This window comes from Streptomyces xantholiticus (assembly GCF_014651015.1).
Taxonomy (GTDB): Bacteria; Actinomycetota; Actinomycetes; order Streptomycetales; family Streptomycetaceae; genus Streptomyces; species Streptomyces xantholiticus.
In genome coordinates this window covers 30,561-88,231 of sequence record NZ_BMWB01000003.1, presented here as the reverse complement: position 1 = coordinate 88,231, position 57,671 = coordinate 30,561, and the positions used below count along the sequence as shown (strand labels likewise).

The following is a 57,671-nucleotide window of genomic DNA, read 5'->3' as shown; positions in this document are numbered from 1 at the left end:
GTTGGAACACTCCCCGTCCCGGTACTCGCCCCGGTCGTGCGTTCCGCCGCCGGCTGGGCCTGTGCACCGTTGCCCCAACTGAACGCTTCAACACGGCTGGGGCCCAGCATTCCGGGATCGTCCTCGGAAAGATACGCCGGTGGCTGAGGGACAGCCGCGGCTTCGCCCCGCAGCTGGGAACCGTCGTCCCAGCCCGCCAGGCGGCGTGCCTCGGCACGCGTCATACGGTCCAACGTCCGTATGGTGTATTCCTTCGCCACGTTGCTGCCGATCCAGCGAACGACGACCTTCTTCTCGACTGCATACAGATCGGTCGGCACGTCCTTCACCCTGCCGACTGTCTTGAGGGCGGCGGAACCACCGAAGCCCGCGGCATGAACGGTGACGCGGCCGATCCTGCCGAAGAAGCCCACCATGATGCGCCAGCCGACCGGCAGTCCGACGTCTTCCGGGGTGAAACTCGGCCCGACCACGCCATAGATCTCCTGGCTGTCGGCGAGGGTGCGAGTCCGCTCGTTCTTGACCGTCTGCTGGAGGGTGCTGCGCATCTCGGCCGCCTCGGTTTCCGACAGCAACCGTCCGCGCACCGGTACCGCCCGCTCCACCGCGAAGGCACCGAGCGGAGTGCGCGCGGCATCATCGCTGACCAGTAGCGGCCCGGGCACCGGACCGTGAGACAGCCGCTCCGCGATCTGCTGGAAATGCTCGCTCGTGAAGAACCGGGTGATCTCCTGGTGCGCGCTGCTGCCCTCTTTCGCGCCTCCTGTCCGCAGCGCGTCGTCCCGGAGTTGGGCCACGGACAGTACGCCTTCGGTACGGACCATCCGGTAGTCCGATTCCGGGCCCAACCGCAGCCCGCGCGGGGCGATGGTATCGCCCAGCTCGGTCGTCACTCCGTCGGAGAGGCGGACGACGAGCCCGTTGTGCACGCCAAAGGTGAAGTCGTCCGGTGAGGACTTCACCTGCTTGCCGTCACTGCGGCGGCCCAGGCCGAACCTGTGATACCAGGCGCGGTGCGGCTTGGTGTACGTACGCACGGTGACGTCGTACTGGACGTCGGTCAGGTGGAGATGCGTCCCGCCGGTGGTGCGGGTCTCGGCCTGGCTGACATTCTGGTTGACCGTGTTGAAGTCGTAGCCGTGGGTGCGTCCGATGCCCAGTCCCAGGCGGCCGAAGCCGGCGAAGACACCCATGGCTGGACCGACACCGACGGAAGGTGCGAACTGGCGTGTGGTCCCCAGGGAGCGGGCTCGCCCGGTGGTGATCTGGCTGCGCTGGGCGTCGTCGAGTTTCACCGGGGAAGCGGGTTCGCTGAACCGCTCCCAGTTGTGGTGCGGACGGGTCACGACATGCAGCGCACGAATCGTTCCGGCGGCGTCCAGGAAGGGCGGGGATTCCCAGCCGTCGCCGGTGAACTGACGCGGGGTGTGCAGCAGCGCGCGCTTGAGCGCGGCTGCCGGATCGGTTCGCTTCTTCCCCTTCCCCTGAGGGACGTTCGCGGTCTCGGTGATGTGGGCCACGACCTCGTCGATCCCGCGCAAGGTGGCCGAGCCGTTGCCGTAGTTCGTATCAGTGGGGTGGGTGAGCCACTCCGGCAGGCGGCTGCCGTCATCGAACACCACAGGCCCGGGGAGCGGACCGGGCGGCTGCATGGTCTCGTCCAGCCGCGGCGGCCGATGCCGGTCGAGGGCGGCGTTCAGCAGACGCGCGTTCTCGATGGCCTCCCGGTCCCGGAGCGCAGCCTGCTGGTTCACGGTCCCCGGGCCCTCGGCGGGCTCGGTCCTCCGTGCCGGGGCCGGATCAGGCGCCCGTTCTTGCGCGGCCACTGTGTCCGGCACCGTGCTGGTGGGCCGCACGGTGTCGGCAAGGTTGTTGCGTGGCTCCGTTCCTTGCTGACTGGTCGTGGGCCCCGGATACCGCTCCTGAGTCAGCGCCTCCTCCCCGGAAGGACGGGAACTCCCGGCAGCCTGTTCCGCCTGACGGCTGCCGTCTTGGTCCCGGTGAGGAGCACCGCCCTTGAGCGGGAAATAGTCATCTGTCAGCAGGAAGTTGGCCACCAGGCCCGCACGGCGTGGCAACGGCTGTGAGTGCCACACCGGGCCCAGCCCGTCGAAGGCCTCCCGCAGCCGCATGGCGAATTCGGGATCACCCACCACTCGGGCAGAGCGGGCGGCACCGGCCAACCGTTCCAGCTCACGCCGGACCAACCCCTCCAACTCGGACTGGCCGATGGATCCCAGTCCTTGCCACGCACCGCCCTCAGCACCCGGGTTCATGTCGGGAGCCTCCCCGGCCCGACCGCTGTCTTCCACTCCACCATCCACCGGCGGCGCCGTCGCGCCCGTGGGCCGTGGAACACGCAGAGTCCTGTACCTGATCCCCAGTTCATGAGACAACTCGGCGGCGGCGTTCTCGCCGCTCTCGAAAGCCACCTTGCCCACCAGGAAGGAAAAATGACTGAGCAGCGACCACCTTTCCAGTTCCGCCGCCGACGGTGCGCCCAGAATCAGCGGACGCTGATGGTCGAAGGCCACCCGGTAACGTGCCCACGCCAGATGGACCCGAGCAGCCATCGGATCCCTGGCCACCCATTGCCGCGCCCTGTCCACCGCCTCATGGTCCTCAGGTGTGAGGGCCACATGCGGCGCAACGCCATCAGCCCAATCCCAGTTCCACTCACGCGTCACCCCCTCGACTGCCTGACGCGCGTCCGCGCCTCGATTCGCCCACTCCAGCCCCAGCGCCTTGGCTACAAACCTCCCGGCGAACCCGAGGCCATCGGAACCCACCAGATCACCACTGGACTCAAAACTCTGCTCCGCGTACGCGTAAGCAGCGGCCAACTGCGCCGCCCTGACTCGATACACCCCCAGCACACGTACATGACACTGCAGAACGGATTCGCTCTCATACACAACCAGAGCGTGTGTGACCTCCGCCGCAGGCCCCATCGTCACAGGTTCCGACGCACCGGGCACCAGAACCGCAACATCAACACGACCGTCAGGGTTCGCCACCACGGCCAACTCGACATCCGCAACCTGACTGCGGGACGCCGCCCGAATGTGCTCCCGCAATGGCCGCGTCGCCTCCGCGAACCCCCGACCGGTCCCACGCTCGACCGCCACGGGGGGTCGCGGCAAGGGCCGCCTCAGGCCGAGAGTCCATGCGAGCGCACCGGCCATCTGTGACACCGAATAGCCGCCCTGGAACAGCGATGCCAGCAACGGCGTCACAACCGGACGGAACCCCTGCTCCAAGAGGAATTTCTGCAGCAGAAGATGCACATTCACCCGCCGGTTGGCGTCCTCGAACGGATGAATCACCTGTAGCGTGCGAACAACCCGGCCAATCGCCGACAGCCTGTCCCACGCTATTGCTGCCTTTCCGACCTCCTCGTAGTACTGGTCGAACGCAGCATCCACGAGATGCGGCGCCCCACCCAGCTTGTAGTTGGTCAACAGCTCAGCGCCCGTCGTCGCATACAACAGGACGGTGATGGCCGTCTTCGCGTCGGGGGCTCTCAAACTCTCCGGGTCCGGCTTCAACACCAACCGCCGCCCGGCCAGCCGCTCCTGCAAGATGTCATCGCTGAGAGCAGAACTACGCAACGGAAAACGCGTCTTGCCGTCCGACCATTCGGGCACCTTGCCCAGATGTGCAGCGACCGTCTTGTGCAGAGCCAGATACGACGACGCGTCCATCCGATGCGCCACACCGTCCGGATTGTCGAGGAACAACCGGTACGCCTCGACCATCCCCTGACGGAAGCCCGGAGACTTGTCCACGTCGTACATCCGGCCGGGATCATCCGGATGGTGCCTACGGGCCCGCTCGTGATCCCGAGGGTCGAGGAACAGCTTCCACCACTCACCCTCCCGGAAGTAGTCGGAAAGCGTCTGATACTCCCCTTCCGCCGTCATGAAATCCCGCTTCGGGTCGAAATCGCCTTCCGTGCCGGCAGGATCAGGGTCGGCCGGGGTCACAGAGGACCCATCCGACACATCATCGGTCGGTGCCGATTGCGGAGCATCCCGCATGTCCGTCGCGTTCCGGACACGCCTCTGGGTGTCCGGAACGGAGATCGCGCCGTGCGGTTCGGTCTCCGACCTGGGGCCGGACATCCTCCGTGGGTCACCGCTCAGGACAAGCCCGTACTCCGGCTCGAGCTGGCTCTCCGTACCGGGCGCCACCACGTCACCCGTCTCAGGCGAGGGCGCGGCACCAGTTCCCTGCGTCACCTCCGCCGGAGCCCACAGAGGCGGAGGCGGAGCAGAATGATCTGCGCAGACCGCCCCGGGCCCGGGCGGTGGCGAGGGCTGCCCGGGGTTCGCGGCGGGGGTGGTCGTGCCTTGTGCAGGCGCGGTTGTGAGCGGTGCGGGGGTGTGGGGCTGGGGCTGGTGGGTGCCTTCGACCTGGTCCCAGAACGCCTGGTAGCCCTCGTACAGGTCGTTCTCCGCCTGTATGAGGTTCACCGGGTTCGCCTGGCCGCGGTGGGCCGCTTGCGGATCCGGGCCGAACAGCCGCCCCGTGATCTCCGGCAATGCCGGCTCGTGCGCCCGCACCCAGTCCGCACCGTTGTTCCGCTGCCGGCCGGTGTACGGGTCGGTACCCGTGAGTGCCAGTCGGACGGCGTTTGCGCCGTCGGCCGGGACGAAGAGCATGTGGGTGGGGTCGGTCGACAGGTGGTAGTCGGTCTCGACTGTCCGGGGAATGGTGCGGAGTTCTTCCCAGTTCACTATCCGTCCGATCCAGCCGTTGTCCCCTCGCAGGATGTAGCCGTATTCGTGGAGGAAGTCGTCTCCGAATCGGGTCCATGTGCCGTGCAGGGTGACACCGTCCGGCAGGATCACGGTCCCCGCCGATCCCACCTGATAGGCGTAGAAACCCGAGGAATAGGGGTATGCCCGGGAGAATTCCTGGAAGGTCTCTGCTGCTTGCTTGCCCTTCCGGTTCGCGATCGGCGTCTCCGGCTCCGCGAGCCCGAAGCGCTCCTGCATCACCGTGATGTCATGCCCGAGCTCCCAGCCCTCTTCCCGGGGATCCCTCCAGGCATCACGTGAACCACCAGGTTGCGGCACCGGCGGCAGCACCGCGCTCGGGCCTGCCGTGGGAGTGGGTATCCAGGAGGCTGCCTCGTCCTGCAGATCCTGAATCCAGGCGTACCAGGCGTCGTCGACGAGTCGGAGGACCTCTTGCCCTGCTCGCACTCTGCTGGTGACTTCGTCCACGAGGCGTTTTTTGTTTCCCGGGGCAAGGAAGGATCGACTCGTATTGGCTTCCTTGTAGCCATTTTTCTCGGCAATGATGACGAAATGCCGGGCCGTGTCGGTAAGGCCCCGGCGGTCGTTCTTAAACTTTTGAGCGAGAGCAGCGAGGGCCTGGAAGGTTTCTGTCTGCCTGTTTCCATGCTGATCGGACAGGGCTATTTCAGCGAGTTGTGCCACCTCGTTCTTCATGTGGCTCGCGAGAAGGTCCTTGAAGGCCTGCCAGGCCGCGTGCTCGCCGGCCCAGTCTCCGCGGGATTTGATGTTTCCGAGGTCGCTCGTGAGTTTACCGAGATAGAATTCCACCATTCTGTGGTAAATCTCGGTGATCTTCGCGGCTTCGCTTCCTGGGGTGAGGAGCAGAGGCCGTGAGACGTACTTCGTGCCCAGCACTTTGGCCATGGAGTCGTGACTGACCACGTTCTCCTGGCTCATGAACTGCCAATCCCCGATGGGGTTACGCCAGAGGAAGTTCACTCCTTCGGACAGACCCTCAGGTGCCCTCGTCATGTATTCGTCGTCGCCGAACCAGTCGGTCGGGTGCCTGTGCCGGCGGAACCGGGAGGCCGCCTCACTGTTGGTGGTGGGGGACTGGAAGTGCCACGCGGTGAAGGTTTCGTCGGTGACGTCGGTCACGGCGAAAGCGCACCCGTTCATGGTGTCTGTGAACACGAAATCGGGGTTGAAGGCTGCCTCTGCGTCCTTGTTGACGTGGACCACCGAGTGGCCTACGTCGCGCTGGGCGTCCTTCGGGCGGCCCGGCTTGTACTGGATGTAGCCGGCCCCGATGTAACGGGCTCCGCCGACCGGCGGCAGTACCTGTTGCAAACTGTCGAAGAACTGATTCGCCTCAGGCATCCGTTCACGGTGTGCGCCGGCGTATTCGGCGTACTTTTCCAGGGCCGGTGTGAGATAGAAAGCATTACGGCCCTGGTTGCCACCTTGGCGGCGGGGGTCCACGACCAGGGTGAACCAGTGCCGGTCGAAGTGCGGCATAAGGTTGTTCACGAAGTGGTAGGCCTGCTGACGCGGCAAAGAAGGCAGGCGTGCCGTAATGCCGTCCAGGAAGTCAACGGACAACAAGGAATGGCTGACGAACTCCCCTGGGTCGCTGACAAAGCTGTCCACCTGGGAAGCCAGGGACATATCGACCGGCACCTGGGGCACTTGCTGGGGGTCGGTGGCCCTGGCCTTCCCCTTGTCCTGCGACGTCCCGGACGGGCCGGCGGTGGACGCCTGCTCCCCGGTGCTCGCCTCGGTCTCCGCCACGGATTCCAGCCTCGGCGTGGGAGAACCGCCGCGCCTGCGGACCACTTCGCCCGTCTGCAGGACGTCGGCGATGCCTTCCGCCATGCGCCGCAGATGGGCGTCGCGCAGGTCGGGCGGCAACTGCTCATACGCGTTGGCAACCTGCTCGATGGGGGCCACCCGGGTGTCTCCGCGGTTCTGCAGGCGGAGGTTGACCTCGTTGCGGAGCTGGGCGAAGTTCGGCGGCGGCGTGCCGACGGTGTGCGCCGCATCCGGGTCCCAGGGGGGGTCTTGCGGCCGGTCCGGCGTCGGCGAAGAGCGCCCGACCGGGGTGTCGACCTGCTTCGTACCGGCGGGCGTTGACGTGGCCGAACTCGACTCCGGTCCGGCCGGGGGGTGGCCGATGTCCCCGTGCTGTTTCGGGGTGAGGTTGTGGGTCTCGGGCGGAACCTCAGCGTCGTGACGGGCCGGGCCCCCGCTCCAGGCGGGCTCCGTGTTGGACGAAGTCGCGATCGGCGCCGACAACGACGTGTCCAGGTCATTGTCGGGCGCGGAAGACGGTTCAGAGGTGTCCCTGGCACCTGGGTTCGGCGGCGCCGCGTCGGCGGGCTTCGGGTGTGTGGCCGCTGTGTCCGCAGTACTGGTGCGGCCGGCTTGGGGGCTTTGGGCGTCCGGGGTAGTTGTACCGGGTGTGCCGGGACTGGGTGAGGCGCCGGTGACCGTTGTGGAGACGGTGGGTGGGGCCGAAGTGAGGCCGAGGCTGATGGGTGGGGCGAAGGGGTCCTGGTCGGTGTCCCGCGCGCCGTTGTCCTCGCTCCCCTGGCCGGCCGTGGCGGTGACCGGTGTCGTGTCGGGCGTCGGCAGGACGCCGACCGTGTCGGCAGCGACCAGGTCCAAGTCGCCAAGCGGGGCGTGCGTCGCGTGCGGGCTGTCTTCCGCCGCGACCGGGGTGTTGATGTCGTTTCCGGTGACGGCGTTGCGGTTGCCGGTGTCGCCCGCAGGGGCGAGGTTGCTGTTGTCCTGGGCGCCCGGTGTCTGCGCGGGGGAACTCGGGGGGGCCGTGACACCGTCGGCGCCGGACGACGGAGCCTGGTGCGGGTCGGCGCCGAACGGGCTGCCGGGCCCTGACTGCATGAGTGCTGCGCCGGGCGGCAATGCGCCGATGGACGCGGCGCCTTCCGCGTCGTCCCCGGACATCTGTTCCTCAAGGTCCGAGGTGTTGCCGGTGGCGGGGCTGTGGCTGCCCGTGTCCCGGCTCTGCGTCGGCACTGAGGCGCTGGGTCCGTTGCCGGTGGCTGCAGCAGTCGTGTCGAAGGGCCGGCCGTTCGGGCCGCCCGCCCCGGCGTTCGGAGCGATGTCGCCCCGGTTGTCCAGGGCCGGGACGGTGAACCCGTTCGACTCCGCGGTCGGTGCGTCGGTGACCGCCGGGTTCGTGCTGACGGTGTTGATGCCGCGCGACCCACCCGCGCCGGGGCCGCCTCCCCCGGCAACGCCGCCAGTTCCGCTGAGTGGACCCTCGCCGGTGTTGCTGATGCCGCGAACGCCGTCGCCATCGCCACCACTGGCTTGGGGTGCCGGAAGGCCGGCGCCGAACCCGCCCTGGTCACGGAACGACTCGCCCACCTTCACGGCATCCGCGTGGAGATGACTCCCGACGACCGAACTGATGCCCGCACCCGCGAATGTTTCCCAACTCCACTGCCATTTGCCGTCGAGGAGCCCGTTGACGATCACCTCGGACGACGCCTCGGAGAGCCCCCCAACGGCGAACGTCTTGGCGTCACCAGCGAGTGCGTCGCCCGCCCTCGACAGCAAGGAAGGCTGTTCTGCCTTGGCCCCGATACCCTTCGCCACGTCCCCGCCGGCGCCGGTGCCGGGCATGTTCCTGAAGATGTTGCCGTTGTTGCCGAAATTGCCGTTCCCGAAGACGTTGTTGCCCTTGAAGACACTCTTCAGAGTGTCGCCGATCAGCGAGCCCGCACCTGCCAAGGCACCTACGAACAGTCCGTTCAGCCCCCCGAAGAAAGCGTCCTTGCCGATCGCTGCCCAGTCGACGCCTTGAGGGCGCCGTCCATCCGGGCCGAAGCTCATCATCGCCAGGCGGACCATCAACGCATCGAACGCCTCGCCGATCGCACCGGTCAGGATCCCCATCAAAGGGCCCGTATGCATGAACAGCGCGTCCAGGATGGTGAGAATGAGGACCCGGCTTCGCGCCTGCGCGACGGCCGTCCCGCCTGCCGAGGTGCCGCCGCTGAACGCCGCCAGGATCGCCGTCACCATCAGCTCGATGAGCAGGCGGATGAGTTCCGCGATGATCTGCCACTTGGACTCAATGATGTTCGAGGACGTCACCGCCCGGCCTTCGGCGATCTCGTCCAACTGGTCGGCGAACGACTTGAGGTGGTTCGTTCCGCCATCGTCGTAGAAGAGCCGGATGGCCCGAAGATAGTTCTGGCCCACAGCCGGGGGCAGCGCTCGCGCCGAGTTCAGCCCCGACTGCTCCATGACGTCCGACAGATCCCTGAGCCGACGGGCCATCCGCGCGTAGGCGAGCCGGCTCTCGTACGCCATGTCCTCGTTCGCCTGGAGAAGCTTCTCGCCGATCAACACGAAAAGCAGCGCGTCGAGTTGGGGCGTACTCTGAATTGCCATGACTACCGGCCGGGCCGACCCCGGTGCAGCTCGGCCTGGATGCCCTCCAGGACACCGAGCTGGGTGCCTTCAATGTTGTCCAGGTTGCCGAGGGTGCTGAGTGCGATCTGCTCGCTGGCCCCGGCGACATTCTCACTGGTCTCCAGCGCTGTCTGCCGCTCCTTGAGCTCACTCGGTATGACCTCTCGCGCAAAGCTGTCGTCTCTTCCGGGCCAGTGCTGGTTCCGGCCGACCTCGTTGGCGAAGTCCCGCGCGATATCGCCCGCCATCGCGCTGATCTGCTCGATCTGACGGATCGCGGCGCGAAGGCGGTTGGTGTCCGCGATGTACCCGTTCGAGTCAGCCATGGCGCTACTCCTCCCCGTCCTCATTGATCTCGTCCCGCAGCCTCCGCTGTGAAGGCCGTACCGCGGAGTCGTCCGGCTCCGCCATGACGCCGGGGCCGAAGATCTTCAGCCAGTCCACCTCGACCCCCGAAAGTTCCGGCACCGCTTGGCTCGCCCGGGTCAGCGGGCCGAGGACCTGCATCACCTGACGCGCCATCGTGGTACGCGCGTGTTCCGCCGCTTCCAGCACACTGGCGGCCAGTTCGGCCGGGCCCATGTCCCGGTAGGCGCCGTCCAGGAAGCGCAGGGCGACCAGCCCACCCTGGGCGTCGACCGTGACCTCTACCGAACGGTCCCTGGACTTGACCGTGCAGGAGGAGCCGCGCAGCTCGGTCTCGGCCTTCGCCACTGCGGCTTCGGTCGCCTTCAACTCCTCCATGGCCCGAGCCAGGCGTTGCTGAATCGACTGGTCCATCAATTCCTCCTTGTCCGGGCCGCCAGAAGGCCTTCCAAGTCGCAGAAGACGTTCATCGACCGATCACGGCAGGAGCGCCACCCTCGTCCGTGCCCCAGATGTCCTCGTCCTCCGTCACCCAACTGGTGCGATCCCGGGAGGCGCTCTCGGTGCGCTGCTGGGCCGCTGCCTGACCTCCCTGCGGAGCAATCACCGCGCCGGTACTCGTGCCGGTGCCACCCCTGGTGATCACCACGTCCTCTTCGTCCAGGGCGACAGGCCGGCTGGTGCGCCGGGACGTCATGGCCGCCCCGCCGGAGCCGATGAAGACGTTGCGGGTCCGTTCGGCATTGCCGGTTCCCTGGCCCGCGCCCATGCCGCCCATGCCCGGCCCTGCCATGCCCGGTGCCATGGGAATGCCTCCAAGGCCCTGATTGAGCGGAACTCCGGCCGACATCTCGGCGGCCGGGGAGCCGATGCTGCGGCCGGCCTGCACCAGGCCCTCATCGGCGTCGAAGTACGTATCTTCGGCGGCGCTACCTACGCGGTCGGCAGCCAGCGTGTCGTTCAGCGCTCCGTAACCGCCACCGCCCGCATCGCCGACGCCGCCTCCGGTGAACTCCGGGAGCTCGGTGTCAAGACCGCTGGGCAGATGCAAACCGTCGTTCAGCCCTGACGGATCCTCCGTGCCCGGTTCGAGGTCCGGCAGAGAAGTCCCGTTGAGGTCTGTGGTGGTCGTGGACCCGTCGGGGTTGGTGGTGGTGAGGGTGCCGGTGTCGGGGTTCAGGGTGGTGACGGTGCCGTCGGAATTGGTGGTTGTCAGGGCGCCCGTGTCCGGGTCGAGGGTGATGGTGCTGCCGTCCGGCGCCTGTAGTGGACCGTCATGGAGATCGGCGGTGGTGGTCGAGCCGTCCGGGGCGGTGGTGGTGGCGAGCCCCGTGTCGGGGTCGACCATGGTGGAACCGCCGTCCGGGTAGGTGGCGGTGAGGCTGCCGTCCGGGTTCAAGGTGGTCAGGACACCGGTGTCGGGGTTCAGGGTGGTGACGGTCCCGTCGGGGTGGGTGGTGGTGACAGATCCATCGGGCTGGGCGACGCTGACGCTTCCGTCGGGGTTCATCAACGGTCCGTCATCGAGATCGGTCGTCGTGGTCGATCCGCCCGGCCTGGTGGTGGAGAGCGTTCCGAGGGACGGGTTGAGCGTGGTGAAGGTGCCGTCCGGGTAGGTCGTCGTCAGGGTGCCGTCCGGGTTGAGTTCTGCCACGCTCCCGTCCGGGTTGGTCAGTCCTGCGGTCAGGCCGTTCGTGCCTGGACCGAGCCCCGGATTGAGCAGTGACCCCCCGACGGGCGGGACGAACGGGCTGCCGTCGGGGTTGAGCAGGCCATCCGGTGAATTGCCGAGACTGTCGCCGAGGTTGCCGATGCCGTCGTTGAAGTTGTCGCCCAGGCCATTGAGACTCTCATTGAGGCCGGTGCCCAGGCCATTGAGGCTGTCATTGAGACCGGTGCCCGTAGAAGCGACGTTCTCGTTGAGGCTGTCAAAACCGTCGCCTATGTTCTCCAGGTTTTGGTTAAGATTCTCAGCATTCTCCTCGGCCTCCTGCTGGAACTTTTCCGCTTCATCTTCCGCAGCATCCGCCTCTTCGTTCTCAAGGAGACTGGAAAGAGTGTCCCTGTTGACGGTTCGCAGTGGATCGGTAATGCCGACGCCGGTGTTCACCCAGTCCGCCTTGAGTCCCCGCAGCGCATCCGTCCCCGCGGCTTGCAACAGGTTCACGACTCCGTCATTCCATTGCCGAACGGCCTCTTCCCCGGTCCTCTTCCAGGTTTCCACACTCCCTAGCTCGCCATACCCGGGTATGTTCTGCAAGAAGCCCGGTCCGGCCGTAATATGGAATTGGTTGTCTCGACCCTGCTGTCGGCTCCAGCGCTCGACCTGCCTGAGGTTGTGTTCGATGACGGAATTGCCGAGCTGCACCAGTTGAGCCAGTAGGAAGTGGTACGGGTCGTGCCAGTACCGCTTGGTCCATTCCGTCCAAGCCGTACTGAGGTTTTTGAGGTGTGTGTGGAGCGCGGACTGTGCTTGAGCCAGCGCATCCCCGGGTGCGGAGGTGGGGGTATAGCCGTCTACCGTCGAGTGCCCGGCATGGTAGCCCCTGCCCCCCATCTGCTCGCCATAGCTGTCGTAGTTCTGCCGCAACTGATGGATCAGATTCCAGAAGACACCGGCCGCCTGTCCCCTCCACGGCGCCTGTTCCGCACCCAGTTCCTCCTCCCACTCGGCGAGCACCGTGGCTTGATCGACGAAGAACCGGTGGGCGCGGTCGAATGCCCGCGCACTATCAGTGAACGAAGTAAGGTCGACTGCGTCTGCGTCGGCAACGGAGACTCCGCCGGACTGGATGTTCCGTGTCGAGTATGGAGGATTCAGGAGGCCGTTGAGAGCGTCGATCGGTCCATTGATGTACCGGGCCAGCAAGTCGGCCCCAGGCATGCCATAACCAGGATCGATGAGATCGGTCTGACCCCCCGCCTGGGGGGCGTCGATGAATTTGATTCTCGCCTTTCGCATCCTGACGGTCGGGCCGTGTGTTTCGTTTTTGCCGGTCAGTTCGTAGAAGACGATGTCGAAGTCGCTGCCGCTGGCCGCCTGCCAACCGTACTCCGTATGCTGGTAACCGTGTTCCTGGTCCTGCACCGCGCGCACCGGTTCTATGTCCTCGAACTGAACCGTGAACAACGGGATGCCGTCGGGACTCGCCAGGGTTTTGAACAGATCGGTGCGTTTCGGCATGGGGAATCCGGTCATGAGGGTGATGGCCATGCCCCAGTAGTCGTCCGGATCGTGGGAAACTGCTGGTGGAGTTGTCATTGCGAGACTCTCGGTGCGGCGTTGGAGGGTGTGGCGGGATCGCTGGCCAGGACTCCTAGCCGGAGCCCGTCTCTCCGGAGCCCGCCTCGTCGGCGCCGGTCATGGTGTCCTCCACCTCGCCGAAGATGTCGAGGAACTCCTGCCCTTCGATCGCCGCCAGGCTGGTGCCCTGGTCGCGGAGCAGGGTGTTGATGGTTTCCTGAAGGTTGTTGTCCAAATCGTCGAACAGCCTCTGCTGGAATTCGAAGATGCCGTCGATGGACGTCGCCTGTTCCTTCACGCTCTTGATGAGGCCACCACCACCGGTCTCACTGTCCGTAGCCATCCCGCCGATGCCCAGGAACGTGTCCTGCTGAATGTTTGCTTCCGAGGTGGTGTGGACGTCCCCCAGCATGGTGTGGAGCGCATCCCCGGAGTCGCTGTCCTTACGGATTTTCTCGAGTTCACCGATGAAAGGGGCGACTTTCATGTCGAGGAAATCTTGCAGCGCATTGGCGTCGAGTGCGGTGAGATCGGGCGGGGGCATGGCGTACTCCTTTCAGCCGGTCACCGTCGTCAGGCCGACGGGCCCGACGGCGGTGACACGGGACCGCTTCAGCGGCCGATCTGGACCTCGGACCACATCTGGGCGAGCTTTCTCTCGCTGTGCTGATAGTTCTCGGAGATGTCCGTGAGCAGATTGCTGTGCGAGAGCAGTATCTGCATCATGTTTTTGGCAGCAGCGTCCCACTCCTGCTGCTTCTGCTGGTAGATGTAGCGGTCCTCACCTTCCCAGCTCTTCATGAGTTCGTTGAGCTCCATCTCCAGCGATTCCAGAGTCTCGCCGATGGCTTTCGTCTGGTACACCATGTCGTCGGCGGCGTTCGCCATGTGGTTGTATTCCACGTAGATAACGCCGTCGGTGAGGTTCTCGGGCATCAGGGCCCCTCCATGTCTCGACGCTCGGATGGGTGGAGCAGGCGCAGACCGGCTGTCGCCGGGCGCGATTGGCGTGCGTTCATGCGTGCAGCTGGTCGAATGCCGCCTGGGAACCCGTCTGGGCCTGACTGATGGCGTCCTGGTTGCCGAGCTGAGTCACGCCATGTTCTTGCCCGGTGCGGGTGAGCTCGTTGATCACAGCCTGGAGGCCATTGAGGATCACCATGCACTGGTCGTCCCACAGGCGCAGCAGGTTCCCGAACTGCGCACCGTCACCGCCCTGGTAGCCCGAGGACAGAGCTCCACCGGTTTCGAGCACGTCACCCCGAGCCCTCTCGACACCTGCCTTCGCCATTTCCAGCGCTTGGATCCCATTGCGCGTGGCCTGTGCGTTCGACATCTGGACCGGCATGAGTCCACCTCTCCATTGACGACTGGAAGCGCCGCTCATCAGCGACAGCCGCTTGGGTGGCGGGATCACGATTCCGGCCCGGTCAACATGGAGCCGAGACCACGACGGCCGGTCCACCCAGCACGTCGAGAGTAGGGAGAGACCGCGCACGCTTCTGCCCGGCCCGATCATCGGCTGCCCTTGCGGACAGCGAAACCTGGTCGAACGGGCAACGCGTCCGTCCCCCCGGCACTCACCCCCACAAGATGAAGTGCGTGAAGCATCCGGCCACGCGTCCCGCTCCACTTTGCGCAGCGACCTGTGCCCCAAATGGAGGTCCCCGCACGTGTCACGCCAGGTACTCCACGTCGACCCTTCGCAACCGGGCGTCTGCCGCACCATCGGCGAGGCGTTGAGCCGGGCGCGCAGCGGCGCCGTGATCAGCGTCGCGCCGGGCCAGTACCCGGAGAACCTGGTCGTCACCTCGCGGGTGACGATCGTCGCCGAACAGGCGCGAGGTACCGTGCACATCTGCCCGCCCGAGGGCAGTGCGGTGGTACTGAAGGCCGACGCCATGATGTTGACCGACCTGATCCTGCGCGGACGGGACGAGGACGTACCGGTGGTGGCCGCCGTACGGGGGCAACTGGCCATGGACGGCTGTGAGATCGTCGGTGCGGCCTGGACGGCCGTGCTGGCCAGGGACAACGGTGCACTGGCCCTGCGGGACTGCCGGGTGAACAACCCGCGAGGCGCCGGCGTGGTCGACACCTCCAGCCAGGCGTCTTCCGTGGAGGCCTGTGTCATCGAGCACTTGGGCACCAGCGGCGTCGTACTGGGCGGGCAGAGCCGCCTCACCGTGCGGAGTTGCAGCATCAGGGACGCCCGGGGCAACGGCGTGCTCGCGGGCGGCACGGCCCAGGGCTCGGTGGAGGACTGCGACATCTCGTCGACCGACAAGCCGGCGATCGCGTTCGAGGAGAACAGCACCACCCGGGCGCTGCGCACCGTGGTGCACGACACGCACGTTGGTGTGCAGTTGTCCAGCACAGCCCGTAACGAGCTGGAGGAGGTACGGATCACCAGCACCAGCGGCGCGGGCCTCGTGCTCTCCGGCGGCACCGATCCGTGGGTGCGGCGCTGCCGCACGGCGCGCACCAAGGGACCGGGGCTGTTGGTGACGGACCACGCCCGAGGCACCTTCGAGGACTGCTGGCTGGAGTCGGCCGAGGCCGCAGCGCTGAACGTGTCGGGCTCGGCGGCGCCGGTACTGATCGGTCTCACCGTGCGCGACAGCAACGCCGGGGCCATCTTCACCGAGGGCGCGGTCGCCGAACTGGACCGGCTGGAAGTGCTGGACGTCCGGGGCACGGCCGTCTCCGTCCGCGGCGGGGCCAACCCGCTGATACGGCGGGCGAGGATCCGTTCGTGCCGCGGTCACGGTGTGGAGGTCGTGGACTCCGGTCGCGGGCGGTGGGAGGACTGCGTGGTGGAGCGGACCGGCGAGGCAGCGGTCCGCGTCGCGGACGGCGGCAGCCTCTACATCGGGGGCGGCAAGCTGGACGAATCGCAGTCGCAGGGGCTGCTGGTGGGCAACGGCGGGACGGTGACGGTGCGGGGCTGCTCGGTCACCGGGGCGAAGGGCACCGGCGTGCACGTCGAATCGGGCGGCGACCTCACCGCGAACCGGCTGCGGGTGCACGGCGCCGGCGAACACGGCGTCCTGGTCGGCGAGGGTGCCCGCGCCTCGCTCAACTCCTGCGAGGCCGGTGCCTGTGCCGAGGACGGCTTCCGGGTGGACAGCACCGAGCCCGTCTCACTGGCCGGTTGCTCCACCCGTGAGAACGGCGGGGGTGGCCTGGTACAGGCCAGACCCGGCGACCGGCTGTCCGTCGTGGACCTGGCCAGCGGCGGCAACGGCGCCCCGGATGCCTGGGGCGAATCAGCCCTGGACGGCTTCGAACAGTGGCACCGGGACGCGGACTCCGGACCGCTCGCCGAATTGGAGGGACTGATCGGTCTGGACAACGTCAAGCACCAGGTCCGTACCCTGGTGAGCCTCGCCCAGTTGGCGCGGCGCCGTGCCGAACTGGGCATGCCCGCACCGCCGATGAGCCGCCATCTGGTGTTCGCCGGCCCGCCGGGGACCGGCAAGACGACCGTGGCCCGGCTGTACGGCTCGGTGCTGGCGGGACTCGGTGCGCTGCCCAAGGGCCATCTCGTGGAGGTCTCCCGCGCGGACCTGGTCGCCCAGGTGATCGGTGGCACTGCCATCAAGACCACCGAGGTCTTCCAACGGGCCCTGGGTGGCGTGCTCTTCATCGACGAGGCGTACTCCCTGCTGTCGGACGGCGGGCGCTCGGGTGCGGACTTCGGCCGCGAGGCGGTGGACACCCTGCTGAAACTGATGGAGGACCATCGCGAGGACGTGGTGGTCGTGGTGGCCGGCTATTCCGACCGTATGGAGGACTTTCTCGCCTCCAACCCGGGCCTGCAGTCCCGCTTCTCCCGCACGATCGAGTTCGAGAACTACAGCGTGCCGGAACTCGTCTCGATCACGCAGAGCATCTGCACCTCGCACGAGTACGAACTGGGCGAGGGTACGGGTGAGGCGCTGGCCCTGCACTTCGAGCGGATGCCCCGCGACGCGGGCTTCGGCAACGGCCGTGCGGCACGGCAGGTGTTCGAGGAGATGGTGGACCGGCAAGCCTTTCGTCTCTCCACTGCGAGGAACCCCGAGCAGAAGGAACTGACCCTGCTGCTTCCGGTCGACGTCGGAGAGCGTGAGGCGATCGAGGTCGCCGGGACCGCCGAGTCCGGCACACCGATGGAGCGGCTGAACGAGATGATCGGGCTCTCCGGGGTGAAACGCGAGGTCAGCGACCTGGTCAGTCTGCTGGCCACGGCGCGGCGGCGCGAGGCGGCCGGACTGCCCGCTCCGCGCATCAGCCACCACCTGGTGTTCACCGGGCCGCCCGGTACCGGAAAGACGACGGTGGCGCGCCTCTACGCGGAGCTGCTGGTCTCGCTCGGGGTGCTGCCCCGCGGCCAGCTGGTCGAGGTGGCCCGCGCCGATCTGGTGGGCCGGTTCATCGGTCACACCGCCCAGCTGACCCGTGAGGTTTTCGAAAGGGCCCGGGGCGGCGTGCTGTTCATCGATGAGGCGTACACCCTGGCCCCGGTGCATGCCTCCGGTTCCGACTTCGGCCGCGAGGCGGTGGACACCCTGCTGAAACTGATGGAGGACCATCGTGACGAGGTGGTGGTCATCGTCGCCGGCTATACCCGGGAGATGGACGGTTTCCTCGCGTCCAACCCCGGTCTGGCATCGCGGTTCTCGCGCCGTGTGGAGTTCGGGCACTACTCCTCCGACGAGCTGGTCACCATCGTGCGCCAGCACGCCGCGGGCGCCCACTACGACTGCGCGCCCGGCACCTCCGCAGTGCTACGGGCGTACTTCGACTCCGTGCCCAGGGACCTCGCCTTCGGCAACGCACGGCTCGCGCGCCGGGTCCTGGAGGGCATGATCACCCGCCAGGCAGGACGGCTCAATGCGCTATCGGCGCCCTCTCTGGAGGAGCTGCGCACCCTGCTTCCCGAGGACTTGGCCGGTCTGGAGGCGACGGCGGGATGACAGCGCGCGATCACGGCCGGGGCCTGCCGTCCGCGAAGCGGACCGTTGCACTCCTCAGCAGCGCCGGCGTCCGCCAGATCCTGACAGGCCCGCTCGCCCTGTCTCTCGCGTGCGCGGCAGGGGCCGTTCCGTTGGTGGCTCCGGCCGGCGCCGCTGCGGCCGAGGCAGGGGTCCGGCAGACGGACCCGCTGAAGCTGCCGGTCATGGTGTCCGAACTCGCCGACGGAGCGCCTTGCACGGCGGCTTCGTCGAAGGTCGCCGTGGCCGAGCCGCGGTACCAGGGAACGCTGGCACTCTCGCGGGCCTGGCGGTTCAGCCGGGGCGCAGGAGTGAAGGTGGCAGTGGTGGACAGCGGCGTCGCCGACGGTACCGCCCGTCTGGACGGCCGGGTGACCACGGTTTCCGGCGCCGGTGACTGCGTGGGGCACGGGTCCTTCGTGGCCTCACTGATCGCCGCCGCGCCGACGTCAGGTACGGACTTCAGTGGGGTGGCTCCAAAGGCCGGGATTCTCGCGGTGCGCGGAACCGACGCGCGCGGTGTGCCGAGCGCGGCCACGGTGGCGGCGGGGGTGCGGGCGGCCGCCGACGCGGGCGCAGAGGTGATCGTGGTCGGCCCGGCCCTGGCCGGCGGATCGCGGGCGCTGACGAAAGCGGTGCAGCACGCCATCGCCCGTGACGCTCTGGTGGTAGCCGCCGCGGCGCCCGAGGCGCAGGCTCACCAGGGTGCGAACAAGGGCCGGGGACCGGCCAGGGACTACTGGCCCGCTGCGCAGAAAGGGGTGCTGTCCGTCGTCGGGACCTCCGCAGACGGCTCCCTCCCCGACAGCACTGCCGCCCCCAGGCGGGCCGACCTGGCCGCGCCCGGCAGCGGAGTGATCGGTGTCGGCCCACGCGGCGAAGGGCATTTCATCGGCACCGGGTCCGCGCTTGCGGCCGGTTTCGTCGCGGGCGCTGCGGCGCTGGTACGCGATCGGCATCCGGATCTGTCCGCGGCGGAAACCGCGGAGCGGCTGACCATGACGGCCTATCCCGCCGACGTGCCGCAACTCGACGTCTACGCCGCGCTGACCTCTACGGGCCGCACCACCCCGGTCGCGGCGGTCCCCGATGCGGAGCCCGTGCGGCTGCCCTCCGACGCGGTCGCCGCTCAAGCCACCCGGCGGGCATCGGTGATGAGCGCGATGGGGGCAGCCGTCGTGGGGGCGGTCGTCTGGCTGGCTGTGGTGGTGCGCGCCCGTGGCCGGCGCCGTGAGGACCACTCGGGCTGAACCCGCGGGCGGGCAGAGAAGCGTCCGTTAGGCCCGCTGCCCGCGAGGGCAACCGTCCACTCCGCGCGGTGAAGATGCCCGGTCCGTACCGAAGGGTTGTTCCCGGGCGCGCCCTGGTGGCGGACCCGGTAGGCGCGGAGATGGGGCGCCGGCTGCCGGTGGGCTCACACCTCACCGGCAGCCGGGCGTGCGCTCACTTTGTTCGCATCAGGCCGGGGTCTCCTCATCCACGACGGCCGTCTGCATCAGCAGGGGTTTGCGGCGCAGGACGTACTTGGCGCGGCCGGGCGGCAGGTTCTGCGCCTTGACCTGGCCGAAGACGAATCCCTCCGAGGGCGGGCACGACAGCAGCAGCCCTGGGGTGTTGACCTCGTCGAGTCGCCGCATCAGCGGGTCGTTCAGACCACGTCCCGCACCGGTGGCCGACCGCGCCACCATCATGTTCAGACCGACCTCGTGGCCGAGCGCCAGGAACTCGAAGAGCGCCGCGAGAGGGTGGTCCACCGAGGAGACTCCGCCGACCATGTCGTAGTCGTCGGCAAGGACGAACAACCGCGGCCCCTGCCACCAGTCCGCCAGCCGCATCCGGGCGGGAGCGACCTCCTCGCCGGGGATCCGCAGTTTCAGCGCGCGGGCCGCTCCGCCCACCAGCTCGCGCAGCGTGTCCGCCGACACCGCGTGCCCCAGGCGGTACTCGCCGGGCACCGCGTCCACGAGATTGCGCCGGTAGTCGACGGCGAGGATGCGCGCCTCCTTCGGTGAGTAGCGCTCGGTGATAGCCCGGGCGAACAGCTTGAGCAGATTGGTCTTGCCGCTTTCGGTGTCCCCGATCGCCATCAGGTGCGGTGTACGGCCGAAGTCGTGCCACACCGGAGCCAGAGTCTCCTCGTCCAGTCCGATGGCCACCTTGAGGGCGGCCTGCTCGAGCTGCGGAGCCGGCAGTTCCGCCACCGGCAGCCTGGACGGCAGCGTTCGCACCGCTGGGGCTGACGGCCCCTGCCATGCGGCTGAGACCCGGGTGACCAGGTCCGCGACGCCCTCGCTGAGGTCATCGGTGGTGTGCCGTCCGTCGATACGGGGGAGCGCGGCCAGGAAATGCAGCTTGCCCTCGGACGTCAGGCCCCGTCCCCCGGTGGTGGGCACCGTCCTCGCCTTGCGCACGTCGACGCTGGAGTCCATGCCGTCGCCGAGGCGCAGTTCCAGCTTGGTCGCCGACTGGTCGCGCACCTGTGCCGACAGTTCCACCCATCGGGTGGTGGTCACGACAAGGTGCACCCCATAGTTCAGGCCCTGGGCGGCGAACCGGTTGAACACCGGTATGAACTGGTCGAAGTCCTGCCGGATGGACTGCCAGCCGTCGACGATCAGGAAGACGTCACCATGCTTCTCGTCGGCGAACTCGCCCTGGGCACGGCGCCGCCGGTAGGTGGCCATGGAGTCGATGCCGTGGTCGACGAAGAACTGTTCGCGGTGTGTGAGCACGGCGCTGACCTCGGCGACCGTACGGCTGATCCGCTCGGTGTGCAGCCGGGCGGCCACGCCGCCGGCATGGGGCAGTCCGGCCAACTGCGACAGCGTTCCACCGCCAAGGTCCAGGCAGTAGAACTGGATTTCTCGTGGTGTGTGGGTGAGAGCGAGGGCGGTGACGAGTGTGCGCACCAGGGTGGACTTGCCGCTCTGGGAACCGCCTGCGATCGCCACATGCCCACCCGCGCCGGACAGGTCCACCAGCAGGGGGTCGCGACGCTGCTCGAAGGGCTTGTCCACGATGCCGACCGGTACCCGGAGCTTGCCGGCCCCCGGCCATCCCTCGGCGGCCAGACCCCGCTGCTGGTCGGTCTTCAGCGGAGGCAGCAGGGTGTCCACCCCCTGCGGCTCGCCCAGCGGCGCCAGCCACACCTGATGGGCCGGCGGTCCTGCGTCACGCAGCCGCTCCACGGCGACGGAGAGCAGGGATTCGGCGCCCTCCTCCGGCTCCGGGGGTTCCGGATCCGGCACCGGGACAGGGTCTCTGGGCACCACCCAGCTCGAGGTCCACGGCACGATCTGGCTGGCCACCCGGGCTTGGACGGCCGCCGGGGGCCGTTGCCGATAGGCGCCGGACACATAGGCGGCACGGAACCGCAGGAGCGTCTCGGTGCCGCATTTGAGGTATCCACTGCCGGGCTGCGGCGGCAGCTGGTAAGCGTCCGGCACGCCCAGCACACCGCGGCTCTCGATGGCGGAGAAGGTACGCAGACCGATCCGGTACGACAGATGGCTCTCCAACTGGTGCATCCGGCCCTCGTCCAGCCGCTGCGAAGCCAGCAGCAGATGCACGCCGAGGGACCTTCCGAGTCGGCCGATCATCACGAACAGTTCCATGAACTCACGGTGTGTGGCGAGCAGTTCGCTGAACTCGTCGACCACGACGAAGAGGCTGGGCAGCGGCGGGATGTCGGCGCCCTGGGCGCGGGCCTTCTCGTACTCCAGTGCCGAGGTGTAGTTGCCCGCGCTGCGCAGGAGTTCCTGCCTGCGGATCAGCTCACCGTGCAGGGCGTCCTGCATACGGGAGACCAGCGCCACCTCATCGGCCAGGTTGGTGATGACCGCGGAGGTGTGCGGCAGCCCGTCCAGACCCAGGAAGGTCGCGCCACCCTTGAAGTCCACGAGAACGAAGTTCAGCGTCTCCGAGGAGTTGGTCAGCGCCAGAGCGAGCACCAGGGTGCGCAGCAGTTCGCTCTTGCCTGAGCCGGTCGCGCCGATGAGCATTCCGTGCGGACCCATGCCGCCCTCGGCGGACTCCTTGATATCGAGTTCCACCGGCTGGCCGTCGGCGCCCACCGCGACCGGCACGCGCAGGCGGGCGGCGCCCGTGGAGCGCCGCCACAAGGTCGACGGGTCGTGCTGGTGCAGGTCGGGAATGGACAGCAGGGTGCTCAACTGGACGTCCGTGGCAAGGGGCTCCGCGGTGTCGGCGCTGAGGCTCATCCGGTACGGAGCGAGCATCCGCGCCAGTGACTCGGCCATGACGGGACCGACCGCGTCCGGTCGGCCGAGGACGGTGGTCTGTTCCTTGCGGGCCTTGTCGGTGCGTACCAGAGCGACCTGGTCCGGCCGCACGTCGAGCCGCAGCGTGGTACGGCCGGGTCGCCAGACCAGGCTGCCGGAGAGGTCGACCACCACCACATTGCGGTATCCGGCGCCGTCGAGCCGGTGGTCGCCGCCGAGCGGCACCCCGTCGACCACCACTACGGTGAGGGGCTCGTCCCGGCCCGGTGGGGCCTCCGGGTCGAAGACCGGACGTTCGAAGGCATCAGCGCCCAGCAGATCGTCCAGGTCACCGAAGGCGGAGACCATCATCCGGACGTGCCCCGCACCGTCCTGTTCGTGCGGATGCAGGTGGTGCGGCAGCCACTTGGCCCACTCCCACTCCGAGCGCCGCTCGTCCGACACGCACAGGGCGATCCACAGCTCTTCCGGTGGATGGAACACCGCCAGCTGGCACAGAGCGGCACGGATCATGGCGCGGCCCGCAGCCTCGTCGCCACGCAGCAGGACCCTCGACCAGGAACGCAGATACAGCGCGATCGGTTGGTCGGGCACCGTCGTGTAGGCCCGGACGAAGCGTCGCAGCGCGTGGGCACTCAGTGGTTCCAGATCCTCCACCGGCTTCGTGGCCAGCGGGACCAGCCGCAGCGCGAGTTGCTGGTCGCCGACCGCTATCCGGGCCTCGCCGAAGTCCTCGTCGGCGGGGCGGCGCTCCCACAGCCGGGTGGTGCGGACCATGCTGCGCAGCGCGGCCGACTCCGGGTGACGCCAGGCCAGCGCGAGTTGCTGCTCCATGACGGCGGATCGGGCCCGCTGGCGAATCTGGGTCAGATAACGCAGGTAGTCGCGGCGCTCACCACGTAGTCGCTGTTTGCGCTCGCCGCTGCGCCGCATCCACTGGCCCACCAGCATGGCGCCGGAGGCCAGGACCATCACGCCGATCGCCAGGTAGCTGAAGACTTGGTTGCCGCCTCCGGGGCGCATGAACATCAGCATCATCGACACCGACATCATCGCCATCGGCAGATAGGTCCACACCGCGGAGGTATCCGGTACGACTTCGGGCAGAGTCGGCGGCTCCTGCAGACTCAGCTCGCCGTCCGGCATCTCGGGACCCCGACGACGAGCCGGACGTCGGAAGAGAACCACGCTCAACGCATTTTCTCCTTGTCACAATCGCGGAAAGGCACCGCCATGGTGGGGAAGCCCCCGGAACGGGCACGGGTCTAAGTCCTCCATGCATTCCAACGCCCAGAGGTGGAGGGCCGGGCACGCTCCCACCATCCGGACCGTGGTCTGCCCCGGCGGACAGCGAACTCTGGCCGAACGGGCAACGCCGCCGCGGCCTCCCGTACTTGTCAGCACGGGTTGAATAGCGTGATGGGCAGCCGAGGTTGGTGCGCTCGGGCATCCCTCGGTAGGTGCCGCATCCGGCGGCCAGGCCCCCGTCCGGCCGCCGGATGCGGATCCGGGGGATTTCGCGGGGCCGGCAGGGCTGAGGAACGCGACGCTGCCGCCGGCTGTCTCAGCATTCCGGGGCAGCTGACGTCCTGTGCGCATGGCGGCGTGCGAGCCGGCGCCCAACGTGCCGGTTGTCAGGCACAACGATCTCGACCGGGCCTACGTCGGTCAGGACGGTCTTGCCGCGTTTACCGTTGCCGGAGTTGCCGTCGTTCTTGCCGGCCGGTTCGTGTTGTCATAGCCGAGGTGATCGGTGATCTCGCCCTCGAGGGCGGACTCCAGCAAGTTGCAGGCCCTCAGTGGGCCCGGCCCACCAGGTCTTCGATCAGCTGGCCGTCGACGGGCTTGGCCGACGCCGACGCAACCGACTCGGCTGTCTCCGGCTCGTTCACGTTGTCACTGGTCATCGATGCCTCTTCCATGATGGGGCGTTACATCGAACGATTTACAGTGGCAGCCAATCGTTTGACAGCCCCTGGCTATGCGCCGTGAGCATGGCTTCTGGCGGGACCGCTCGGCTTGTCGAGCTCACGCAACCTCGCGTGGAGGAGTTCGGCGTCGGAATGCCTGAGCTTTTCCAGGATGTGAAGACCGTTGGTCCACGCGGTGCGCGCCGCGTCCACCTGGCCGAGACTCAGCCAGGTGTCGCCCAGGTGCATGAGGGTCGTGGCTTCTGTCCAGGGAATGCCGCCCACCCTTCGGATGAGTTCCAGGGCGTGCTCGAAGCAGTCGGCAGCCTCGGCGTACTGACCTAGGTGGTGCTGGGCGTAGCCGATGCTGTCGAGCATGTAGACCGCGCTGTAGTCGTCACCTTGTTCCTGGGCGAAGGCCAGTGCGGTCTGGCAGTGGTGGATTGCCTCCTCGTAGCGGCCCAGCAAAGCGCTGTGCCAGCCGACCCCGGTACGCGCCCAGGCTCGCAGCCTGTCATTGTCCGGGGTGTCGGGAAGTAGTTGCAGGCACAGCTTGGAGTGGTGCAGGGCTGCTTCGAGATCACCTTGTTGCTCCAGTGCGACGCTGAGCTGACGGTGGGTCTCGGCGAGGGCGGTCTTCTCCCCGGCTCTGCCGAACAGCTCAATGGCCCGCTCGAGGCGCGTCCGCGAATACTTGGTCTCCCCGGCATATTTTTCGGCCTGCGCGAGACCGCGCAGGACGTGGGCCTCGGCGGTTGGGTCGGCGAGCCGTCGGGCCGCTGCCATTGCCATGAGGAGGGCGCTCTCAAGTTCACGCCATTGGCCGTGCCTGCCGAGGTAGTGCTCGATGGCCCAGGCGAGTTGCCAGGTGTGTTGGTCGAACCTGGTGGCTTCGGCCTGATGTACGACCGCGAGCAGTACCGGTTGTTCGGCGGCGAACCAGGCCGAGGCTCGCTGTTCGGAGCCGGTGAACTCCTCGGGGCGCACTTCCGGGGACAGTGGGGTGAGCGCGATCCGGTGCCTGATGAAGAACGCTGGCTCCCCCGCCGCGACCGCACTGTACAGATAATGGTCGTATATCCGGCGACGGGTCGCCCGCAGTGCCTCCGGATCGTCGACGGTCCCGGCCAGCTCGCCGGCGTAGGCGCGCAGCAGGTCGTGGGAGGCGAAGCGGCCCGGGGTGCGCTCGTCCACCAGGTGTGCCTGAGTCAGCTCGGCAAGCAGCCGCCGTACTTGCGGGACGGGGAGCCCGGCCAGGCTTGCGGCGGCGCGGAGGGAGATGTCGGGCCCGGGATGCACCGCAAGCAGGCGGAACAGCCGGGCGGCGTCCGGGGTCAGCGCGTGGTACGACCAGGAGAAGACGGCCCGTACGTCGACGGCGGCGTCCAAGTCGCTGAAGGCGTCCAGTCTGCCCCGGCTGTCGCACAGTTCGTCGGCCACGGCCGCGAGGGGAAAGGCGGGCTGGACGGCGGCACGGGCCGCTGTGACCGCCAGTGCCAGCGGCAGCCGGGCGCACAGCTCGATGATCTCGTCCACCGCCTCCGGCTCCGCCGCGACGCGCCGGTGCCCCAAGCGGCGGGCGAGCAGGTCACGGGCCTCGGCCGGGGAGAGCACGTCGAGGTGGAGAGGCAACGCACCGTCCTTGGCGATCAGCCCGGCCAGCCGGTTCCGGCTGGTGACGACAACCAGTGAGCCGGGCGCCCCGGGTAGCAGCGGTCGCACCTGTTCGGCGTCGCGGGCGTTGTCCAGCAGCAGCAGGATCCGCCGGTCAGCGATCAGGGTGCGATAGTGGGCCGCCAGCACGGACGGGTCCTGCGGAAGGCTCTGCGACGGGACACCGAGCGCCTCGAGGACCGTGCGCAGCGCACGTTCTGGCGGGACCGGGACTCCGTCGGGATCGAAGCCGCGCAGATCGAGACAGATCTGACCGTCGGGAAAGAGGTCGGCGATCTGCCGCGCCCAGTGGACCGCGAAGGCCGTCTTCCCGACGCCGGCCATGCCCGCGATGGCGCTGATCACTACCGTGCCACCCGGGACCAGGCGGGTCGCCTCAGCCAACTGGGTCTCCCGGCCGACAAACACGGCCAGGTCCGCGGGCAGCTGTGCCGGGACGGCAACCTTACCCTTAGGAGGGAGGAGGGACACGGCAGCGGGCTCGGCCGGGGCGGCAGGGCCCACAAGTCCCGGGTCGGCTCGCAGCACCCGCTCGTACGTGGCCTGGAGCTCCGGGCCCGGGTCGACGCCGAGTTCGTCCGCGAGCAGTGCCTGCGCCTCCCGGTAGGTGTCGAGAGCCGCTGCCTGCCTGCCGGACCGGTACAGGGCGAGCATCAGCAAATTCCGGAACCGCTCGTCCAGGGGGTGATCGGTGACCTGATCCGTCAGCTCCCCGGTGATCTCCGCGTGGGCACCCAGCTCCAGTTCGGCCGTCAGACGCGCCGCCATCGCGGAGAGATGCAATTCACTGAGCCGCTGTCGCTGGATCTCGGCGTACTCGCCCCGGAGGCCGGCCAGCGCCGGTCCCCGCCAGAGCGTGAGCGCATCACGGAGGTGCCCCGCCATGTCCTTGACGTTCCCGGCTCTGCGGGCTTGCTCAGCCTGCGCGAGAAAGCGCCGGAAGGCTCCCAGGTCCAGTTCGTCCGGCGTCGTGTGCACACGGTAGCCGTCGCCGACGGACTGAATCACCGACGACGCCTTGTCGACACCCGGCTCCAGCAACTGCCGCAGCCGGTGGACGTAGGTGCGCAGCGTGGACACCGCAGAGGCGGGTACGGCGCTCCCCCATACGGCGTCGACCAGTGCGCCGACGGACACCTGGGCGCCCTCTGCCAGCAGCAACGCGGCAAGCGTCACCCGCTGCTGCGGCGGGCCGAGCTCGATCTCTTCCGTGCCACGCCACGCGCTGACCGGTCCCAGTACCGCGAACCGCACCTGATCAACGCCCTTCCCTGCCTGCCTTCGAGTCGGCACCTGTGCACCGCGCGTATCACGCGTGGACTTTTGTGCCGGGACTGCTGTTCGAATCCTTTCGGGTCAACCTGGAATCTTGGGGCAGCATAGGACCTGGGCCTTGACGTGTCGATGCTCGGGGCTTGCTGAAGCCGGGAGGTGCCCGCACAGTCCCACAGCTGCAGTCGAGCTCCATTGCCAGTGGCCGAGTCAGTGACGTCGACACACTTCCCGATCTGGGTGTTGACCAGATTGTGCGTGCTGTTCAGGGCAAACCCCTGTGCCCATCCGCCGTTGCACCGGGCCGGCTGAATCATGGCGCCGTTCGCAGTCGAGGAAGGGCGAGCCTGCGCCCGCTCTTGCCGGAGAGTGCCAGGACCGAGACGGCGGCCAGCGCGAAGGCCACCAGTGCGCAGGCGGCGACCACGGGCCCGGAGATCCAGGCGGCCCGGCCGCGCCGGTTTCTGCCCGGCAGGATCTGGATTGCTGCCCTCGCCTACGGCGGCCGTTGCGGACGCGTCCTCCTCTGAACTGCGGCTCCAGCGTGCGGCCACGGGAAGTCGGCGGTGCATCGACAAGGCGATTTTGGCGTACGGCACCTTTCTCTGTCGTGTGCAGGCCGTCCGCCAGCAGCCGCAGCACCTCCACTTCGCGGACCTCCAGTCCGGACGGCGTCAGCCCCATCGGCCCCAGCACGTCGCTGTGGACCGGGCCGATGTGGGGTGGTGGCCGGGGTCACGGCCCGTCGCGGAACGTTGCTGAGGCGAGACGCCATGTCAGCGGTGCGCGGTCCGCCTCGTGCTCTACTACGGCCCGCTGTCGGCCGTGGTTCACCGACCGCTCCGCCCGTCACGAACTGACTGGCTATCAGAAAGCAACGGCGCGTCCATCGAGGGCCAGAAGCATGCGAGACGTCCTCGGTCGTTCCGACGCGGCGATTCATCAGGGGACGTTCCCAGCTGTCATCCGTACGCCGACCCGCCGCCGTTCCAGCAGTCGGCGTGGCCTGAAAGGCTCGGTCGAACCACCATGTACGTCACGTCGTCTTCAATCGCTCTGACGGAAGACGGGACATTGCCCGCGGTCGCCTCGTTGTCCGGCAGCGTTGCACAGCACGTTGCAGGCTCCGAGAAGGTGGTCCCCGACAGAGGCCAGGACTTCCTGCGGGCGATCAGTACGGCGGAAGCCGACCTGCTGCGCTTCGCCAAGACACTCACCCTGGGTGACGCCCACAGCGCTGAAGACCTCGTTCAGGAGGCGCTGTTACGAGCCTGGCGCCACGCGGATCGGCTCATCTCCACCCAGGGACTCGCGCGTCCCTGGCTCTTCACCGTGGTGCGGCGGCTGGCCATCGACCGTGTCCGGGCCTCTCGCGCGCGTCCGGTCGAGCTGTGCACTTCGGAGGTGGACGTAGACATGGTGCCCGACGCAGGCGAGCGCATGCTCACCTCGCATGTGCTGAAGAAGGCGATGGCGGATCTGACCCCGCCCCACCGCGAGGTACTTGTTCACCGGTACTACCTCGATCGCAGTGTTGAGGACACTGCGGCCGCATTGAATCTCCCGATCGGCACGGTGAAGTCCCGCACCAGCCATGCGTTGCGGGCACTGCGCCAAGGCTTGATGCCCCAGGGAATCCACGCGACGTGAACTCCGGACGACCGCTGAAGGGGGTGATCTTCAGCTTGGCCGCGCCCTCGACGTCGAAGGTGCCGGCGGCGAGGTGTTCGGCGAAGCGGATCCCGGCGGGCAAGAGACGGGTGATCTGTTCGTTGGAGGCGATCGTGGCGGAGCGGGTTCCTCGTCGGTGGTGGTCAGGCGGTCGTGGGACGGAGGCGGACGGGCAGGGCCTGGCGTCCGGGAACCAGTCGAAGAGGGCCCTGAGGACGGTGGCGACTTCCGTGCCTTCGACCTCACCCCTCAGGAGTGTTCCGCGACGGACCGTGGCCCCGGCTGCCACGGCGATGCGTCCCAGGAAGGACGTTTGAGGGTGATCTCGATCGCGATCCTCGCCAGTGACCCGGTCACGGGGGAGGGAGCTGCCTCCTGCCTGAGCAGGCAGCGGGAACTGACAGTGCTGCCCCCGCAGGAGCACGAGCGGGCGGACGTGATTCTGATGCTGACGGTGGACGTCACCGACGAGACGATGCTGCTCATGGAAGCGGCGTCCGCCCGCTCGGTCAATCCCGGCGTGGGAATCGTGCTGGTCACCGGACGTGTGCGCGAGGGCCAAGTGGTGCGAGCGGTTCAGTTCGGCCTGCGCAGCGTGATATGGCGTCAGGATGCCGGGTTCGACAGGATCGCCAAGGCCGTCCGAGGTGTCGCCGACGGATGCGGCGTGCTGCCCGCCTCGGTCCAGGGCTGGCTCATCAACCACATCTGCACCGTCCACAGCGACGTGCTGGGGCCGATGGGGCTGACGCCGTCGGGACTGGAGGTCCGCGAAGTGGAGGTGCTGCGGCTGCTGGCGGACGGCCTGGACACGACAGAGATCGCCCAGAAGCTGAGCTATTCCGAGCGGACCATCAAGAACATCATCAGCGGCATGACCAACCGCCTCGGACTGCGTAACCGCGCCCACGCGGTCGCCTTCGCATTGCGCTCCGGGACCCTGTGACTCAGCTGAGCGAACTGGAGGCGGAGTTTGCGCGGGCCGGCCACCTATCCACCTCTCCCACGGTGCTGGGCACTGCGGCCAAGCCCGGAGAGTAGGGGACCGCAAGTGGCAGCCATCGACCGAGAACCGGGCCTCTGAATAGGTCGTAGTGCAAAACGTACCCCCCGTAAGCCGTACAGGAGATTCGCATGTCCAGTCACCTTGAAGTCCTTGTGGTCGGAGCCGGCATCGCCGGCCTTGCGACCGCCACCGCGCTTCACCGCGAGGGAATGTCCGTCGACGTCATCGAGCGTTCTCCTGAGAGCCGAGCCATGGGGGCCGGGCTCTTCCTGCCCGGGAACAGCGTCCGCGCGTTGACCGCGCTGGGGCTGGGGAAACACCTCAGCGTGCAGGGAGCGCCTGTGCCCGGCCAGCGGCTGATGGACCACCGGGGCAGGGTGCTGGCCGACATCGACATGGCCGAACTGTGGAGAGGCACCGCCGGTTGCGTCGGCATCACCCGAGGCGACCTCCATGCGGCCCTGCAGGACATCGCGCCGGTGCCTGTCCGCCACGAGGTCACCGTGGTCTCGCTCAAGCAGTCCGACGACGGTGTGCACGTGGAGTTCAGCGACGGCGGGAGCGGCCGGTACGACGTGGTCGTGGGAGCGGACGGCATACGCTCTGGTCTGCGAGAGTCAGTCGATCCAGCGGCCGGTACCCGCTACCTGGGGCAGGTCTGCTGGCGCTTTCTGACCGACGCCCCCGACATCGACCGGTGGACCGTATGGCTGGGGCCGGGGACGGCTTTCCTGGCCTACCCCGTCGGCGGGGGCCAGGTGTGCTGCTACGCCGACGTCGCGGCCGCCTCACCCGAGGACCCGACCACCGCCGCCGGTCTTCTCGGGCTCTACTCCGGCTATGGCCAGCGCGTACGGGACCTGCTGGCCTCACCCGCCGCCCGTGAGGCGTACTTCTCACCGGTGGAGGAGGTCAGCGGCGAGACATGGGTGCGCGGACGCGTCGTGCTCGTCGGGGACGCCGCGCACGCCAGCTCGCCCAACATGGCCCAGGGCGTCGCCATGGCCGTCGAGGACGCTCAGGTCCTCGCCGAGGTGCTGGCCACCAGGGGCGACACCGAACACCTCCTCCAGCAGTACGTCCAGCGCAGGCTCTCCCGCACCCGGTGGGTCCAGCGGCAGACCCACCGGCGCGACCGGTCCAGGTCCATGCCGCCCGCCGTGCGCAACCTCGCGTTCCGCTACGGCGCCAAGGCCTTGTGGGAGCGCGGCTACGCCCCGCTGCGCGACCTGCCCTGACGCCGCCTGTACGCACCCCAGGAGTGGCCACGGCCGGACCCCGGCTCCCGGAAGGCGACGGCTACCTCTCCGCACTCATCGACTTCCGCTTCCTGGCCGGCGCAACATGGACGACGGCCGAGGCTGTCGCGGCACCGCGCGGACGCTGACAACCGAATCGAGCGGCCGAAGGAGGCACGGTGGGGAGCCATGGCCGGAGAGCGTAGTCCCGGCATCGGCCGCCCGCCCGCCGCTGTCCCACTCAGCGAGGCACGTGCCCACCCTCAAGTCGCCAGGACTGTCCGCGTCCTGGGCGTCGGTCCGTACCCGCCTCCTTGCGGATCTCTGCCGCGCTCTGGCCGAACTCCGCGCGCAGGGAGCGGCTGAGGTGCGTGGCGTCCAGGAGGCCCCAGCCCGCGGCGATAACGGACACCGTGCGGTCGGCGAGGGCTGGATCGGTCAGGTCGCGGCGGATCCGCTCGAGCCGACGGCTGCGGATCCAGGAGGCCAGCGTCACGCCACGCTGCTGGACGACCTTGTGCAGGTAGCGCACCGAGACGTGGTGGGCGCGTGCCACCGACTCCGGGGAGAGGCAGGGATCGGACAGGTGGCCGAGGCAGTGGGAAAGGATGCGCTCGGCGAGGTGATCGGTGGGGCAGACGGCAACCGGCTGCTCCGCCAGGGCCGACAGCACCAGGGAGACCAGCGCCTCGGCCAGGTGCGCACCTCCGCTGCCGGTGCATGCGTCCAGATCCCTTGCTGCGTCCCGCATCAGCGTGGCCGTCAGCCGTCCGCCGCCGCTGCCGGTCGGCACCGCCGACGCCGTACGAGCAGCCAGCGATTTGGTGTGCGGGCCCAGCAAGGTGCGCGGGATACCGAGCACGACGATGTCGAACGGGTCCCAGAAGCGCAGTTCGTACGGCCGCGTGGTCTCGTAGACGACAAGGTCGCCCGGGCCCGGCAGGCACTGTCGATCGTCCTGCTCGACGCCTGCGCGCCCCCGGCCGTACAGCGCGACCTTCACGAGCTCCCGGTCGCCCGAACGGATCAGGGAGCGGGTGCGCAGCACCGTGCACGGACCTCCGGTGATTCTGGTGACCAGCACCTGGCCCGGCTTCGCACTCCGCAGAGTGCCGGCCGGGCTGGTGCCGTCGGTGGTCTTGTGGGGGCGGATGCGCAGCGGGGCGAACGAGTCGGAGGCGACCTGCTCGAATCGCTCGGACTGTTCAGGGACGTTGGGGACGGTGCTCATGGGCGGCCTCCTTCGGCTCAGAACGCGCCGGCGATCGGAAGGCGAAAACACGGAATGGCAGACTCTGAGGGACAGGTCCCGGGCGGGGGCATCAGAGCGGTGAGTGCCGGATCCGTCCGCGACCACCAAGCAGCCCGTCAGGGCGAGCCCGATCACACCGCCTACACACGGACCGACACGAACACCTCGCCGAGTCGCCGCATGACGGCAGCTCTCACCGCAGCCGTGCGCTCCGGCGCGGCAACGGAGCTCAGCATGTCGAGCAGTTGCGGGGCGAGCCCGACGGCCTGGACCCGCTGGAGCTCCATCCAACAAGCCGCCGCATTGCAGGCGGCGATTCGGGTCCGCCCATGCAGGCCGGTATGTTCCGTCCAGGAGCGCGCAATTGCCGTCCACAGCCTCGTGGCGAGCAGGAAGTCTCCGGTCAGGTAAGCGAGATCAGCCCGGAACTGCTTCGTCTCCAGATGTTGTGGCACGGTCACTTCGACGTCCTCGGCCATGTCGCTCATCAGCCGGTCCGCTGCACGCACGGCGGTGGCGAAGTCACGTGACCGCCCTGCCTCCATCGCGCGGGCGAGTCGGCTCGCATACAGCCCGTGGCGCGGCTGGGAAAGGACGGCGGCGTGCGAGACACCGTCGTGGATTTCCTCGACCCCATGGTGTCCGAGGTCGATCGCCGGGGATCCTAGCGCCTGCTCCGCGGCCTTTGAAGGATGGATTCCGTTCGGAACAGCACAAACCTCTCCGTCGGCGAACAGGAGACGGTCCGGCGTGACGTGCATGAGGTGACGGGGTGTTGTGGACATGGAATGCAGCCGACTGGGCGCAAGTGGCGCGACCGCGGCCCTCCCCCTTCCGGGACTGAAAGCGTCACAGCTCACTACGGGTGTCATGGCACATTGGTTCTCTGCTGTTGGCCTGCCGGGGCGCTCTGCCCGATCGATGCCCAACCCTCCCTCGCGGGGCCTTCCACAGGGCGCGAACTGTGCGGCACGTGTGGTGGCAGCGGGGTGACCGCAACCCCTACCCCGCCGCCGCGAACCCGTCGACGCCCGCACCGCTGGTACTGCGGCAAGGTGTAGGGCTGCTCAACCCAGCCGAGTCGGCAGCGGCGGCAGATCTGGTAGGCGACAGCGAATACGAACTCGTCGTGCAGGTTGGCCGCACGCTGGCGCACGGCCATCCGTACATGGCGGGGCGAAGACGTATGTCGTGGTTGCGCTGAGCTTTGCGCACGAGTCGATCGCGATGACCAGCTTCGCTGCAGCCGGTTTACGGCTTTGTCGCGGTGCAGGCCGGCTCGGCCTTCGAGGAGCTGACGGTCCGGCTGGCCACGAACGCGTGCCCGGCGAGATTCGCAGGCGGCGGCTTGTCGTGGAGGGGGCAGCGCCGCACCGCACCGGCTGTCGCCCTGGTTGCCGCTGCGGATGGCCGCGCCGACGAGCCCGGCTCCGCCCAGCGGTGCAACGCCGGAGGCGGTGCGGCTGGTTGTGTGCTGGGCCCGCTACCCATGGGCGTTCCTGTTTCTTAGGGTCGGACACATGACTGATCAGGAGATTACAGACGGGCCGCAGCGCGTGCGTGAAGCGTGGGAGTGGATCGTCGAGTGGCTGCGGGTCAATGCTCCACGCTCGTACGGAGCGCTTCGGCCGGGCGCTTCGGAGTCGTTGCTTGTGGAGGCTGAGGAGCGCCTGGGTTTCCCACTGCACGCGGATCTGCGGACCCTGTGGGCGATGAACGCCGGCGTGGCGGATGACCACATGTTCGCCGCGCATTTCCTCGACGGCAATGGGTTGTTGGCGGTCGATGTTGCGCTGGACACACGCGAGTTTCTGGCTGAAGCCTGGTCCGACTGGGCCGCTGGATGGGTGCCGTTCACGGCGGACGAGGTGACTGGGCCGTGGTCCGGCTCGTTCGTGGACTGCCGTACCGGCAGGCTCGGGGTGTGGGGCATGGAGACCGAGCCCGAGGAGGAGGATGGACTGGATCTGGCCGGTTGGCTGGAGTTGATCGTTCAGGCTCTGAGGGACGCCGACGGGCCTTTGGTGGGGCCCGGTAACGCTCCTGGGCTCGCCGGCGGGGCGCTGGTGTGGCTTGACCCTCGTGATGTGCACGTGGAGGGGTGGGCGCCGCTCCACCACTAACCGTCGTGCCGCCCCGGCCGGAATGAGCCGGGGCGGCACAACAGCTCATGTGCTGGTGTCAGGGGATGGTGTCGGGGTCGACGTCGGTGATCTCGCAGGTGACGATCTTCTTCATCACCGCTTCGTCGCAGCCGATGTCAGCCAGAGGTGCGTAGATGTAGAAGGGGTCCGTGTCGAGCATCCGGTAGGACTTGGCGAACGCTCCGAAGGCGCGCATCGCTCCGGAGTTGACGGACAGCGCCATGGAGGACCGTCCGCACTTGATGTTCGTCCAGTCCGGCTCCGGATAGCGGCCGTCGTCCCGCAAATAGATCTTGCCGTCGGCGGCCTTACCTTCGTAGGTCTGCACACAGTGAGCGCCGTTGGGAACCTCGTAGGAGGTGACGCCGGAGGGTACCTGGCTGGCGGGCATGCCCGCGGACTCATAGGTGGTGTTGAAGGAGAACTCGTCGCAGGAGACGACGTCCTTCTTCGGGTGGTTGTACTGGTCGATGGCCCCCTTGGTCAGGCCGTGCGGTTCGAAGCCGTACTGGCCGGACCTTCCGCAGATCTTGCCGCGGTTCTGGTTGGGGCCTCGGTCCCACTCGTTGCGCTGGTTGGCCTTGTGTTCCTTCTTGTCGGACATGGGCAGGTAGTGCAGCGGGTGGAACGGGTTGGTGCCCGGCCCTGTGTTGGCATCGCCGTTGTTCTTCAGGCCCATCTTTGCGCGGATCAGATAGAGGTGGGCGGCAGCGGCCGGGAACTCGTTGGATTTGATCACGTAGCCGGGTGCGTACTCCGGGAACACGCACCCTGGGGACAGGCCGACGTCGGCGAAGTCGCAGCGGGCCTCGGACTGGAACAGCTTGTCGGAGGCTGCGCCGTGGTCGGTGTCGTCGTCGGCAGTGGCTCCGGAGAATTCTGGGCCGAAGAAGCCGACAGGGAAGCCGCGCTGGCGGATGCTGTCCTTGCGGGACTTGCCGTCCCAGCCGGAGCCATTGGCGCTGTCCTGGTCGTTCTTCACGTCCCAGGTGAGAGTGGCGGAACCGGTGACTTCGTGGTTGTCGTATTCGGCGGCGCCCTTCCAGGTCATGGGGCCGTCCCACTGGAAGGACGTGTCGGCGGCGGTACAGCCGAAGTCGCACCGAGGATCAAAGTTGATCTTGATGTCGTTCTTCATGGCCGGGGTGGGCGGAGCGGCCTTCTTCGGCCGGATCCTGGCCCAGTACTTCATGTCCGGGCTCTTGGTGTCGACCTTGATCTGAACGTCGATGAAGAAGTCCGCCTGGGAGAGGCGTTTCTTGGTCTTCTTGTCGTAGGTGTAGTACTCGTAGTACGCGGCCATGCACATCTCGGTACGGGTGAACCAGCCCCACAGCGCGTTGTCGGGATTGGGGGTGCCGTCGTCGTTGATGCCGGAGCAGGCAGGGATCAGTTCATTGGCGGCCCGGATGCCCTTGGGGGTGTCCGAGAGCTGTTCCGTGACGATGGTGGGTTTGGCCCATGCCTTGGCCTTGCCCGTGACGGGCCGGAGGTTGGCGCAGGTCACTGTGCCGTCGCCCTGGTCGGTGCAGTTGCTGCCCTGTTCGGTGCGGCCGAGCCTCGCGGCTCGGGTGTCGTAGCCAGGGATCAGCTGCCACTCGCCGGTCGCTTTGAACCTTCCGTCGTTGTAGGCAGGCTTGTCCGGGAGTTTGATGTTGACGACGTGGTTGGTGCGCACCTGGCCGCCGGCGAGGAAGCCGTAGGTTCCGGTGGTGCCGACGTTGTCGGCACGGTCCACGGTCCGAACCTCGACGTGGTGGGCGCCGGCGCGGTCCGGCGATGCGGAGAACGAGCCGGTCTGGCCTGTGGTCGGTGTGCTCTGCCACTCCGGGGCAACGGCGCGGGGTGCGTTGATGCCGCCGTTGTCCTCGCCTTCCTCGGTGCCGTCCAGCACACCGGGGTCGGCGTCCTGGGGGAGTTCGCCGTCGACGCGGTAGCGGATCTCGCGAGCTCCGGCGTCGCCGGTGTCGACGTTGAAGGTGCCGTCGACACCGGCGCCGCCGCCGTTGCCGTCAGCGGGGTAGGTCGGCGAGTCGATCGAAGCCGGCTCGCCGGGGGCGGTGGTGTCCACGACGAACTGGCGCCACGGTGACCAGTTCAGGTTGTAGTGGGTGCCGTCGTAGGAGTTGGTGCGGAACTTGTAGGTCTTGCCGTCGACCAGCTGCCCGGCGGGCACCTTCACGGAGGCCCACTCGCCCGGAGCGACGTAGTCGGAGACGATCAGGCCCTCGCCGGCGGGGGTGGTGATCGGCTTGTTGGTGGCGGCGTCGTAGACCTGGAAGGTGCCGTTGACCTTGTCGCCGTCGGCGTCGGTGAACTTGTCCCGCAGGGTGGGAGCAGTGGTATTGACCGCCCACACGCCCGCATACGACTTGAAGGGCGCACCGGCCTGCTGTGCGGTGCCGTCACCCGGACGGTAGTTGTAGGTGACCGTCAGCTTCGGCTGGTTGGCACCGTTGTTGGCCGAGTTGACTCGCTTCCACGCCTTGATGTCGTCGCTGGAGGCGCGCAGGCCCATGTGGCCTCGGGTGGCCTTGGCGGACGCCCAGGACTGGACGAGGGTGTCGACGTCGGCGTTGATCCAGCCGTCCGGCTGCGTGGCGGTGCAGTCCGGGTTGCCCTTGGTCTGCGTGGAGGAGTGGTACTCCTGCTTCCAGGTGGGCTGCGACGTCCACCGCGAGGACGTGGAGGGGGCGCTGGTGTCCCAGACGGCCCACTTCTGGGCGGTGCAGTCGGTGTTGCCGGAGTGGAAGTTCCACAGCGCCAGGTTGGTGTCGACGATCAGCGCGTCCTGGATCGGCGTGGTGTTCCACGTGATGAACGAGCGTGCGGTGCGCGGCGTGCCGTCGGCGTTCTTCGTTCCCGGATTGCCGAAGTCCAGTTCGACGTCGGTGGACCAGTCGACGGTCTCGCCCTGCTGCACGTAGGTGTCGAAGGTGTTCGACAGTGCGGAGGTGGACGGGTCGACGGTGACCGGGTACTGCGTCTTGGGGTCGGCGAGGAAGTCCGCGTCCGGGGTGACGACCAGGTCGACCTCCCCGGCACCCTTGTCGACGACCTGCATGTCGACGCGGACCCGGCGGGAGTGCTCGCCGGAGGTCTTGTCGACGGCCGCGTCCCACATGACCGGGGCGGGCATGACGGCGCGCTGCGCGCCAGTCTCGGCGTCGGAGAAGGTGACCGAACCGTCCTTGTTCGCCTTCGCCTTCAGGCCCTTGGCCTTCACCGGGAGGGTGTAGGAGTAGGCGCCGGTGGGCTGCTTGTCGATCTCGACGAATTGCTCGAAGCCGGTGCGGGTGGCCTCGACGATGACGTCGGCGCCGGGTACCGCGTTGTTGTAGCGGGCGCGGGTACCGTCCAGTTCTGGCTCTGGGAGGCCGCCCTTCCACTGCAGTGTGACCTTGTCCTCACCGGTGCCGAGGGTGACCAGGTCACGGGCCGAGTCGTCCTGCGCGGCGCTCAGCGACTTCGGCAGCGCGCCGCCCTTGCCGCCCAGCCGCAGGCTGTTGGGGTGTGTCTTGGGGGCGATGCTGCCGTCGGGGCCCTTGGCGAGGGTGACGTCGACCTTCCGCCACGTGCCGTTCTTCCATATTCGTTCCGGGCCGGCAGTCAGTTCGGTGGTCAGGGTGCCGTCGGGATTGGCTACGGTGTAGGTGGTCGGGGTCGTCTCGTCGGTGACGACGACCTTCTTCCCGGTCTTCTCCGCCTCGGTGATCGCCCACGCCTTGGAGCCCTTGGCGTGCTGGGCGGCCCATGCCCGGTCCGACGCCTGGAGGTCCGCCTTGGACGGCTGAACCGGCCTGGGGTCCCCGTCGGACGAGGGTGCTGCGGTTGCCTGACCGCCCGATAAGAGCACGGGATCGGCTAACAGAAGCAGGAGAGCCACAGCCGCGATACCTGCTCGGCGCCGCGAAGCCGGGTGCCTGTAGGAAGACATGGAGTAACGCATCCTTTCATCGGATTCGAACCTGTGTGCGACTGATTGCGCGTGGTGAGACCCTATGTGGATGTAGGTGTCAGGTGAAGTCAGTTACGGCAAGGCTCCACAACCACCCTGATGTGCACGCAGGTTGCCGGGCGCGGCCCTCGCCTTAAACGTGTTGTTTGCTACACAGCTCGTCCACATCGCGGACACAGCAACGCTGCAGCCACCGCCGGTAAGACGTCGAGACGTGAGTGCCTGGGGCCCGCAGGCCGTTCTGCTCTGATGAAAGGGGCGGCTTCCGGGTAGGTGCGGGGCAATTGGCGCCCCCGAGCGATGCGGAGATGTGTGACAGCAGGTCAGATGGGCCTCTCATGGGAGGAGCCCAGACGATGGCCCGTCATTCGCCGTGTGGCCGAGGAACTCGGCGTGCATCACGAGCCCTGGGCGGCTGGATCCGCCAGGCCGTGGCGGATGCCGACGAGCGGGACGACCTGCTCACCACCGAGGTGAGGACTTCGCCTGGTTTGAAGATTCCTCCGGGCGGGCGCAGGCGCCTGTCAGGGCAGGTAGGTGCCGGCCGGCGTGCCGTCGTATCCGGAGACGCCAGGGACTTCCGAGGGACTTTTCGCCGCCTGACGCGGCAAGCCCCCGAAAGACCGGAAAGGGCCTCCGACCAGGTCAGAGGCCCTTTCCAAGGCAAAGCCGCAGGTGGCGGCAGACGAGTCGGGCTGTACGCCGGGTTCTGTGCACCCGGGACCTCGCGGTCGTCGGGGCGACGGCCATCCATCTAGGACCGGCGTTGCCGCCGGCCTCGTGCGGTCTACCCGCGGACTCGGGCGGGCAGCCCTCATGCGTCCGCGCAGAACCGCCTTGCGGCGGTCCCTCTTGACCTTGCTCCAGGTGGGGTTTACCTAGCCGCCTGGGTCACCCCAGGCGCTGGTGGTCTCTTACACCACCGTTTCACCCTTACCGAGGACCGCCCTCTTTGAAAGAGCGCAGCCCCGGCGGTCTGCTTTCTGTGGCACTGTCCCGCGGGTCACCCCGGGTGGCCGTTAGCCACCACCCTGCCCTGTGGAGCCCGGACGTTCCTCGGGAGGCCCTGTGAAGGGACCCACGCGGCCGTCCGCCCGGCTCGTCTGCCGTGGGGACCATGCTACCTGGCGTTTCAGAGGAAGTCGGTGGTCTCCAGGTCGAAGCCGAAGGGGTCGGGGAGGGGGAGCGGCTTGCCGAACGGCACAGTGTGCTGCTCCCGGTAGTCACCGCGTCCCGGGTCGGTGAAGAGCGTCAGGGAGGAAGCGTCCCGGTCCACGAGGAGGTACAGCGGAATGCCACCCCTCGCGTAGCACCGCCGCTTGGTCTCACGGTCGGCCTTGGCCCGTGTGGAGGTCACTTCGAGGACCATGGCCACCCCGTCACAGGGCATCCATGGATCCGCGCCACGGTAGAGCCGCAGCTCCCTCGGGGCGAAAGCGCCGTCCGGAATGACATGGTTTCTCGGGCTGTCGGGCACGTTCTTCAGGGTCAGACCCTTGTTGCCGGAGAACTGCATATCGGTCCGCGCCTGCTTGATCACCTGCGTGACGATCAGGCTGATGCAGTCCTCGTGGTCCCCGTCCGGCGGCGGGGTCACCACGATTTCCCCCTCGATCAACTCCGCCCGGAAGCCCTCCGGCGTGTCCAGCGCCAGGAAGCCCTCCAGCAGGACGTCAGCGTCCTGCGTGACCGGTTCGTGCGGCATGCCAGTCATGTCGTCAGCGTCGGACATCGAGGCACCCGCCGTCCGTGCGATCGGGGTCGTTCCCTCGATCGTGGCACACGGCCAAGGGAACACGACGGCATTCCGCACGGTCACCGTCCGGGCTTGACCTTGTCGCAACGTCAACGTTTCTACTGGTCGCATGCGAATCGGAGAGATCGCCGCGCTGGTAGGGGTGACCACACGGGCCGTCAGGCACTACCACCACCTGGGGCTGCTGCCGGAACCCGTACGCCGCCCCAACGGATACCGGGAGTACGGGGTCCGCGACGTCGTACTGCTGGCGCGGATCCGGCGGCTGACGGAGCTGGGGGTCGGGCTGGACGAGGTGCGGAACGTACTGGCGGACGACGCCGGCCGCGACCTCGTCGAGGTGCTCGAGGAGCTGGACCAGGACCTGGCGCGACAGGAGGCGCTGATCCACGCACGGCGGGCACGGCTGGCCGCGCTGCTCGCGCAGGCCCGCAGCGGCGAGCTGACCACGGAAGGCCCGGTGTCGCCGCGGCTCGCGGAGCTCTTCGGGGACATGGCCCGCGCATCCGCCGGGCTGCCCGGGCCGGAGCCCGCGATGGCGGCCAAGGACCGGGAGCTGCCGGCCCTGCTGGACACCGTGGCGCCCGAGCCGGAACAGGAGCGGCTGATGGAGGCGATGCGCCGGATGACCGAGGCGCCGGGGGCGATGGAGCGGGCGTACGCGCTGTACGGGGAGCTCGACGTGCTGGCGGACGCGGACCCGTCCGATCCCCGGGTGGAGGAGACGGCCCGGGCACTCGCCGCCATCCTCCCCGAGGATGTGGTGACGAACCTGGGGGACACCGGGCCGGACGACGGTTTCATGGACGCCTTTCTGGCGGAATTCTCCCCCGCCCAGGCCGCGGTCGTGACCCGCGCACTGGAACTGCTGATGGAGTGCGCCCGGTGAGCCGGCCGCAGAGCGCGCTGCGGGCCGTCGCGTACGGGGTGCTGCCCGCCGAGTTGATGCTCATCGCCTGCCTGTTGGGCGGCGTGACGTTCCCGCAGCCCGTGCTCGCTGCCGCGGAGGCCGCGCTCGTGCTGCTGCTCGCCGCCGAGGTGTTCGCGTACCTGAGGCTGCGCAGCGGCGGGCGGACCCGGCAGGAGGCGGTGGCGGAGCTGGCGCCCGCTCCCGTACTGCGGCTCGTGGGCCATGAACTGCGGCTGATGCGCAGCCTGTTCCTGTGGGTCGGCCGGCGCCGCGACGGTGTCGGGCCCGGCGACCGGTCCTTCGGGCACGCCCGGGACCAGGCCGCGCTGATGTACGGCTTCACGTTCGTGTGCGTCGTGGAAACGGTGGCCGTGTCGTATCTGCTGATGGACCGGCCGGCCGTGCATGCGGTGCTGCTCGTCGTGGACCTCTACACCGTGCTGTTCATGCTGGGCCTGCAGGCCGCTTCCGTCACCCGTCCCCACGTCCTGTCGTCGGACACGCTGCGGCTGCGCCAGGCCGGCCATGTGGATCTGCGGATACCGCTGGACCGGATTGCCGACGTCCGGTACGAGCTGCTCTTCACGCACGAGCAGCAGGACGGCGTCCTCGATCTGAAGGTCGCCGCACAGACCTCGGTGACGCTGGAGCTGTCGGAGCCGGTGACGCATGTCGGCCTGCTGGGACGGGAGAGGCCCGTCCGTACGGTCCGGGCCCACGCCGACGACGCACGGGCCTTCGCCAAGGCCCTGCGGGAGGCGGCGGACGGCAGGCGCCCGGCTCAGGTACCGGTCAGGCCGGCGTGAACCGTACCTTCGCCCGCCCCGGGTCCGCCTCGACGAGGCGGACCCGCAGCCGCTCCCCCAGCGGCAGCGCCGCACCGGCGGCGTCGATGCGCGCCACCACCGCAGGGTCCTCGAGAAGGACGGTTCCGGTCGACGGGTCGTTCTCCTTCACATCGACGACGACCGCGTCGAAGAGTTCACCGATCCGGTCCCGCAGCACGATCGCCTCGAGGACGTCGACGCATTCCCGCTCCACGGTGTTGCCGCGGCGGGCCCCTTCGGCCATCTCGCCGGGCAGCGCGTCCAGGGCGGCGCTCACCCACTCCGGCGGCTCCTGCCCCGCCACGGCGGCGACGCACAACTCGCCCGCGTAGCGGTCGACGAGCCGGCGCAGCGGCGCGGTGCAGTGGGTGTAAGCGGCGGCGACCGCCGCGTGGACGGCGGGCACGGGCAGCACCCCGCCGGCGAACGCCGTGTACCCGGCGCCCCGCAGCAGCGTGGTGCACTCCTGCAGGAAGGCGGCGTGGCGCGGTTCGCGCGGGTCGAGGGAGCGGACGAGCTCGGCGTACGAGACGTGGTGCGGCCACTCGACGTGCAGCGCCTGCGCCGAGCGGCGCAGCCGGGCCACGGCCCCGTCGGGCGCGGTCGGCAGGGTGCGCAGGATGCCCGTGCCCGACGCGGTCATCAGGTCGGCGGCGGCCATGCCCGTGAGGAGGGAGATCTGCGCGTTCCAGCCGTCGGCGGGTCGCGGGGCACGGTATTCGAGGACGTAAGTGCCGCTTCGTTCGGCGATCTCCTGCTCGGGGACGTTCAGGGAGATGCCGCCGCGTTCGACCTCGAGTGCCTCACGGAGCTGCCCGATGTCCCCCAGCAGGGCGAGCGGTTCCTCTGCGAAGCCCGTGTCGATCTGCCGTTGCGCGCCTTCGTAGTCGAGTCTGGTGCGGCTGCGGACGAGCGCGCGGCGGACATGGGCTTCGAGCGTTCTCCCCTCGGCGTCGAGGTCGATCCGCCACAGCAGTGCGGGAGTGCTCTGGCCGGGCAGCAGGCTGGCCGCGCCCTCGGAGAGTGCGCGCGGGTGGAGGGGGACCTTCTCGTCGGGGAAGTACAGGGTCTGCACCCTTCGGTGGGCCTCCGCGTCCAGCGCGCCGCCGGGCCTCACGAAGGCGGCGACATCGGCGATCGCGTAGTGGACGCGGTAGCCACCGCCCTCGCGGCGGGCGAGGTGCATGGCCTGGTCGAGGTCGGCGGACGTGGGCGGGTCGATCGTGAAGAAGGGGATGTCCGTGGCGTCCTCATCGGGCAGCCGCGGCGCCTTCGCCGCCGCCTCGGCCTCGGCGAGTGCCGCCGCCGGGAAGCCGCCGGGCACATCGAGCGTCCTACGCAGCTCACGCAGGGCGGCGCGCAGCGGGGCCTCGGCTGCGCCGGTCACGTTCATCTGGCGGCGGGGCATGGACCGAGCGTAGGGCGGGGCGGGGGTGGTGGCATTTCGGCGGCGCCGGCCCTTTGTAGTCTGGCGCGGGGCCGCACCCCCACCCGTGTACGTACGAAGGAGACCTGCCGTGCTTGTCCTGTTGCCGCCGTCGGAGGGCAAGGCCGCTTCCGGCCGCGGGGCTCCGCTGAAGCCGGAGTCGCTGTCGCTGCCGGGGCTCGCGGACGCACGGGCCGCCGTGCTGGACGAACTGGTGGAGCTGTGCGCCGCCGACGAGGCGAAGGCGCAGCAGGTCCTCGGGCTGAGCGAAGGTCTGCGCGGCGAGATCGCGAAGAACGCGGAGCTGCGGACGGCGGGTACCCGGCCGGCCGGTGAGATCTACACGGGTGTGCTGTACGACGCTCTGGGCCTGGCCACGCTCGACCCGGCCTCGCGCAGGCGGGCCCGGCAGTCGCTGCTGGTGTTCTCCGGGTTGTGGGGCGCGGTCCGGGTCGGCGACCGTATCCCGTCGTACCGCTGCTCGATGGGCGTGAAGTTGCCGGGGCTCGGCGCGCTGGGCGCGTACTGGCGCGGCCCGATGGAGTCGGTGCTGCCGGAGGCGGCCGGCGGCGGGCTGGTGCTCGACCTGCGCTCGTCGGCCTACGCGGCGGCGTGGAAGCCGAAGGGCGAGGTGGCGGACCGTACGGCGACGGTCCGGGTACTGCACTCGCAGATCGACGGGTCGACCGGCGTCGAGAAGCGCTCGGTGGTCAGCCACTTCAACAAGGCGACGAAGGGCCGGATCGTGCGGCGCCTGCTGGAGGCCGGGGCGGCGCCGAAGACACCGGCGGCGCTGGTGGAGGCGCTTCGGGACCTCGGGTACGTCGTGGAGGCGCAGGCTCCGGGGAAGCCGGGGAAGGCATGGGGACTGGACGTGGTGGTGTCCGAGATCCACTGAGCATTCGCGTGGCGTTGCATACTGCGCAACGGTCGTTGCGTGCATCACTTCTGGTCGGCAGGATGAGGGCATGACCTCCGTGCTGGACCTCGCCCCCGTCATGCCTGTCGTCGTCATAGACGACGCCTCCGACGCCGTGCCGCTCGCCCGCGCCCTGGTCGCGGGCGGCCTGCCCGCGATCGAGGTGACGCTGCGGAGCCCGGCAGCGCTCGACGCGGTCCGCGCGATCGCGGCGGAGGTCCCGGAAGCGGTCGTCGGCGCGGGGACGGTGATCTCGGCGGAGAACGTCTCGTCGGCGGTGGCTGCCGGGGCGCGGTTCCTGGTCAGCCCTGGATGGACGGACCCGCTGCTGGACGCGATGCGGGCGTCGGGGGTGCCCTTCCTGCCCGGGATCTCGACGACGTCGGAGGTTGTGGCGCTGCTGGAGCGCGGGGTGAGCGAGATGAAGTTCTTCCCCGCGGAGGCGGCGGGTGGCACGCCTTACCTGAAGTCCCTCACGGGCCCGCTCCCCCAGGCCCGTTTCTGCCCGACGGGCGGGGTGTCGCTCGCGTCCGCGCCCGCGTACCTCGCGCTGGCGAACGTGGCGTGTGTCGGCGGTACGTGGATGCTCCCGGCGGACGCGGTACGGGCCGGGAACTGGACCCGGGTCGAGTCGCTGGCCCGGGAGGCGGCGGCGCTGGGGTGGAACGGCGGAACGGGAACGTGACCGCTGCCGGTGCATGCCACTGCGGCGGCAATCCGCAGAGCAGGGTGACCGCGATGCCGCCGCCGCTGCCCTCGCGGCGCGGGGGCGCCTCATCACCGGTGACGCGGGTGCCGCTCCGCGGGGCCTGCTCCCGCCACGCCGTCCCTCTACGCCTGGCGGCGTGGGTGGTGCCCCATTCCGAAGCCGGGGCTCCGCCCCAAAACCCTCGGCCCGGCGGCCGGCGATCGAGGACACCGCGCGAAGCGCGGTACGCGCACCGTGCAGCGGCCCGACCGCGTCCGCAGCCGTCAGCGCAAGTGGGACGTGTCGTTCAGCAGGCGCAGCGACGCGTTGCCGTCCGCGTAGTACGCCACCGCCGACATCGACGCCGGCGACAGCTCCATGCGGAACAGGGACTCCGGCGGCGCCCCCAGTGCCAGGCGGACCAGGGTCTTGACCGGGGTCACGTGGGTGACCAGCAGGACCGTGCGGCCCTGACAGCGTGCGAGGAGCTTGTCGCGGGTCGCGGCGACCCGTCGCGCCACCGTCGCGAAGCTCTCGCCGCCACCCGTCGGCGCGGCCTTCGGGGAGGCGAGCCACGCGTCGAGGTCGTCGGGGTACCGCTCCCGTACCTCGGCGTACGTCAGGCCTTCCCACGCGCCGAAGTCGGCCTCGCGCAGGCCCTCTTCGAGGATCACGTCGAGGCCGAGCTTCGCGGCGACCGCGTCCGCGGTCTCACGGCAGCGCCGCAGCGGGGAGCTGATGATCTCCTGGATCGTGCCCCGCGCCGCGAGGGCCGCGGCGGCGGCGTCTGCCTGGCGGCGGCCGACGGCCGACAGGACCGGGTCGCTGCCGCCGCTGCCGGAGAACCGCTTCTCGGGGGTCAGGACCGTCTCCCCGTGCCGGAGCAGCACGAAGGTGGCGGGCAGCCCCATGTCGGGCGGGCCCCAGCCGGGTGCGGTGGCGGTGGCGACGGGGGCCGGTTCCGCCTGGGCGGGGGCAGGCTGGGGCCCGGCGGCCGAGAGCCCCGTGCGCACGGGCGTGGCAGCCGCGAGCGCCGCCCGCGCCTTCGCCGCGCCGGCCGCCGCGTCGCCCACCACTCGGACCGCCTCCGCGTCGCGCGCGTCGAGCGCCGCCATGGAGCGCGATGGCTCCCACTGCTTGCCCTTCTTGCCCGCGTCCATCGCCTCGTTGGCGAGCCGGTCCGCGTGCTTGTTGCGCTCGCGCGGGATCCACTCGTAGGTGACCCGCCCGGGCGGGAAGACCCTGGCGGCCTCTGCGGCCAGCGGCTTCATGTCGGGGTGCTTGATCTTCCAGCGGCCCGACATCTGCTCGACGACCAGCTTGGAGTCCATCCGTACCCGGATCGCCGCCTCGGGGTCGAGCGCGTACGCGGCCTTGAGGCCGGCGACCAGGCCCTTGTACTCGGCGACGTTGTTGGTCGCCACGCCGATGTACTCGGCGGTCTCGGCGAGAGGCTCGCCGGAGACCGGGTCGAGGACGACCGCGCCGTAACCGGCGGGGCCGGGGTTCCCCCGGGAGCCGCCGTCGGCCTCGACGACGAACTCCCGCATCAGAGTCCCGACTCGGACGTACGGACGAGAATGCGGCGGCAGTTCTCGCAGCGCAGCACCGTGTCGGGCGCGGCCGCGCGGACGTCGTTCAGCTCGGTGATGTTCAGCTCCAGCTGGCAGCCCTCGCAGCGCCGCTGGAACAGCCGGGCCGCGCCCACGCCGCCCTGCTGGACCCGGAGCTTCTCGTACAGCTTCAGCAGGTCGTCCGGGACGGAACCGGCGACGACCTCGCGCTCCTTGGTGACGGACGCGGCCTCGCCGTCGATCTCCTCCTGCGCGGCGTCCCGGCGGGCGGTGGCGTCGTCGACCTTGCCCTGCACGGAGGAGACCCGCTCGGTCAGCTCGGCGACGCGCTCCTGCACGGACTCACGGCGCTCCATGACCTCGAGGACGATGTCCTCCAGATCGCCCTGACGCTTGGCGAGGGAGACGATCTCGCGCTGCAGGTTCTCCAGGTCCTTCGGCGAGGTGATCGCGCCGGAGTCGAGACGCTGCTGGTCGCGGGTGGCGCGCTGGCGCACCTGGTCGACGTCCTGCTCGGCCTTGGTCTGCTCGCGGGCGGTGTCGCTCTCCTCCGTCTGCGCGGCGACGAGCAGGTCCCGCAGCTGAGTGAGGTCCTTGGTCAGCGACTCGATCTCGGCGTGCTCGGGCAGCGACTTGCGCCGGTGCGCGAGCTGCGCCAGGCGCCGGTCGAGGGCCTGGACGTCGAGGAGTCGGATCTGGTCGGCGGGCGCAGCGTTCAGTTGGGGGCTCCAGAGGAATCGTGGTGGGCGGACCAGGGGTCGGTGACCGTCTTCGAGACGTGGACCCGCAGGTCCCAGCCGTGCCGGTCGGAAATCTCGTCGAGCTGTGCCGCGGCCTGTTCGCACCAGGGCCATTCGGTGGCCCAGTGCGCGGCGTCGACCAGGCCGAGCGGCGAGTGCTGGGTGGCCTCGGACGCCGGGTGGTGGCGCAGGTCGGCGGTGAGGAAGGCGTCGACGCCTGCGGCCCGTACCTGTTCGAAGAGGCTGTCGCCGGAGCCGCCGCTGACGGCGACGGTGCGGACCGTCGCTTCCGGGTCGCCGGCGAGGCGGATGCCCTGCGCGGTGGCGGGCAGACGCTTCGCGGCGCGCGCCGCGAACTCGCGCAGCGTCTGGGGGCGGTCCAGCTCGCACACCCGGCCGAGGCCGCGGCGGCCGCTCGGGTCGGAGGGGTCGGGCACCAGGGGGCGCACCACGCGCAGGTCGAGAGCGCCGGCGAGGGCGTCGGAGACACCGGGGTCGGCGGTGTCGGCGTTGGTGTGTGCGACGTGCAGGGCGATGTCGTTCTTGATCAGCGTGTGCACGACCCGGCCCTTGAAGTGGCCGGCCGCGACCGTCGTCGTACCCCGCAGATAGAGCGGGTGGTGGGTGACGAGCAGGCCGGCGCCGAGCTTCACCGCCTCTTCGACGACGTCCTGGACGGGGTCGACGGCGAACAGAACACGGGTGACCTCGGCGTCGGGGTCTCCACAGACCGTGCCGACGGCGTCCCACTGTTCGGCCCGCTCGGGGGGCCAGAGGGCGTCGAGCTCGGCGATGACTTCAGACAGGCGGGGCACGCACAAAGGCTACCTGCCCCGCCCGCCCGTGAGGTGTGCCCCTACTTCACCAGGAAGCCGCGCAGGTCGTCGAGGACCTCGTCGGCGGCGGTGACGCCGAGACCGAGGTACCAGGTCTCGTCCGGAACGTCCTTGGCCTGCCCGGCCTTGACGGCCCCCAGGTCCTTCCACAGCGGGTTGGACTCGGCGGTGTCGCGCTGGGTCTTCGACGGGTCGCCGTAGACGCCCGTGAAGATCCAGTCGGCGTCGGCCTCGTCCATCTTCTCCGGGCTGATCTCGGCGGCGAGGTCGTCGATCTGCTGGTTCTCCGGGCGCGGGACACCGGCGTCGCGCAGGATCGTGCCGATGAAGGAGGCCTGCGCGTAGAGACGGATCTTGCCCGGCATGTAGCGCAGCATGGTGACGGTCGGCTTCTTCTCGCCGAGGTCGGCCCCGAGCTGCTTGGCCTTCTTCTCGTACGCGGCGAGCTTGGCCTCGGCCTCCGCCGTCCTGTCGAGGGCGGCGGCGTTCAGAAGGTAGTTCTCCTTCCAGGTGAAGCCGGGGCGGAGGGAGAAGACGGTCGGAGCGATCCGGGACAGCTCCTGGTACTTGTCGTTCGCGCGCAGCTGGCTGCCGAGGATCAGGTCCGGCTTCAGGGCCGCGACGGCCTCCAGGTTGAGGCTGTTGATGGTGCCGACGCTCCTGGGGCTGCCCGCGGTCTTCTTCAGGTACTCGGGGACGCCGTCGTCGCCCTCGGTGGGCGCGTAACCGACGGGCCGGACGCCCAGGGAGGCGACGTTGTCGAGCTCACCGACGTCGAGGACGACGACACGCTTGGGCGCGGCCTTGATCTCGGTCTTGCCGAGCGCGTGGGTGATGGTGCGCGGGAACTCACCGGGCTTCGCGTCCGTGCCCATCGCCGCCGTCTTCTCGGCCGCGTCGCCGAAGTCCTCGCCACCCTGGGCCACAGCCTTCTTGCCGCCGCCGTCGGACTTCGCGCCGGTGTCCTCACCTGCCCCGCCGTCGGTGCCGCAGGCGGCGAGGGAGAGGGCAGCGGCGAAGGCGACTGCGGCGGCTGCACCGCGGCGGCGTAGGGACATGGCGTACTCCTGCTCTGCGAACTTAGGTGGCCCTTACCTTACGCACGGCCGCGCCTGAGAGCACAACCGCCCCTTACCCCTCAGGCAAATCGGTGCATGGCCACCCATATGTGTGAAGTGGACCTGTCTCGTATTGTTCGGCAGGAAGTGCGATCCCTAGCTTCGGTGGCCGGAGGTGAGGCATCGATGACAGCCTTGGCCATCGAGACCGCCACGGAGGACGGGGCGGTGGCGGACAGCGGAACGGACGGCGCCGACGGCCCGGAGCCGGTGAGCGCGGGGGACGCGGAGCCCCCGGCAGTTGCCGGGGCACCGGGGCTCACGATCACCGCGGACGGGACGTACGGTGCCCGCCTCGCCGGTGGCGGCGACGCGCTGTTCCCCGAGCGCTGGACGCTGGACGGGCCCGAGCCGTACGCCGTCCCGCTGCCGCTCGACCAGCCGGAGGAACGGGAGGCGCAGGTTCTGCCGCTCGTCGACGGCCGGGTCCTGATCCGCCGCCGCGTCGCGGAGCGGCACACGTTCTCGCTGCTGTCCCCGACCGGCCCGGTGACGGGCGAGCTGGCCCTCGGGGCCGTCACCGCCGAGGAGTTGACGCTGCTGCCCCCGTCGCCGGACGGGATCCGCGCCTATGCCCTGGCACCCGGTGGGCGTTCGACGGGCCTCTGGATGGTGGCGGGCGGCGCGGGCGGCCCCGAGCACATTGCCGACATCGCAGGTCACTGCTCGGGCGGCGCCTGGCTGGACCGTACGGGACGGATGCTCGCACTGGACAGGTGCGGGCCGGACGGCGGGCCGGTCAAGACGGTCGCGGTCGATCTGGCTCGGGGCGGCGAGGTGACGCCGCTGCTGCAGATCACGGAGGACAGTGACGACCGACTGCTGCTCGCGGACGCCGACAGCGGTCTGCTGCTGGTCCGTTCGAACGCGCCGGGTCCGGGCCAGGACCTGCTCGGCTGGGGTGTGCTGGGGAGCCTGCTGCCGGTGCGGTTCCCGCGGAGCCTGCGGCTGCCTGACGCGCGGATGACACCGTTCGCCGTGCAGCCCGGGCAGGTGCTGACGCCGGAGAGCTGTGCGGTGGCCCTGCGGATCGACGGCGCGGCGGGCAGCTGGGTGGGCGTGTGGCGGCCGGCGGGCCGTCAACTGCACCAACTACCGGCTCCGGAAGGCTGGTTGACCGGCGCCGGGACCTGGAGCCGGGGAGGTGTGCTGCAACTCCCCTACGCGACAGGGTCGGTGGCGTGCGCAGTGGCACGGACCCAGGCGCCGGACGCCGTCGTTTCCTCTGCAGAAACCTATCGGCACGGGGCGGCCACAGAACCGGCACAACCGGAAGCCGCAGGTGGGGAACCGTGCGAAGGCTCCGTGAGTCCTGTTGTGCACAGGCCGGTTCCGTTGCAGCAGGCACCACTCACCGGCCGGGGTGCCCGTGGTTAGACTCACGGGCCGGGGCGACCGGGCCACGGATCTCACGGTTGCGGCCGGGCTCCCTGCGACACACGTACCTAACGATCACACGGGGTGACTTCCCACATGTCTGAAGTCCGAACCGACACGACCCACGAGCGCCCGCAGCCCGCGGCCGCGGTCCGGGGCGACGGCGGCGGTGCCGGAAAGCACCGGGGCGGTGCGGCGAGCGAGGACGCGGCGACGCAGCCGCACGGCCGCCACCGTCGGCCGTCCGGTTCCGAAGGGTCGTGACAGGACGCCGCAGCCGGTTTCGGACGCCCGAGCGGAGCGCGGGCGTGCCGGGAAAACGGGTCGTGGCCGCCACATGGTGGCGGCCACGACACTTTTATGCGGTGGTGACCAAGGACACCCTCAGTCTTTCCTGTACGTCTCTCACGAACTCCTCGCCGCCGAGGGGCGGCAGTGACCGCCTCCACCATCTCGGCTCGTCCGGCCTGATCACAGGACCCTGCCCGATGAGTTCGCGGAACGCCTGATCGGTGTTCCGGACGGCGGCGGAGAACTCGGAGAAGCCGTCGGCCCGCCTGGCGGCCTCGTCGTTCAGTGCCAGATCCAGCAGGTCCCGCACGGAGATGTCGTGCAGGTACTCGCTGTAATCCATCTCGTAGCCCTCTGCGCATTCCTCCACAAAGCTCCGCCACCCCTCGCACGATCTCCAGGGGTCGTCGGACCACTTCCAGCCCGCCGCGCCGGCGACCCGGGTGAAAGCAGAGGTCAACGTCGCATCGTTCTCGTCCGTCACTTGAACTGCTCCCGGAAGTACTGCATCGGGTCCATGTGCGGCCGGAAGAACGTCGAGATCGTTCCAGAGGCGTTCATGTATCCAAAGTAGCCCGTCTTCTGGTCGACCCGGAAGAATCCGCCGGAGCTCGAAGGAAGCGTCACGGAGCCCTCCGGACCGCCGCCCGACATGAACGAACGCGCCGTCTCCCGATATCGCTCGTATCCTCCTTGCCCCTTGAACTCGGGCATGTTCGGAGGCTCCTTCGCGGGTCCTGTGACTTTGCCCCTCTTGTTTCTCTTGACCCCGAGAACGTGCTTCTCGTAGTGGCCCCACGCCGACATCGGGCTGTTGAAGTCGGGGCGAGCGGCGACAGCCGCTCCCGGTTTGTCACCGGATGGACTGTCGGCCTTGGTCCCGCCCTTGAGCGCCTTCCTGATGATGGCCTTCAGCAGGCCCCAGCCACCGAACAGCAGGGACACCGTCTCGGCCGCGTCGGCCGTGTCCTTGTACTCCTTGGAGCCGACTTCGACCCCGGCTTCCTTCGCCTTCTCGCGGTACGTCTCCTGCACGCCGCAGTCCGCACCGAACCAGCACCACGGTTCGGTGGCGTACTCGACGGCGTCCGCGGTGCCGGCGAGGAAGTCCCCGATGCCTCCTGCGGTGTCCTTGAGCGACTGCCCGAGCGATTTCGGGTTCTCGGGTTCCTTGTTGTTGCAGATCCCGTAGTTCCGCTGGATCGCGGGGCAGTTGTCACCGCTGCTGGAGGCGAAGCTCGCACTTCCGGAGGCGGAGAGCCCGGTTCGTGACCCGTTCCTGGACGCCCGCTGGCTGTAGTTCTGCCGGTAGGACGTGTGGATGGCCGCCGCGACGTACCGGATGATCGCCCGGATGAGCCGGATCAGGGCGAAGATCATCGAGAGGAACCACTTGCCGTCCGGGTCGGCGAAGGTGACGGGGTTGTTGTTGCTGTAGGCGTAGCCGTTGATCTGCTGCGGGTCCTTCAGGTCCGCGATCGGGTCGGCACTGACGAAGCGGCCCGTCGTCGGGTCGTAGTCGCGTGCGCCGAGGTGGGTGAGGCCGGTGGGATCCTGCGTACCGCCGACGAAGCCCTTCTCGCCGGTCCACTGTGCGGGCCGGGTGCCGCGCGTCTCGCCGAACGGCTGCGAGTGACGGCGGGTCACCACCTGGGTCGCCGCGTCGATCTGCACGTTGGCGGTGCCGTTGTGGTCGGCGCTCGTCCAGGTCAGCGACTGCGGGGTGCGCACCGCGACGACCTGGCCGCCGTGCGAGTAGTAGCGGGTCGCCTGGACCTTGCCGGTCGCCTGGTCGTGGCGCAGCTCGGTCTCGCCGAGGTACAGCGTGGTGCCCGTGGCGTCCCGGCGGATGAGCCGGTTGCCGCCTGCGTCGTTGAGGAACGACGTCTCCGCACTGTTGGCCTCCGTCACCTTGGTGAGGTTGTTCTCCGGGCCCCACTCGAGGTTCTGGGTCTTGCCTCCGATCGTGCGGGTCCTGGTGTTGCCCGACTCGTCATAGGTGTAGCTCGTGTCCGGGCTCGCGGAGTTCGCGGGGCTGGTCGTGGTGGAGGCCAGCAGGTGCGGGCGGAGGCTGTTCTCCGCGGTGGTGCGGTCGTAGGTGTACGTGGTGGTCGCCGGCCCGCCCGTGGCCAGGTGGTCGGTGACGGTCTTGCGGTTGCCCGCGGTGTCGTACGTGAACGACTTCCAGTACGGTGCGACGCCTCCGACGCCCGCGGCGGTGGGTGCCGTCGCGCAGTCGGCGCCGGCGGTCCACGCGCTCTTCAGACGACGATGCCCGTCGTAGGTGAAGCACTGCTTGTCGCCCGGGGCCGTGGCCCGGTCGTCGATCTCGACCGGGTTGCCGGCCGGGTCGTACCGGTAGTGCGTGTCCGCGTCCGTGGTGCTGTTGGACTCGGAGACGACGGTCTGCCGCGCCAGCCGCTTGGTGCCGTCCTCGTAGGAGGTGTTGATCTCCGTCCACTTGGAGGTGGAGGAGACACCCAGCGTGAGACGGATGCGCTCACCGGCCGGCAGGTAGTCGGTGCCGCGGACGATGCCGGTCAGCCCCTGCAGAGTGGTGGGCAGGCGCTGGTCGTTGTAGCCGTAGGTGATCACTTCCTGGGCGAGTCCGCCCATGGCGGGGATCACGCGCGACTGCGGTGTGCCGTCGAGGTTGTAGGCGTTGGTGATGGTGTAGGTGCCGGTTCCCGCCACCGCACCTTCGCTGGTGCTGATGGTGTACTGCTCCTTCAGCACCCGGTAGAGCGGGTCGTACGCGGCGTTGGTCGTCGCGTACACCTTGCCGCTCTTGCCGCCCTCGTACCGGATCGAGGACGTCGGCTGCCCGATGGCGATCGTGTCGTACGACCAGCGCGCCAGGTACTTGGAGTCGTCGATCGTCGGCACGCCGTTGACCACCGGGATACGGCCCGACAGCCGGCCGGTCGGGCGCCCGAGCAGGTCGTAGGTGTGGCTGAGGATGCTGCCTCGGGCGTCCTCGGTGACGGTGACGCGGTCGAGGTGGTCGTATTCCTTCCTGGAGGTACCGGCGTCGGGGTCGGTGACCGCGACGGTCCGGCCCAGGAAGTCGTAGCCGTACTCCCACGCGTTGCCGTCGTTGTCCTGCACCCTGGACAACAGGTCGGCCCGGCCGTAGGAATAGGTGAGGCGGGTGTAGGCACCCGTCGCCCTGTTCCCCTCGTACTCCCGCTTCTCGGCGAGGCGGCCACGACTGTCGACCTCCTCGCGCACGGCGGCAGCGCCGGCCGGGGGCTCGACCGTGGTCGCGTTGCCCTCGTACGTCGTGGTGGTGCGGGAGTGCTCCTTGCCCTGGGCGAGGGTGACCTCGATCGTCGGCCGCCCGGCTCCGTCGTACACCTTCTGCACCCCCGCGGGGGCGGCCGTCAGGAGGGTCGCCAACTGACCCGACGGCGCAGTGGTGTCGATGTAGTCGGCTGCGGTCTCCACCTCCAGGCCACGGGTGTCGTACTTGGTGTCCGTGATGACGCGGCCACCGCCGACCGCCGCGGGCGCCTGGGTCTGGCGCGGGCGGAGCAGGGCGTCGTACAGGGCGTACGACGTGTGGTACGTGTTGCCGTCGTTCTTGAGCGTCTTGGTGGCAACCCACGAGGCCGCACCGCGCTGGATCCGGTACTCGAACTTGCGGCTCGAGGCGTCCCCGCCTGCCCGGTTGCGGTCGGCGAGCCAGACGTCCGTCAGACGGCCGAGGGCGTCATAGGCGTTCTCGGTGCGCTTGCCGTTGGGGTCCAGGCTGACCGTGTTCGAACCCCAGTCGGGAGCGATCTCGGTCGTCACCGTGTGACCGAGGGCGTTGACCTCCTTCTTGCCGGTCAGCGGCCCCCCGGTGGCCGGCGTGTACTCGATGTGGTTGGTACGTGTGCCGTCGGGGTCCCACTGGTCGATGAGACGGCCGAGGGCGTCGTACTTCGCGGTGGCGACGGTCTGCAGCTGGGCGGTGCCGCTGGTGTATCCGTTGACCCGCTGCTGGGCGGTCACGTCACCCTTGGTGGGGGCAACGCCGTACGCCTGGCCGTCGTAGGAGGTGCGGACGTCCGAGATGACGTGGGTGGTCTCCGGGTCACCCGTGCGGTTGGGCGTGACACCGCAGCCGACCGAGACCTTCTCCACCCGCTTCACGGCCGTGAGCAGCCAGTCCGTGGTGTTCTTCGCGTACTCGGTGCGGGTGCAGTCCTTCACCCCACCGCCCTCGGTCTCCACGGTGAGCGTCAGACCGCTCTGCGGGTCGTACGTCGAGTTCGTGGTGGACGTGATCGGCGTACCGCCCGCGACGGGGGTGCGCTTGACCTCCTTGGCCGTGCGCGTCATGTAGGCGCGCACCGTGCCGTAGGAGTGGGTGGCGGTGGCGGTGTTCTGCGACCACGGCGTGGTGATGGTGCCGGAGATCTCGCCGCCGGCCGTGCCGTTGTACGTGATGGCCTCCCGCACCTGGCCGGCGTACTGCTCCTCGTCGTCGACCGATGTGCCGGTGGAGTCGGTGACCGTCTCCGAGCGGGTGGTTCCGTCGAGCTGCTTGTCCCCGTGCATGCCCCGGTAGAACAGGGAGGTCGACTTGGAGCGGACGCCCGCCGCCTCACCGGTCGTGGTGGTGACCTTCTGGTAGCCGCGCCAGATGCCCCAGGTGCGGTACTTGGCCTGGGTGATGGGCGACTGGTCGTCGTACGCCCAGGCGCCGCCGCCGTGGTACGTGTAGTCGGTCTGCTTCAGCGGTGAGCCACCGGTCGGGTCGGACTCGGTGACCTGGGTGACCACGTACTTGTGGAACCAGTCGGTGCGGGGCTGCGGGTCCGTTCCCGGTGTCGGGTTCGACGGCGGGATCCACTTGACCGGGTAGCAGCGCTTTGTGTTCTTGTCGAGCGCGGCCGGGATGTTGGTGCCGGCGACGCACTCGGGGTCGGAGTAGTTCGCCGTGAGCACCGAGCCCGTCTCCGAAGTGACCGTGCGGACGCGCCACTTGATGAAGGGCGGGACGTCGTCGCCGGTCCTGTCCACGCGGTTGTGGAGCTGGATGCCGGCGAAGGTGACGGCCGGCAGGGTGATGGGCGTGCCCGACTTGCCGGTGTGCTGGATGGACTTCAGCCACAGCCCGGCGTTGGAACCGTCGCCCGGGTCCGGGAAGGACTGGTCCAGCGCCCACTGGTTGACGTCGCGGTAGTCGGTGTCCGCGCCGGTGCCGGTGCCCTTGTAGACCTGGGTGGTGACAGCCGTGAGGCGCTTGCGGGAGAAGAAGGAAGGCGCCGGCTGGTCGGTGCAGACCGTGTCCTTCTTGCATATCTGGTCGTACGGCACGTCCGGCCAGGCGTTGCGGTTGCTCGAGGTCAGCGAGGTGCAGGTCTCCCCGCCGCTGACCGGTACGCAACGCTCGGCGACCGTGAACTTCACCCGTGCCGCGGCGGGCCGGGTGGTGGAGAAGATCGTGTCGGTGCGCTGACCGTAGTCGATCCGCTTGAGGTGGCCGCCGCGGACGTACTCGGCGCCGTTGCCGGTGGTGCCGTTCTTGGCGTAGTGGTTCAGTTCCTTGTCGTACCAGTACGTCATGACATTGCCGTGCGGGTCCACGACGTAGTCGAGGTTCCAGCGCCATGCCTGGGTCTTGGCACGGGCGGAGAAGCCGGTGCCGGCGTCGTACCCGGGCTCGCCGGAGTCGTCGCCGAAGACAGGGACGGTCCACACCGAGTTGGTCTCGGCCTTGCCGGTGGCCCAGCCGGGCAGCCGGTTCTTGCCGAAGACGTACTGCGTGCCGTCGGTGGTGGTGACGGTCCAGTGCTCGCCGTCGTCGTCACCGTTGACCGCTCCGGCGGTGCGCACGACGCGCTCGCCGTCGTCGCCCTGGAGGCGCCAGGTGCCCTTGGCCTTGTCGAGCAGGATCAGCGAGCTGGACTTGCCGTTCAGGACGATGGAGGCGTTGTCCTCCTTCCAGCACTGGTCGTACTTGTTGTCCTGGCCGTCGTCGTCGCACGAGCCGTAGGAGCGCTCGATGTACGAGGTGGGCAGGTCGAAGCCCTCACCGACCCAGGACGGCTGGGCGCTGGTGGAGGAGGTGCGGCCGTCGACGCTCTGCGCCGAGTAGCCGATCGCCACCGACGGTGTGGGGCCGGCCGGGGGCGGCACGACGTCCATCGGGTACGACCACGTGAAGTCGCCGTTGGAGCCGCCGCCCGACCAGGTCGCCGACGGCGACAGCGGGGTCGCCTCGTACGTGCCCTGGTCCGAGGAGGTGCCGGCCGAGGCGGCGAGGACGGTGAACCCGCCGGCGCTGCGCGTCTGCGCGGTCGGCTTCGGCGTCGCCACCTGGGCGGTGACGGTGCGGTCCACCGTGTCGTTCGAGGACGGCACGGGCGTGGTGGTGCGGCACGCCGGCTTCTCCGGCGTGGTGAGGGCGCAGGCCGGGAGCTGCACCAGGCGGAGCCGGGAGGCCCAGTTGCCGCTGTAGGCGTCGGCGAAGCCGCTGTAGTCGAGGGCGACGGACAGCCCCGACGGATCGGCCTTGCCGTCCGCACGGCGCACGGTGAGGACCACGCCCTCGATGCCGAGCTTCGCCGTCCTGTTCCGGTCGAGGATCCGGACCTCGGCCTTGGCCGGTGCCGGCTTCAGCAGGCGGTTCGCGGCGGCCGTGCCCGCGGCAGAGGTCCTGCCCGTCCCGTCGGGCACCGGCCGGCCGAGGGCGACCGGCAGGCCGCCGGCCCTGGCTTCGGCGTTCGGCTTCGACGGGACGGTGACGCTCGCGGCGCCGGCCGCGGGCCAGACGACCTTGTGGGCCGCCCGTTCCCGCGTCTTGGCCGCCGCCTGGCGGGTCGGGTCCGGGATCTGCCCGTGCTTGGCCTGGAACGGGGCGGCCCTGCCGAAGTCGGGCTTCTCCAGGGCGCTGGGGTCACGCTCGAACTTCTGGGCCGGAGCGGCGCCGAGCAAAGTCGTGACGATGGCCGTGGTCACGGGAAGGGCGACCGCCGCTATGCGGCGGCGGCCCGCTCTCCTCCATGACCACGACGGCACGCGTTGTGTGCCGGACAAGGCGGTTTCTCGCATTCTTGACTTCGGTGGTGGG

34 protein-coding genes, 1 other RNA gene and 1 pseudogene (1 of these 36 only partly in view) are annotated in these 57,671 nt (G+C 69.0%); 13 read left to right on the top strand and 23 right to left on the bottom strand.

What is annotated here, in order from left to right; genetic code table 11:
• The 7 genes from IE198_RS06970 to IE198_RS06940 form a co-directional block, all read right to left on the bottom strand.
• Positions 1 to 9,170: the 5' portion of a hypothetical protein gene (locus tag IE198_RS06970; protein WP_189883839.1), read on the bottom strand. It extends 6,718 nt beyond the left edge of the window; the window shows 9,170 of its 15,888 coding nt (coding positions 1–9,170); the start codon lies at positions 9,168 to 9,170; the stop codon falls past the left edge of the window.
• A 2-nt stretch (positions 9,171 to 9,172) separates the two neighbouring features.
• Positions 9,173 to 9,517 (bottom strand): hypothetical protein, encoded by a 345-nt coding sequence (locus IE198_RS06965; protein WP_189883837.1) that lies wholly within the window; start codon positions 9,515 to 9,517, stop codon positions 9,173 to 9,175.
• Positions 9,518 to 9,521: 4 nt separating this feature from the next.
• Positions 9,522 to 9,974 carry a YbaB/EbfC family nucleoid-associated protein gene (locus IE198_RS06960; protein ID WP_373299790.1) on the bottom strand — a complete coding sequence of 151 codons (453 nt, stop codon included), beginning with the start codon at positions 9,972 to 9,974 and terminating at the stop codon, positions 9,522 to 9,524.
• A 49-nt stretch (positions 9,975 to 10,023) separates the two neighbouring features.
• On the bottom strand, positions 10,024 to 12,819 hold the full coding sequence (locus IE198_RS06955) for an AAWKG family protein (protein ID WP_189883833.1): 2,796 nt from the start codon (positions 12,817 to 12,819) through the stop codon (positions 10,024 to 10,026).
• A 55-nt stretch (positions 12,820 to 12,874) separates the two neighbouring features.
• On the bottom strand, positions 12,875 to 13,345 hold the full coding sequence (locus tag IE198_RS06950) for a type VII secretion system-associated protein (RefSeq protein ID WP_189883831.1): 471 nt from the start codon (positions 13,343 to 13,345) through the stop codon (positions 12,875 to 12,877).
• Positions 13,346 to 13,413: 68 nt separating this feature from the next.
• The gene (locus IE198_RS06945) at positions 13,414 to 13,737 is read right to left on the bottom strand and encodes a WXG100 family type VII secretion target (RefSeq protein WP_189883830.1); all 324 of its coding nucleotides are present in this window, start codon (positions 13,735 to 13,737) and stop codon (positions 13,414 to 13,416) included.
• A 79-nt stretch (positions 13,738 to 13,816) separates the two neighbouring features.
• Positions 13,817 to 14,149 carry a hypothetical protein gene (locus tag IE198_RS06940; RefSeq protein WP_189883828.1) on the bottom strand — a complete coding sequence of 111 codons (333 nt, stop codon included), beginning with the start codon at positions 14,147 to 14,149 and terminating at the stop codon, positions 13,817 to 13,819.
• Between the two features lie 325 nt (positions 14,150 to 14,474).
• Between IE198_RS06940 and IE198_RS06935 the strand changes: the two genes are divergently transcribed.
• Positions 14,475 to 17,762: a right-handed parallel beta-helix repeat-containing protein gene (locus IE198_RS06935; protein ID WP_189883826.1), complete on the top strand. Its 3,288-nt coding sequence runs from the start codon at positions 14,475 to 14,477 to the stop codon at positions 17,760 to 17,762.
• Positions 17,759 to 19,030 carry a S8 family serine peptidase gene (locus tag IE198_RS06930; RefSeq protein ID WP_189883824.1) on the top strand — a complete coding sequence of 424 codons (1,272 nt, stop codon included), beginning with the start codon at positions 17,759 to 17,761 and terminating at the stop codon, positions 19,028 to 19,030. Before IE198_RS06935 ends, IE198_RS06930 begins: the two co-directional genes overlap by 4 nt.
• Before the next feature lie 207 nt (positions 19,031 to 19,237).
• On the opposite strand, the gene eccCa is transcribed toward IE198_RS06930, so the two are convergent.
• The 4 genes and pseudogenes from eccCa to IE198_RS36060 all read right to left on the bottom strand — a co-directional run bounded on the left by eccCa (position 19,238) and on the right by IE198_RS36060 (position 27,449).
• The gene (eccCa, locus tag IE198_RS06925; protein WP_189884385.1) at positions 19,238 to 23,167 is read right to left on the bottom strand and encodes a type VII secretion protein EccCa; all 3,930 of its coding nucleotides are present in this window, start codon (positions 23,165 to 23,167) and stop codon (positions 19,238 to 19,240) included.
• A gap of 481 nt (positions 23,168 to 23,648) precedes the next feature.
• Positions 23,649 to 23,806, bottom strand: a pseudogene (locus IE198_RS36905) (transposase); the annotation flags it as partial.
• A gap of 194 nt (positions 23,807 to 24,000) precedes the next feature.
• Complete coding sequence (locus tag IE198_RS06915) at positions 24,001 to 26,859, bottom strand: AfsR/SARP family transcriptional regulator (protein ID WP_189884415.1); 2,859 nt, start codon at positions 26,857 to 26,859, stop codon at positions 24,001 to 24,003.
• A complete protein-coding gene (locus IE198_RS36060) occupies positions 26,778 to 27,449 on the bottom strand; it encodes a ricin-type beta-trefoil lectin domain protein (protein WP_189884383.1) in 672 nt (223 codons plus the stop codon). Before IE198_RS36060 ends, IE198_RS06915 begins: the two co-directional genes overlap by 82 nt.
• Before the next feature lie 457 nt (positions 27,450 to 27,906).
• On the opposite strand from IE198_RS36060, the gene IE198_RS06905 reads away from it, so the two are divergent.
• The 4 genes from IE198_RS06905 (at position 27,907) to IE198_RS36055 (ending at position 30,941) form a co-directional block, all read left to right on the top strand.
• Positions 27,907 to 28,527, top strand: a complete 621-nt coding sequence (locus IE198_RS06905) for a sigma-70 family RNA polymerase sigma factor (protein ID WP_189883822.1) — start codon at positions 27,907 to 27,909, stop codon at positions 28,525 to 28,527.
• 340 nt (positions 28,528 to 28,867) lie between these two features.
• Positions 28,868 to 29,494, top strand: coding sequence for a helix-turn-helix transcriptional regulator (locus IE198_RS06900; protein ID WP_189883820.1), 627 nt, complete (start codon positions 28,868 to 28,870; stop codon positions 29,492 to 29,494).
• A 188-nt stretch (positions 29,495 to 29,682) separates the two neighbouring features.
• Complete coding sequence (locus tag IE198_RS06895; RefSeq protein WP_189883818.1) at positions 29,683 to 30,792, top strand: FAD-dependent oxidoreductase; 1,110 nt, start codon at positions 29,683 to 29,685, stop codon at positions 30,790 to 30,792.
• Between the two features lie 23 nt (positions 30,793 to 30,815).
• The gene (locus IE198_RS36055) at positions 30,816 to 30,941 is read left to right on the top strand and encodes a hypothetical protein (protein ID WP_268246462.1); all 126 of its coding nucleotides are present in this window, start codon (positions 30,816 to 30,818) and stop codon (positions 30,939 to 30,941) included.
• 92 nt (positions 30,942 to 31,033) lie between these two features.
• Here the strand turns inward: IE198_RS36055 and IE198_RS06885 are convergent, their stop codons facing one another.
• Positions 31,034 to 32,023 (bottom strand): AraC-like ligand-binding domain-containing protein, encoded by a 990-nt coding sequence (locus IE198_RS06885; protein ID WP_189883816.1) that lies wholly within the window; start codon positions 32,021 to 32,023, stop codon positions 31,034 to 31,036.
• 161 nt (positions 32,024 to 32,184) lie between these two features.
• Positions 32,185 to 32,829 (bottom strand): hypothetical protein, encoded by a 645-nt coding sequence (locus tag IE198_RS06880; RefSeq protein ID WP_189883814.1) that lies wholly within the window; start codon positions 32,827 to 32,829, stop codon positions 32,185 to 32,187.
• Between the two features lie 735 nt (positions 32,830 to 33,564).
• Here IE198_RS06880 and IE198_RS06875 point away from each other — a divergent pair.
• On the top strand, positions 33,565 to 34,167 hold the full coding sequence (locus IE198_RS06875; protein ID WP_189883812.1) for an SMI1/KNR4 family protein: 603 nt from the start codon (positions 33,565 to 33,567) through the stop codon (positions 34,165 to 34,167).
• Between the two features lie 58 nt (positions 34,168 to 34,225).
• Here the strand turns inward: IE198_RS06875 and IE198_RS36295 are convergent, their stop codons facing one another.
• The 3 genes from IE198_RS36295 to IE198_RS06860 form a co-directional block, all read right to left on the bottom strand.
• Positions 34,226 to 38,125, bottom strand: coding sequence for a DNRLRE domain-containing protein (locus tag IE198_RS36295; protein ID WP_189883810.1), 3,900 nt, complete (start codon positions 38,123 to 38,125; stop codon positions 34,226 to 34,228).
• A 703-nt stretch (positions 38,126 to 38,828) separates the two neighbouring features.
• An RNA gene (rnpB, locus tag IE198_RS06865) (RNase P RNA component class A) lies at positions 38,829 to 39,248 on the bottom strand.
• A gap of 30 nt (positions 39,249 to 39,278) precedes the next feature.
• Positions 39,279 to 39,860 carry a Uma2 family endonuclease gene (locus IE198_RS06860; protein ID WP_189883808.1) on the bottom strand — a complete coding sequence of 194 codons (582 nt, stop codon included), beginning with the start codon at positions 39,858 to 39,860 and terminating at the stop codon, positions 39,279 to 39,281.
• 151 nt (positions 39,861 to 40,011) lie between these two features.
• Between IE198_RS06860 and IE198_RS06855 the strand changes: the two genes are divergently transcribed.
• Together IE198_RS06855 and IE198_RS06850 are read left to right on the top strand one after the other, a co-directional pair.
• Positions 40,012 to 40,791 (top strand): MerR family transcriptional regulator, encoded by a 780-nt coding sequence (locus tag IE198_RS06855; RefSeq protein WP_189883805.1) that lies wholly within the window; start codon positions 40,012 to 40,014, stop codon positions 40,789 to 40,791.
• Positions 40,788 to 41,618, top strand: coding sequence for a hypothetical protein (locus tag IE198_RS06850; protein WP_189883804.1), 831 nt, complete (start codon positions 40,788 to 40,790; stop codon positions 41,616 to 41,618). The genes IE198_RS06855 and IE198_RS06850 overlap by 4 nt, the downstream gene beginning before the upstream one ends.
• On the opposite strand, the gene IE198_RS06845 is transcribed toward IE198_RS06850, so the two are convergent.
• The gene (locus tag IE198_RS06845) at positions 41,605 to 43,047 is read right to left on the bottom strand and encodes an RNB domain-containing ribonuclease (RefSeq protein WP_189883802.1); all 1,443 of its coding nucleotides are present in this window, start codon (positions 43,045 to 43,047) and stop codon (positions 41,605 to 41,607) included. The two genes, IE198_RS06850 and IE198_RS06845, sit on opposite strands and share 14 nt — an antisense overlap.
• Before the next feature lie 109 nt (positions 43,048 to 43,156).
• Here IE198_RS06845 and yaaA point away from each other — a divergent pair, with 109 nt between their 5' ends.
• Together yaaA and eda are read left to right on the top strand one after the other, a co-directional pair.
• Positions 43,157 to 43,963, top strand: coding sequence for a peroxide stress protein YaaA (gene yaaA / locus IE198_RS06840; protein ID WP_189883800.1), 807 nt, complete (start codon positions 43,157 to 43,159; stop codon positions 43,961 to 43,963).
• A gap of 70 nt (positions 43,964 to 44,033) precedes the next feature.
• Entirely contained in the window at positions 44,034 to 44,669 is a 636-nt protein-coding gene (gene eda / locus IE198_RS06835; protein ID WP_189883798.1) for a bifunctional 4-hydroxy-2-oxoglutarate aldolase/2-dehydro-3-deoxy-phosphogluconate aldolase, read from the top strand.
• A gap of 287 nt (positions 44,670 to 44,956) precedes the next feature.
• Here the strand turns inward: eda and IE198_RS06830 are convergent, their stop codons facing one another.
• From IE198_RS06830 to IE198_RS06815, 4 genes are read right to left on the bottom strand one after another with little or no spacing between them, the layout of a single operon-like run.
• Entirely contained in the window at positions 44,957 to 46,222 is a 1,266-nt protein-coding gene (locus tag IE198_RS06830; protein ID WP_189883796.1) for a bifunctional RNase H/acid phosphatase, read from the bottom strand.
• Positions 46,222 to 46,965 (bottom strand): zinc ribbon domain-containing protein, encoded by a 744-nt coding sequence (locus tag IE198_RS06825; protein WP_189884381.1) that lies wholly within the window; start codon positions 46,963 to 46,965, stop codon positions 46,222 to 46,224. Before IE198_RS06825 ends, IE198_RS06830 begins: the two co-directional genes overlap by 1 nt.
• Positions 46,962 to 47,801, bottom strand: coding sequence for a Nif3-like dinuclear metal center hexameric protein (locus tag IE198_RS06820; RefSeq protein ID WP_189883794.1), 840 nt, complete (start codon positions 47,799 to 47,801; stop codon positions 46,962 to 46,964). The genes IE198_RS06825 and IE198_RS06820 overlap by 4 nt, the downstream gene beginning before the upstream one ends.
• Positions 47,802 to 47,842: 41 nt before the next feature.
• Positions 47,843 to 48,880, bottom strand: coding sequence for an ABC transporter substrate-binding protein (locus IE198_RS06815; protein WP_189883792.1), 1,038 nt, complete (start codon positions 48,878 to 48,880; stop codon positions 47,843 to 47,845).
• A 186-nt stretch (positions 48,881 to 49,066) separates the two neighbouring features.
• Here IE198_RS06815 and IE198_RS06810 point away from each other — a divergent pair, with 186 nt between their 5' ends.
• Both IE198_RS06810 and IE198_RS06805 read left to right on the top strand, forming a co-directional pair.
• A complete protein-coding gene (locus IE198_RS06810) occupies positions 49,067 to 50,317 on the top strand; it encodes a hypothetical protein (RefSeq protein WP_189883790.1) in 1,251 nt (416 codons plus the stop codon).
• A 96-nt stretch (positions 50,318 to 50,413) separates the two neighbouring features.
• The gene (locus IE198_RS06805) at positions 50,414 to 50,581 is read left to right on the top strand and encodes a hypothetical protein (protein ID WP_189883788.1); all 168 of its coding nucleotides are present in this window, start codon (positions 50,414 to 50,416) and stop codon (positions 50,579 to 50,581) included.
• A 94-nt stretch (positions 50,582 to 50,675) separates the two neighbouring features.
• Here the strand turns inward: IE198_RS06805 and IE198_RS06800 are convergent, their stop codons facing one another.
• Both IE198_RS06800 and IE198_RS06795 read right to left on the bottom strand, forming a co-directional pair.
• Positions 50,676 to 51,092: an RNA-binding protein gene (locus IE198_RS06800; RefSeq protein WP_189883786.1), complete on the bottom strand. Its 417-nt coding sequence runs from the start codon at positions 51,090 to 51,092 to the stop codon at positions 50,676 to 50,678.
• Positions 51,089 to 57,559 (bottom strand): RHS repeat-associated core domain-containing protein, encoded by a 6,471-nt coding sequence (locus IE198_RS06795; RefSeq protein WP_229833781.1) that lies wholly within the window; start codon positions 57,557 to 57,559, stop codon positions 51,089 to 51,091. The genes IE198_RS06800 and IE198_RS06795 overlap by 4 nt, the downstream gene beginning before the upstream one ends.
• Between the last annotated feature and the right edge of the window lie 112 nt (positions 57,560 to 57,671).

Excerpts from the sequence above, each read along its gene's own strand:
- IE198_RS06965 (WP_189883837.1), bottom strand. The coding sequence starts at position 9,517 with ATGGCTGACTCGAACGGGTACATCGCGGACACCAACCGCCTTCGCGCC.
- IE198_RS06955 (WP_189883833.1), bottom strand. The coding sequence starts at position 12,819 with ATGACAACTCCACCAGCAGTTTCCCACGATCCGGACGACTACTGGGGC.
- IE198_RS06950 (WP_189883831.1), bottom strand. The coding sequence starts at position 13,345 with ATGCCCCCGCCCGATCTCACCGCACTCGACGCCAATGCGCTGCAAGAT.
- IE198_RS06945 (WP_189883830.1), bottom strand. The coding sequence starts at position 13,737 with ATGCCCGAGAACCTCACCGACGGCGTTATCTACGTGGAATACAACCAC.
- IE198_RS06940 (WP_189883828.1), bottom strand. The coding sequence starts at position 14,149 with ATGCCGGTCCAGATGTCGAACGCACAGGCCACGCGCAATGGGATCCAA.
- IE198_RS06930 (WP_189883824.1), top strand. The coding sequence starts at position 17,759 with ATGACAGCGCGCGATCACGGCCGGGGCCTGCCGTCCGCGAAGCGGACC.
- eccCa (WP_189884385.1), bottom strand. The coding sequence starts at position 23,167 with ATGCCGGACGGCGAGCTGAGTCTGCAGGAGCCGCCGACTCTGCCCGAA.
- IE198_RS36060 (WP_189884383.1), bottom strand. The coding sequence starts at position 27,449 with ATGCACCGCCGACTTCCCGTGGCCGCACGCTGGAGCCGCAGTTCAGAG.
- IE198_RS06905 (WP_189883822.1), top strand. The coding sequence starts at position 27,907 with ATGTACGTCACGTCGTCTTCAATCGCTCTGACGGAAGACGGGACATTG.
- IE198_RS06895 (WP_189883818.1), top strand. The coding sequence starts at position 29,683 with ATGTCCAGTCACCTTGAAGTCCTTGTGGTCGGAGCCGGCATCGCCGGC.
- IE198_RS06885 (WP_189883816.1), bottom strand. The coding sequence starts at position 32,023 with ATGAGCACCGTCCCCAACGTCCCTGAACAGTCCGAGCGATTCGAGCAG.
- IE198_RS06880 (WP_189883814.1), bottom strand. The coding sequence starts at position 32,829 with ATGTCCACAACACCCCGTCACCTCATGCACGTCACGCCGGACCGTCTC.
- IE198_RS06875 (WP_189883812.1), top strand. The coding sequence starts at position 33,565 with ATGACTGATCAGGAGATTACAGACGGGCCGCAGCGCGTGCGTGAAGCG.
- IE198_RS36295 (WP_189883810.1), bottom strand. The coding sequence starts at position 38,125 with ATGTCTTCCTACAGGCACCCGGCTTCGCGGCGCCGAGCAGGTATCGCG.
- IE198_RS06860 (WP_189883808.1), bottom strand. The coding sequence starts at position 39,860 with ATGACTGGCATGCCGCACGAACCGGTCACGCAGGACGCTGACGTCCTG.
- IE198_RS06855 (WP_189883805.1), top strand. The coding sequence starts at position 40,012 with ATGCGAATCGGAGAGATCGCCGCGCTGGTAGGGGTGACCACACGGGCC.
- IE198_RS06845 (WP_189883802.1), bottom strand. The coding sequence starts at position 43,047 with ATGCCCCGCCGCCAGATGAACGTGACCGGCGCAGCCGAGGCCCCGCTG.
- eda (WP_189883798.1), top strand. The coding sequence starts at position 44,034 with ATGACCTCCGTGCTGGACCTCGCCCCCGTCATGCCTGTCGTCGTCATA.
- IE198_RS06830 (WP_189883796.1), bottom strand. The coding sequence starts at position 46,222 with ATGCGGGAGTTCGTCGTCGAGGCCGACGGCGGCTCCCGGGGGAACCCC.
- IE198_RS06815 (WP_189883792.1), bottom strand. The coding sequence starts at position 48,880 with ATGTCCCTACGCCGCCGCGGTGCAGCCGCCGCAGTCGCCTTCGCCGCT.
- IE198_RS06810 (WP_189883790.1), top strand. The coding sequence starts at position 49,067 with ATGACAGCCTTGGCCATCGAGACCGCCACGGAGGACGGGGCGGTGGCG.
- IE198_RS06805 (WP_189883788.1), top strand. The coding sequence starts at position 50,414 with ATGTCTGAAGTCCGAACCGACACGACCCACGAGCGCCCGCAGCCCGCG.